Below are 57671 nucleotides of genomic sequence, written 5' to 3' on the forward strand. Positions count from 1 at the left end.
AAAAGGGGACAACGAAAGGCTGGATGCCCTCCAATGAAATAAGGCATGACTTGATCCGACTCTAAATTTTGCACGCGATAGGTGATGGTGATCTCTTTCCCTTTCAATTCATAATCGATTTCCACTCGAAAATGGTAGGGATAATTTTGTAAGCTCTCGTCGTTAGAGGTGATTTCAAAGACAAGACGATGGTCTGTTTGTTCTTTGAGTTCAAACTCTCTCTTGCGAATGAGGCCGTGTCTTGGAAGCTGGCCTGTCTTCACTCCATCTTTTAGATGATACTGCACTTGGCCATTACGAACACTCCCGCAAATCGGAAACAGAACCGGCGCTTGTCCTGACCAATACTCTGGATCCCCTTGCCAGAGATATTCTATGCCTTCTTTACTTCTAATGGAGCTCAATTCCCCTCCAAATGTCTTACATTGTACTTCTAGATCATCATTTTTTAATGCAATCACCATGGACGCCACCTCTTTATAATTAATATAGTTATCATATTCATTATAACCTTTTAGCTAAGATTGTCAATTTTTATCTTTTTCGTTAAAAATTTTTAAAAAAAGAAGAAAAAAACCTTGACAAAGCTTAGAAATAATTGTAAACTTAATATGTTAACAGAAAAATTCCTTTTTAGGAATCCGTTCTTTCTGTTTTCTGACTTTTTTAGGATGCTCCTTATCATGATACATTTTTTCTAAAAGGGTCAGTTATCATTTAGGTCTCCTTATAAATATACAAGGGTTAACAGCAAGTTAACCCTTGTATTTTTGATTTTCATTTTAAAGACGACCTATTACTAGACCGTCTTTAAAATTTATTTATCCCCTTTATTGCGGATGACAAAGCCATTCTTCTTTTCATTGGAAGTGCGATGAGGACGTTTATTACCTTTGCCCTCAAAGTCTCGGCTATTTTTATTGGACTTGCGTTTGAAATCACGGCGTCCACCTTCACGGTCATCTCTGCGATTTCGATCACGGCGTTGGTCTCCACGACGGCCATTTCCACGGCCCCCTTTGCCTTTCCCACCAAAGCCACCACCAGATGGTTTAAATGGCAGTGGTTTTTCACGCGCAATTTCAACTTCTGGAAGGCTGTCTGGATCTTGAACAGTCAAGCTCAAGATATACATAGCCAATTCTTCAGGAGTGAATTCTGCAGCCAATTTGCGAGCATCCTTACCAAACTTCTCAAAGTTGGTCCGGATTTTTTCATCCTCAAAGTCTCGCTCAATTTTCTTCAGTGCTACTTGTTTTTTCGCTTGGAAGGCTTCTTCTGCTGTTGCAGGTTTCATTCCCTTCATCCGCTTTTTGGTCAAGTTCTCAATGATTTGCAAATAGCCCATTTCATTTGGCGAAACAAAGGTAATGGATTGCCCTGTTTTCCCAGCACGACCTGTCCGTCCGATCCGGTGAACATAGCTTTCTGGATCTTGTGGAATATCGTAGTTGTAGACATGGGTCACACCTGAAATGTCCAACCCACGTGCCGCAACGTCCGTTGCCACCAAGACGTCCAAGTTCCCATTTTTAAAGTCACGAAGGACACGGAGACGTTTGTTTTGATCCAAATCTCCGTGAATCCCTTCTGCTCGGAAACCACGGATCTTCAAGCCACGCGTCAATTCATCGACCCGGCGTTTAGTCCGACCAAAGACAATGGCAAGCTCCGGTTGCTCGACATCCATCAATCGAGTCATGGTATCAAACTTTTCGCCTTCTTTGACACGAATATAGTATTGATCGACCAAGTCGGTGGTCAATTCTTTGGCCGCAATCTTAACGTGTTCTGGCTCTTTCATAAACTGAACACCAATGCGTTTGATGGCTTCTGGCATCGTTGCTGAAAAGAGCAAAGTTTGACGTGTTTCTGGAACACGGCTAATGATAGCTTCGATATCTTCCAAAAAGCCCATATTGAGCATTTCATCTGCTTCATCCAAGATCAAGGTTTCAATATGATCGAGTTTCAAGGCCTTGCGCTTGATCAAATCTAGCAAGCGTCCAGGGGTTCCCACAACGATATGAGCACCTGACTTCAAGGCTTTGATTTGCTTTTCGATGCTTGATCCACCATAGACAGAGCGGACTTTGACACCCTTGCTGCGTCCAAAACGGAAGAGTTCTTCCTGACTTTGAACCGCCAACTCACGTGTCGGGGCAATAACAAGGGCTTGGATTACTGTGTTATCAACATCAATCTTCTCCAAAGTTGGAAGACCAAAAGCAGCCGTTTTACCGGTCCCTGTTTGTGCCTGACCAATGACATCTTTTCCTTCAAGGGCCAAAGGAATGGTTTGTTCCTGGATGGGGCTCGCTTCTACAAAGCCAGCTTTTTCAATTTCTGCTAATAATTCAGCAGATAAGTTAAATTCATTGAATTTCAATTCTTTCTTCTTTCTAAAAAGTGGTGCGAAGCCACTTTATCACACTTCTTTTCAATGCGAAAACGCACTGATTGCATAGGAAGTCTCCTTCCCGGTTACCTGTCGCAAGACTCATCTAAAGGAAAACCCAATCGTTTTTTTATGGAATTCCCTTCTGCGAAAAATGTTTTCGCACTAGCGGATTTGGTTGATTAAAGTCGTTTTCCAAACGAAAAGACACCAAGATCCTCCTTGTGGGAGATTGACCAACATTCCTTTTCTAATTGTTCCATCTCACCAGCATTTCTCTCATACAAGTTTGCAACTTATCTAGTATAACACAATGGACGACCAAATGATAGTCAAAGGAGAATAATTTTATTTTTTAGGAAAAATTTTTAAAAACTTGAAAATAGTCAAGAGGGCAGTTTCCCCTAGATTTAGCTGACTTTCTTCTGACACCGTTCAAGAATCCCTTTAAATAGGAGTATAAAAACTTCGGAAAAACTTTTTTTGGTAGTTCTTGCGTTTTTACAAATAAATATGTATAATACAGTTAGTATCTAAAATATTTCTGTATAAAGAAATAGGATCATTTTATCTGATTCAACGATTTATTCTACGTTCTGATTTATTTAGAACCACTCAGTACTATTAAATCTACTCCTACTATTTCCAAGAAGATTTTGTACAGTCAATGAACTATTCACACTGCCCCTTCTTTGGAGAGGAGGGCAGGTGTCTAGATGGTTCCTATTTCTCAGATTATTCTAGATACGAAGAGGCTCGGATTTCTCCAAGCCTCTTTTTTATCTTTGTTTCACAATCCACCGCATAACCTTTCCCAAAATGAGCCATAATATAAAGCTACATACGGATACATAAATCCAAGCATTGGGATCCTTTGTCATAGGAAGAGGGATATTCATTCCAAAGAAACCGGTGATAACGGCTAAAACCGCCAACAAGGCTTCAAAGATGGTTAGGGTTGTCAAGTTGTCATTCAAGTTGTTGTTTAGGATATTGTTGTAAGATCCTGACAACTGTTGCAAGACATTGGAAATCAACTCAGTCATCGAAGCCAACTGACGCGCTTCGATCATGGCATCATCAAACTGCTCTTTTTCAACATCATTCATCCTGCGATAAATGGCATGCGCTTTAATATGTTCTAGCAACATCCGATTTTGCTTGGCTGCTGCGACCAGATACACCATACCGGTCTCAAGGTCAGACAGGGCATAAAGATTCTTGGTCGTCGTTGTCTTTCGAAGCAAACGATTGAGTTCATCCTTGTGCTTATCTAAGCGATCAATAATCGGATAATAAGCATTACTGATCATTTCAAGACCTGCAAAAAGCAACTTATAGATCGACAACTCCCCATGGCTTTCCAAATAGCGAACCATTTGTTCAATGATATAGGCATTGTCCTGGTTACTGATGGTCACGAGTCGCGTATCTTGAACGATAAAGGTCATAGGGATGGTTTCGTAGTATTCCTTGTCCTTTTCTAAATCCAATACATTGTAGATAAATGTGATCGTACCGTTTTCTCGATTATAATCCATATGGGCACGTTCGTTCTTATCCATCGCGTACTCAATGGTTTCTTTGTCAATCTCGTATTTTTTATAAAGATATGAGTTTTCAGCAATCATATCCGAGTCGATATTGATCCATTTCCGATCTTGACCCAATTGTTTTTCGATAAACATTCCGTCTCCTTTCTCAACTGTTCTCTATCAAAATGATATTTTTATTTAAAAACTGCACTGGCTAATGCTTGCTGAATTTCAATGACGCTGTTGTCACTCTTGAATTGTAAAACTTCTGAAGGCTCGACTGCAGAAGAAACCCAGATTTTTAGTTCGGCATCCAAATCAAAATGACCGGAAGTTTCTACTGAAAATCGAGAGATGGAGCGATAAGGAAGGGATTTATAGGACGTTTTCTTTCCTGTTACTCCTTGCTTATCCACCAAGATCAAACGAAATTCTGTAAAGACGATTAAATCACGAATCAGGCTAAAAGCAAGTGTGACTTGCTCTCCCGGCACCAAGATATCTTCCAGATCTCTTTCTACTTTATCAACATTCTTTTGAGAGGCATTGCCCATCAAACCACTTAATAATCCCATCATTTCTCCTTTAAAAGCGAAAACGGATAGATTTTCGTTTTCTTATTCTATTGTTATGGATCGGTTTTGAATCGTTCCTTACCCCATCTTTTCTTCCAGCTCAACGTCTGGATACTTATCCGCAAACCAGCGGAGGGCAAAGTCGTTTTCAAAGAGGAAGACAGGTTGGTCAAAGCGGTCCTTCGCCAAGATGTTTCGGCTTGAAGACATGCGCTCATCTAAGTCTTCTGGTTTGATCCAGCGAACGGTCTTTTTCCCCATTGGGCTCATGACCACTTCGGCATTGTATTCATTTTCCATCCGGTGCTTAAAGACTTCAAACTGAAGTTGACCAACGGCACCTAACATGTATTCACCTGTTTGGTAGTTGGTATAGAGCTGAATAGCTCCTTCTTGCACCAATTGCTCAATCCCTTTGTGGAAGGATTTTTGCTTCATGACGTTCTTAGCTGACACTTTCATGAAGATTTCAGGCGTAAAGGTTGGCAGGGGTTCAAACTCAAACTTGTTTTTGCCCACTGTCAAAGTATCTCCAACCTGATAAGTACCGGTATCGTAAACCCCGATGATGTCTCCTGCTACAGCATTGCTGACATTTTCACGGCTTTCGGCCATAAATTGAGTCACGTTAGATAACTTAGCGCCCTTACCAGTACGAGGCAGGTTGACGCTCATCCCACGCTCAAATTCGCCAGATACGATCCGCACAAAGGCGATCCGGTCGCGGTGACGAGGATCCATGTTGGCCTGAATCTTAAAGACAAATCCTGAGAAATCCTTATCATAAGGATCGACAAGTTCTCCATCTGTCTTCTTGTGGCCGTGTGGTTCCGGAGCAAACTTGAGGAAGGTTTCCAAGAAAGTCTGTACTCCAAAATTGGTTAAGGCTGAGCCGAAGAAGACGGGAGTCAATTCACCTGCAAGGATGGCTTCTTCTGAAAAGTCATTTCCAGCCTCTTGCAAAAGTTCGATATCGTCTTTTACTTGCTCGTAGAAAGGGTTGTTAGCAAAAAGCTTGTCTCCATCTTCTAGACTAGCAAAACGTTCATCCCCTTTGTAGAGTTCCAAACGTTGGTTATAAAGGTCATAGAGTCCCTCAAAGGCTTTCCCCATCCCGATCGGCCAGTTCATTGGGTAACTGGCGATTCCCAAGACTTCTTCTAATTCTTGTAAGAGGTCCAGTGGCTCACGACCGTCACGGTCTAGCTTATTCATAAAGGTAAAGACTGGAATGCCACGGTGTTTCACAACCTCAAACAATTTCTTGGTTTGAGCCTCAATCCCTTTGGCAGAGTCCACCACCATGACGGCAGCGTCCACCGCCATCAAGGTCCGGTAAGTATCTTCTGAGAAGTCCTCGTGCCCTGGCGTATCAAGGATATTGACCCGTTTGCCATCATAGTCGAACTGCATAACAGATGAGGTTACCGAAATCCCACGTTGCTTCTCGATATCCATCCAGTCAGACTTAGCAAAGTTTCCTGTTTTCTTCCCTTTGACGGTACCGGCTTCCCGAATCTCTCCCCCAAAGTAGAGCAACTGCTCTGTAATCGTCGTTTTACCAGCATCCGGGTGGGAGATAATGGCAAAGGTACGGCGTTTTTTAATTTCTTCTTGTACGTTCATGTTCCTAATTCTTTCTCTTCTTATTTTCTGATAAATTTACAAATCCATCTCTACATCGGATTTCTCCTCAATTTCTCTATCTGTCCTATTATAGCGAAAATAGGCACTTTTTTCAACGATGGATCTTTTTGGGGACGCAAAGAAAGACCGAAATCCGTAGATTCTAGTCTTCTTTTCACGGCTATCAAAAGGCACCAAATCCTCCGCCACCGCCACCATCAGAGAAGCCACCGCCGTCAAAGCCGCCACTGCCATCTGAAGAGTTAATAGAGAAGCTTGAAACACTATAGGAATCATCTGCATAGTTCATCAAGGTAGAGCCGTCTAGGAAAGTATTTGGGGAGGTTGTTAGCCAAAGAACAGTGTCCCAGTCTTCATATGGTAAGGAAATCTGATGATTTTGGAGTACCTGGCTCACTTTTTTTGCTTGGCCATACAGGGTTGCATAGACTAAGATGCGATTCCATAGGATGACACTCTCAAGTTCTGCTTGGTTGAAATTTGGAATACTTTCGATCATATTTCGAAAGGCCATCCATTGGAATTGTGCATCCAAGTTCTCTAAGGATTGTAGATGATCTTCACGGATTTTCACAACAATATAAAATGGAATGAAGAAGACGACCAACAATACAATCATCCAAAAATAGAAGGAAGATAGATATGAACCAAATCCAAAAGATAAGAAACACATACTCACGAATAAGATCAGTAAGAGCCAAAAGTGTAGGGCACAACCTGTTTTTGAAAGGGCTTCTTCTTTCTCAGTTAAGTCTCTAAAATAAGAGAGCAATCCTAATTTCGCAATCTCCTTGTCGACACCTTTTGACAATTGCTGGGCATCCTTTTTTAAAAGCGATTGAACGGCACTTCCGACTTTTCGAATACGGTCTCGTTGTGTGTCTGATTTAGCAGCTCGAAAATCTTTTTTTAAGGCTGCTTTGTCGATTTTATACCTTGAAAATACTTCACTGATATTGATTTCAGTTTCTTGATCAAAGATCATTTCAATAAACTTCAATTCAAAATCAGCCAAGCCTTCATGGTGAAGGCAAGTCAGGGTTTCCCCATTTTCATCTCTCGTCAAACGAAGATTTCCTCGATCAATAAGATCTAACATGGTTGCTTGAATGAGATGATTAAATTTTAGTTGGCCCTTCTCTCTAGACATCACCATCCGTTCAAAATCAAGTTGATACAGTGCCTTAGCTAGGACAAGAGGAGGTAAATTCTGTGGTGGTTCGTATAATCGTACTCCTTTTGCAATCCGACGAGTTCTGGTACTGATAAAATACCGGATCCATGGAATGAAAGCGAGAATAAATAAAAGAATCGATACAATTGGTACAACCTTGAGTAGAAGAGTCCGATAGAGGAACGTTTTTTGTTCAATGGATTTCTCTTTTTTGAGAAATTTCTCTTTTCCATTTCCCTTGTTAATCTCATTTGCTTGGTCTCGACGCAGGGCTTCTGTCATTGGCCAATAGGCATGCAGTTCGAGCTTTCCATTTTTTGGAAAATTCTTTGTCCAAATATGATAACCAGTTGCAGTCTGTTCGACTTGGGCTGGTGGATTAAAGTAACCAGTATGGGCATACAGTTTTCCCTGCTTGGCATCCAAGCCATCCACATAAAAATCTAATTTCGCGACTTTCTCATCTCCATCTGAAATAGGAAACCAGTTCAATTCTGCAATATCCTTGTAGAAAGTCAAGAGATGATCAATCTTCCATTTCACTTTGATCTTGACCGTGCCACCGACGATACGGGCATTGTATATTTTTAATTGACGGCCATCTTCCAGGTCTGTTTCCTCTACACGAATCTCTCGTTTTTCCCCATCCACATAGGCTTCCACCTCAGGATTACGATGAATCTTAAACCCTTTTGGAAGAGGATCAGCGCTTCCTAAGGTCACATATTGACCATGATAGCCTGTCTGAAACTGATAGGTGATCTCTTGTGTAAATGTTGCCTGGCTATCTTCCTGCAATTGGAGGTGACCCACATAGGATTCAATCGAATAGCGAACTTCTTCATCCGCATGTGCTGTCGTTATTGTACAAAACAAACTCCAAACGAGGGAGATCATTAGCAAGAAACGCTTCATATATTCTCCTTTGATATAAAACAGGGTTGAGACAGAGATGCCCCAACCTTTATACTGGTTATTTTCTCACTTTCACCCGCTCACTTCTGCGACTGAAGATCTGATTAAAGAGTAATAAAGCAAGGGCTAAAATACTAGATACAACCAGGTAGTTGAGCCAGACTTTATCCCCTCTCATAATCGGAGGGCGGGCCATCAAACCATAATTACCTCCCGTCAATTGATTGACTCCAACCAGGAATAAATCTAAAACAAAGGTATAGAGAACAATCTGACTATTTTTTAAGAGGTTTCGATCATACCATCTCAGGAGATAAATCAAGGAATTGATCAGGAGACAGTAATGTCCGAGGAGGAAAGAAAAGCTCGTAATATGAGGGAAAGTGTAGGGATCAAAGACTGGATAGCCCAAAGCAAAGATGGCTCCACTCACTCCCATCAAGGCAAAGAACTGTTTGCTTTTCCATCTGTCTGGTAAAAACAAGACCGCAAACATGGCCAAGCGGCAATGATAAAATGGTAAACTGTTGGACCAAGGAATGTGGTAGGCAAAATACCAAAGATACAAGCAAATTAACTGGAAGCCTTGTAAGTATTGAAAGCATTTGCGAAATTGCTCATTCTGATAATAGCGAAGTGACATCATGATCGCTGTCACAACGAACAAGACCATCACACTATACCAAAGTGCTGAGATTGCTGGTGGTGCTGTTGATTCTGTAGTGAAAAAATGATGCATAAAGTCTCCTTATTTAAACAGATTCAGGTATTCTTCTTTTCTTACTGTACTGAACAATCGTATTGATGAGGATCAGTGTCCCCGTCATTAGGACTGTCACGATGAAATAGTTGAGCACAAGGCCATGGTCTCCTAGCACAGGTGGCCGACGCAGAAAGCCATAGTTTCCGCCCGTTACAAGGTTGGCTAGAACAATAATAGCATTGACTCCAAAAGTCATCTGACAGATCTTCCAAACAGCCCCTTCTTCCACCTGGTAGGATTGAACCAGATAGATTAGGCAGTTGGCCAAGAGGGCCCAGTGACCAAAGACATTGTTGATCGAGGATACGTGAGGAAAAGGATAGGGGTAAAAAACAGGATGGACCAAAGCCATAATGGAGCCAAAGACTCCCACGAGTGCAAAATATTGCTTGAAGCTGCCCTTAGGAGCTAAGAGAATAATCCACATGGCCACCCGGCTATGATAGAAGGGAAGACTCTCTGAAAGAGGCAAGCGAGCAGCTAGATACCAAGAGTTGATGATGAGCAACTGGATCAACTGCCCCCAATACCAAAAGTTTTGGTAGCCTTTAGAGTGAGCAAATCGAATGGACAGAACTCCCACTACTACCAATGAAGTTGGCAATAAGAAATACCAGACCCCCAATTGAGGAGGGGCCGTTGGTTGACTGGTAAAAAATAAGTCCCAAAGTGTCATGATTTCTTTCCCTTATCTGCTCTTTTTATTCTGAGCGCGAAACTATACTCTTTTCGACCATCTTGTATTTGTATTTATAGCGTTGATTGACCAAGCAAATACCCGCCACCATCACGATGCTGACCAAGAGGTAGTTCAAGAGAGCACCGTGGTCTCCAATGATTGGTGGACGTCGTAAGAAGCCGTAATCTCCTCTGGTCAAGAGGTTGACCAAAAAGATGACGGCATTCATGCCAAAGGTGATCTTAACAATTCGTAGGCTGTCTTGTTTTTCCGACTGATAAAAATCTTGCAGGTAAATCAAACTATTGGCAAACAAGGCCCAGTGACTAAAAATCAGATTGAGCACGGTAATATGGGGGAATGGGAAGGGGTCAAAGGCTGGATAAACCAAGGCCGCGATGGATCCTAGAACTCCCAACAAGGCAAAATATTGCTTGATATAGGTTCCTCTCGGTGCAAAGAGGATCGCAAGCATGGCCAAGCGACAATGATAAAAAGGCAAATTATCTGTCAGAGGCATGTGGGCGAGAATATACCAAGCATTGATGGTCAAGACTTGAATCAATTGTGCCCCGTACCAAAAGCGTTGGTAGCTTTTGGACTGCGCATATTTGATGGAAAAGTAGCCAACCACCAACAAAGAAGCTGGCAAAATGAAATACCAGAGACCAAACTCAGGCGGGGCTGATTTTTGGTTCGTAAACAATAAATCCCAAAGTGTCATTTTATATCCCTTTAATTTATAAATCGTTTTTAATCACAATACAAATCTCGTTTCCCATCATAAACCTCCCAAAGGAAGTTCAATTGTTCTTCTGTATTGCGCTTGGTAGAAAGAGCAGGCATTTTCCCTCTCTCAAAAAAGGCAAGGTCGGAAATTTCCTGGTTCTTTTCAAAATTTCCATCTAATAATTCACATTCAAATACCAATTTCACATATTGGCGACTTTGCAATTGGTAGCGATTGGTATCAAATACTGCCAACAATCTGATTACACGCGCTACATAGCCCGTTTCTTCTTGGATTTCCTTTAAAATGTTTTCCGTCGGAGAATAGCCAACTTCACCAAAACCACCCGGCAAGGCCCAGGTCTCTTCTCCCTGACCTTTCACCAGACAAAGTTTTCCATCTTTGACAATCCATGCCCTAACATCAATCAAGGGAGTGTCGTAATGGTCTGTCGGTCGAAACAAATCCGATAATTCTTGTGGATTCAAATCAGTCGTTTCTTTCACAAGATCCTGTAAAATAGCACGAATATCCTGGTAGCGCTCTTGATCAAATGGATCTTTTGAAAACGCTAAGCCTGTATTGGTGATTGAAATCAAGCGCTGAATGTCCTTCAGTACATTATTACTTACCATTCTCCAACTCCTCTACCAATTTGGCTAGATTCATGGAATTGCTTCCCTTGATGAGGATTTGGTCTGGCTCTTTCAAACTTTCCTTGACTTGTTTGACCATGTCCTCAAACTGGTCTTCCTCAGCTGTCTTCTTGAAATAATAGACATGTCCGAGTGGGAACATCTGACTCGCTAACTGAGCCAATCCTGCAATGTCTTGGCCATAGAAAATAACCGTATCCAAGACATCCGGTGAGAGGCTGAGAATCATTTGGTTGTGCAGATCTACAGATTGCTCCCCGAGTTCTTTCATATCTGCCAAGACCACTAGCTTGCGGCCATTTGGATTGGCAGGAATGGTCGAGAAGGTTTCTAAAATCAGGCGCATGGCCGTCGGATTGGCATTGTAGACATCGGATAGGATATCCGCTCCGTTACTTGCCTTCTTCCATTCTGTCCGGTTGCGTGTCAATTGCAAGGTTTCAAAACTATCACGAATTGCAGCTTCACTCACTCCTTCTTTCAAAGCAACATAAGCTGCAATCATAGCATTGGTCGCATTGTATTTTCCTGTTACTGGAAGATCGATCGCTTCTTCTAAGAAATTCGCTCGGAAAGTTAAACTATCCTTTCGCTCGATTAACTCGGTAATAAAAATCTCCTCGTCTGGACCAAAGCGGACGACTGTTTGCTTTTCAGGGAGGTAGGCATTCACGATCGGATCAGCTGGAACCACCAGAAGGCCACCTTCTGGCATGCCATCCGCAATCTGGAGTTTTCCTTTTGCGATCTCACTTCGATCTTTAAAGAATTCCAAATGGGCTTCTCCAATCAAGGTGACAATAGCAGCTTTTGGATGCGCCAGTTCTGACAAGAGATGGATATCTCCTAGATGGTCTTGCCCCATTTCAAGGACGAGTTTGTCCGTCCCTTCTGGCATATGCAAAACCGTATAAGGAAGACCAATTTCGTTATTATAGTTTCCTTGTGTTTTATAGGTCAGGTAGGTGGTGGACAAAAGCTGTGCCAACATATCTTTTGTGGTGGTTTTACCATTTGACCCCGTCACTGCAAAAACATCTACTTTTGTCTTTTGAAGATAGGCTGCAGCTAGTGTTTGAAAAGCGCTCAGCACATCTTCCACCAAAATATAAGGGTGGCCTTCTACCACTTTCTCTGAAAAAGTGGCTACGGCTCCATTTTCAAAAGCAGTCTCAATAAAGTCGTGACCATCACGCGCTCCCTTTAAAGGAACAAACAGGTCTCCAGGCCCAATCAAACGGCTGTCAAATTCAGGCTTAACGAGGGCCACATCTTCAAATTGGCTGATATCATTTTTTGCATGTACTAGATGAGCAACTTCATGTAATGTGAGATTCATATCCGACTCCTCAGTTCTCCGTAGCGTCCTCAAAGATTTGGACGCTCCTATCAAATTCTTCTCATTATACCATATTCTAGACCACAAAAAAAGTGGCTGGGACAGAAGTCCTAGCCTCTTGATTGTTTTAGGATTGTCGAGCAAGACGCAGTGGTTGAGTGGGCTCTACTACGCTGATTTCATCAGCTTTTACAGCCCTACTCAACTGTGCGGAGGTGGGACGACGAAATCGAATTCTAACGAATTACCGATTTCTGTCCCACTCTCTCTTTTCTTACAACAAATGCGCTTCGTGTTTTTGGAAGACTTCTTTTCCAAGCTCTACTAACTTGGTAATCAAATCTGTATAGTTGAGTCCCATATTGTCCCAAAGCAAGGGATACATAGACCATTGGGTAAATCCTGGCATGGTATTGAGTTCGTTTAAGAAGATCTCTCCTTTATCGGTATAGAAGAAATCACAACGCGCCAAGCCCAGACCACCGATCGCACGAAAGGCTTTTTCTGCGTTGGTCCGCATGATTTTCACAACCTCAGGGTCCAATTGAGCCGGAATCGCCATGGTAATTTTGTTGTCGATGTATTTGGCATCATAATCATAGAAGGCCACATCTTTCACAACTTCACCTGGCAAGGTGCTCTTCACATCATAGTTTCCAAGCAGTCCAACTTCGATCTCACGCGCATTGACCCCTTGCTCTACCAAGACACGGCTATCGTATTTGAAGGCCAATTCGAGAGCAGTCCGAAGCTCTGTTTGGTTTTCAGATTTTGAAATCCCTACGCTAGAACCCATATTGGATGGTTTGGTAAAGACAGGATAAGAGAGAGTCGCTTCAATTGCAGCAATTTTCTCATCCACGTCATCGCCTTCCACTACAGCTACATAAGGAACTTGCGGAATTCCTGCAGACTCTATGACCCGTTTGGTCGTGATCTTGTCCATCGCAACACTAGAAGCTAGGATACCACAGCCAACATAAGGCATCTTCAAGACTTCTAAGAAGCCTTGAATGGAACCATCTTCTCCCATTGGTCCATGAAGAACTGGAAAGACTACTGCTCCTTCCTTGTAAATCGCAGATGGAGCCACTTTTTTAGACCAGTCCACTGTCTCATTGGTCATCAATTTCTCATCATCCGCTGGTTTCTCTTCAAAATCTTGCGTCTGGATGAAGTCTCCTGACTGCGTAATAAAGTAGGTTTGAACCGAAAATGCTTGGTAATCAATCGCGCGCATCACGCTTTCTGCTGAAAGAACAGATACTTCACGTTCTGCACTACGTCCACCATACAACAGGATTAAGTCTTGTTTACTCATAGTTTCTCCCTAATTGTTCCCTTGATTTCTTACTTGATAGTATACCACAATGATAGCCCTTTCGAAAGAACTTCTCTTATAATTCTGTCCGATTTTCAATCGCGCGAAGCAAGGTCACTTCGTCCGCATACTCGATATCGGCTCCAACTGCCAATCCCCGTGCCAAACGGGTCACTTTGATCCCTGCAGGTTTGAGCACACGCGAGATATACATAGATGTCGCTTCCCCGTCTGCCGTCGCATTGGTCGCAACAATGACCTCTGTGACTGTTCCATCCATCAAGCGACTAATCAAACTTTTGAGATTGATGTCATCAGGTCCCACACCATTCATGGGCGAGATCAAGCCATGCAAGACATGATAGCGACCGTGGTATTCCTGGATATTTTCCATAGCAGATACATCCCTGCTATCTTCTACAACCAGAATGAGGGATGGATCCCGCGTTTCATCTCGACAAATCTCGCAGGTTTCTTCATCGGTTAAATTACCACAAATACTGCAATACCCTAGCTCACGCTTAGCATTCAGTAAGTTTTTGGCAAATTCATTCACATCATCATCTGACATACCAATGGTGTAAAAAGCCAGACGAGTCGCTGTTTTGATCCCAATTCCTGGCAACTTCGAATAGCTGTCAATTAATTTTGCAATAGGTGCTGGATAAAGCATAGTTTCCTCTCTAATTCATGGGGTGTTTCTGATTGTATAAATTAATAATGTCACGCGTAATGGAATGACTGACCGTCGCTTGTAGATTGGTATTATGTGGAAAAACCACTGCTACTGCAATCTTTGGATTGTTTGACGGTGCATAAGCCACCACATTGGTATTAATGGCTTGTTTGCCTCCATCGACTGTGGTTTCGGCCGTACCGGTCTTGGCACTAATAGAGACACTAGCACCTTGACCGACGGTTTTCCCTGTCGTCAACCCACTCGTACCATTGGCAACCTGGTAGAATCCTTGCTTGATCAAAGCCATGTCCTCAGCAGAGATATGGACCTGATTGAGCTCCTTGGTTTCGATCGCTTTTTTCAACTGACCAAGCCCCCCTTGATCATTATTGTCATAGATACCTTCGACGACATGAGGACTCACCCTCTTCCCATCATTTGCAACGGTTGCCGCATACTGGGCCAATTGCATCGGTGTATAGTTGTCAAACTGGCCAAAGGCATTGGTCAAATAATTACCGACTGTGTAGTCTTTTGGAATAAAACCGGTCGATTCATTGGGAAGGTCAATCCCCGTTGATGTCCCAAGACCATACTCTGCAAAAGTAGAGCGCAGTTTTTTCATAGCCGGTTCAACCTGATCCACTTGTAAGGTCATGTTTGGGGTGTAAGGTTGCCCCATCATCTTAAGGGCAATTTGGACCATATAGGTATTGGAAGAGTATTCCAATGCTTCCACCGCATTGATGGAACGACTACCGTATTGGGTAAACCAAGAATTGATAGGAGCTGATCCTGCAAAAACAATCGGCTGATCGGTCAGCACCTGATTCCCAGAAATGGCTCCATTTTCCCATCCCGAAGTCAAGGTCGCTCCTTTGACCACGGATCCTGGAACGAAGACGTTGGTCACTGTTCCCAATGCATCTGCTGATAGATCTTGACTACCAGCCTGGTGTTTAATCCCTGCCATGGCAAGGACCTTCCCTGTATCGGGCTCCAGAGCTACGGCATAGACACCTTCGGAGTAGGTCGCATTTCCAGCTTGCAACTCTGCGCTAAAGGCGGAGCGAAGGATATCTTCCACTCCTTTTTGGAAATCCAAATCAATCGAGAGCTTGAGGTTTTCTCCTTTGGCCCCTTTTGAAACGTCAACCACTTTCTCCATGTTGCCATTTTTATCTAGGAGAATTTCTTTTTCACTGCGTTTTCCTTGAAGGACATTTTCGTATTCTTTCTCCAAATAAGAGGTACCAACCCGGTCATTGAGAGCATAACCTTTTTTGACATAGTCCTCAACCTCTTCTGCTGGAAGCCCCGCCTGCTCGGTCGATACGTTTCCAATAATAGAAGCTAAAGGAGTGTCCAAAACCTTGCGGTCCCAGCTAGTCGTGATGGCAATTCCCGGAAGGTCCTGACTGTCCGCAGCGATGGTCGCAATCTGTTCAGCTCCTAGTGCTTGCGTCGAAATGATTCCCGTCGCAAAATTCTCTACCGCATTCATCTGGCTATAGAGATAAATAATCTTTTTCTCATCATCTGTATAGCCGAGTTTTGAAGGGTCGATACTATCCACTGCCGCTTGATAAATCTTGGCTTCTGGCAGTCGGTTGCCATCGGTATCAAATTTCTTTTTCTCAGGCAGGTGTTCCACGACCTCTTGGTAGACCTTGGTATTGGCTAGATAGTAATCTACTTCTTGCCGTTCGGTTACTTGAGGATTTTCTACGTCCACATACTGTAAGAGTTTCCCAGCTGTCTCTCGCATTTCTTGGGCCGTCATTTTACGATCACGTGTAAAAGTCAGGACCTGTTTTCCCACATTTTCTACCAAGGGCTTACCAGAAGCATCATAGATTTGCCCTCGCACACTCCCTTGTTTGACCGTCTTTTTCGTAGCTTTTGCCAATTTATCCGTATAGTAGGCTTGGTGAGTGATCTGCATATAGCCAAGTCGGGCAATCAGCACCAAAAAAAGAAGGCAAATCAAACTAAACAGCAGGTAGAGTCTGCGTGTAATCGAATGATTCTCAAACTTCCGTATTTTCTTCTTCATGAAATTTTCTATCCTTCTTTTCTAATGAACACTTACCTTCCATTTTACTATTTTTCCCAGAGTATCTCAAGAAAAGGAAGAGGCCTTTCCTGGAATTTTATAAAGAAAAAAGATTGGACAGGCTCGTCCAATCTCTTCTTTTAATAGGTCACAACATTGATTTTTCCTTTGTCATACTCCGCAATGAAAATATCCAAAACATTATCATAGCCTTCTTTTTCCAATTCAGCCAACAACCACTCTTCACTTTTTCCAATTGTTTCCAAAATTTCAAGCTGAACCACTCCATCCGTAATGATCGGATATTTAGGATTTTCATCCCCCGCACGGACAATAATCAATTGACCATTTTGTTCAATAACGGCGCGCTTCACATCTTTTAATTGAAAAATCCCTTGTCCACGTAGTTTCAAAGCAACATCTGAAGCAAAAAGTCCTTTGGAACGACACGCTTCCGGATCCAGTTTCCCATTTTTAATGATGACAGTTGGTTTTCCATCAATCAAGTGCTTCATAAAACGAACATTGGTATTGAGCCATTTTAAGAGCAAGATCAAAATAGTCCACATTAAGAGAATCACAATGTATTGAAGAATGGTAATGGAGCTATTGTAGATGACCCCACCAATAATGCCCCCAAGAACAAAGTTCTGTATCTGGTCTACTGCAGAATTTGGTGCTAAGTTTCCTTTCCCGGTCACATTGATGACAAATACCAAGGAAATCAAGCCCAAAGCTAATTTAATCAAGATGTTTAAAAAATTTACTATCATTTGTTCACCTCCACAAGTTCCACGTCTGTTTTATACAGATCCATCTTTTCTAATAGGTAGCTATCTGGGTCAGATCCTGCGATAGCTCGGTAATAAACCTCTCCAACCTTCAGGATCGCCCCATCTGTGGCTGCTGAAGTATTGACATAGACGTCTTCTTTTTTGACATCCAACTCCTTTGAGATGACCTCAATAAAATGGAGTGAGCGTTGGAACTGATCATTATTACTTTGGCTATTTTGGAAATTGCTGATACTGATCAAGACCACTGCCACCAGAGTTAAAATGGAGATAATAGATAATTCGCGGAATTTGCTATCGTGCTTCTCCCGATAGGCTTTCACCGCAAAAAAACCAGTCAGAAGAACAAGCAAGCCAGATATCCCAATGGTCACCCAGTTTTGCTGACTGATCTGACTCAATACATAGTCATAAGAGTAAAATTTCATAATGAACTCCCTTTCTCCAAATGAATTCAAGCTATTATAATAGATTTCAGGGGAGAATTCAAGGCATTCTAATCAGAAAAAAATATATTTTTTGTTATAATAAAATTATCTATCATGTCAAGAAAAGGAAATACAATGAAACTCATTTCATGGAATATCGACTCGCTTAATGCTGCATTAACTAGTGATTCAGCACGCGCCAAACTCTCTCAAGAAGTCCTCCAAACCTTGGTTTCTGAGGATGCAGATATCATTGCCATTCAAGAAACCAAGTTATCCGCCAAAGGTCCTACTAAAAAACACCTCGAAATCCTTGAGGAGCTCTTCCCTGGCTACGAAAACACCTGGCGCTCTTCTCAAGAACCGGCTCGTAAAGGCTACGCTGGAACCATGTTCCTCTATAAAAAAGAGCTCACACCCGTTGTGACTTTCCCAGAGATCGGAGCCCCTTCGACCATGGACTTGGAAGGTCGGATCATTACCTTGGAATTTGATAAATTTTTCGTGACTCAGGTATACACACCTAACGCTGGTGATGGTCTCAAACGTTTAGAAGAACGTCAAGTATGGGATGTCAAATATGCTGAATATTTGGCTGAATTAGACAAGGAAAAACCTGTCCTTGCAACCGGTGACTACAACGTTGCCCACAAGGAAATCGACCTTGCTAACCCAGCCAGTAACCGCCGTTCGCCAGGATTCACAGACGAAGAACGCGAAGGCTTTACCAACCTTTTAGCAGCAGGCTTTACAGATACCTTCCGCCACCTCCACGGAGATGTACCGGAGCGTTACACTTGGTGGGCACAACGCAGCAAGACTTCAAAAATCAACAATACAGGCTGGAGAATCGACTACTGGCTCACAAGTAACCGTGTGGCAGACAAGGTTACCAAGTCAGATATGATTGATTCAGGCGCACGTCAAGACCACACACCGATTGTCTTGGAGATTGAACTCTAAGGAGAAAGCTAATGGACTATCAAGCTGTCATCCCCGAATTTGTGGTATCCAACATCGAAAAGTCGCGTTCCTTCTACTGCGACTTGCTGGGCTTCTCTGTCGAATACGAACGCCCCGAGGAAAAATTTCTCTTCCTCTCCCTTGAAGACTGCCAACTCATGTTAGAAGAAGGCGACGCAGAAGAATTAGCTCAGCTGACTTATCCTTTCGGGCGTGGTATCAATATTTCCTTTGGCATTGAGGATGTTCCTCAGCTCCACCAAAAGCTACTGGAAGCTGACTATCCCATCCATCGCCCCTTGACCAAAAGAGAATTTCGTGTTGGCGACCATTATATCTATCCTCATGAATTTGCAGTTTTAGACCCAGATGGCTATTTTTTAAGATTTAGTGAATAAAAAAAGTGGGCTGTTGGCCTCTTTTCAGTAGATAAATATAAATTGACAGATCTGTAAATCCAGTGGCGCCAATGCTAAGGAAATCATGAGAGCTGTCGTTGATTACTGTAAGGACTATTACGAGAATATTCGCATCGATTCGCATGCGGATATTCTCGTGATGCAAAAACAGATTCTAAAAAATGAATTTGTGTAGTGCAGTATCATTTTCCGAGAAATCGATGCGCTCGAACATATTGGTATAACGATTGGGCGTGGCAATGTGTAATGATGGCGTTGCTGAGAAATTGGGGTCCTAAAAGAAGGAAAAATTTGGAAATCCGCTACTACCAAGGTCAGTACTCTGACAGTGTGAAATATGGAATATTACGCGAAGAGTGGTCCACAAGAGTATAGGGATAAAGAAAGAGACTGATTAATCGAATCAGTCTCTTTTAGTATATTAATGATTATTTACCAGGAGTATTTGGATCTAAGCCCCAAGATTGTTCTAGCATAGGTCTGAAGGTTGAAATATTTTCCTCTGTACCTTCAAGGGAAAATACGTATATAGTCGCACCTTTTTGGAAAAACCATATATAATAAAGATACTTGCCATTTTTTTCTTGTGCTTTAAGGACGTAGGCGTTCTCTCCAGCTACCTTTGTCCATTCGCCGTCTATATTATTGGTCACATGTTCATTACTTTTGAGGGTATTATAAAAAGTAGTAGCAACGTACTTTAACCGGTCCTGTAGAGGTACTTCATTTTCAGTATAAGCATTTAGTGTGCCGGTGGGGAATTTATGTTTTGAAGAGTATTCTAATGCAGATTCCGCACCTGGGCTTTTAGTGATTATCCAATCTTTTGGAACATTAACATACCCAATATCATCACGTCCAATACGTTGGGTGTCCGTATATGAGACTGATTTTTCCTCAGAAGAAGTGTCAGCAGTTGTTGTTACTTCTGTTGTTGCTGCTGTAGTTTTGTTTGTTTTCTTTTCTCCATTTCCGCATGCTGATAGTATAAATGCAGATAGGAGCGTCATAGAACCTAATAAGATTTTGTTTTTCACAATGCTTAACCTCCTTAAGTGGTTGACTTACAAATATTTTATCATTTTTTAGAGTTTATTTAAATAGGAAACGTTTTCGCTAAAAAGCATAGGGTACAACAAAAGAGAATTTCTTGTTGGCGACCATTATATCTATCCTCATGAATTTGCAGTTTTAGATCCAGATGGCTATTTTTTAAGATTTAGTGAATAGAATGATGATCACCCGTCTATAGTTAAGAGGCTGGGCCAAAAGTCCTAGCCTCTTAACTGTTTTTGGATTGCCGAGCAAGATGCAGTGGTTGATCTATCTTTCATCTAAAAGAACGAGATGGACTAACATTCGATACCTAAAAAACCGGAACCCTCACATGAAGGTTCCGACTTTTTTTATCCTCATTGATGGAACAATGATTGATTTATTTTTTCTTCTCAATGTGATCTTTGAGATCTTCTTGAGCTTTTTTATTGGATTCTGCTTTTTTCTTCAACCATTCTTCTTTGGCCTTGTTAAAGTCTTTTGTTGTGACAACATCTTTAGACATTTCAAGGTATTTGTAGAAGGTTCCTGTTCCTTTTGTACCAACCCATGAAGCAGCACGGCTGTATGGTACGGTCCGTTGAAGCATTGGAGCACCACCATTTGAAACAGTTGGAAGCGTAATCGAGCTATCTGTCAACCATGCTTGCGCTGCTGCATATTTTTCATAGCGTTTAGCTTGATCCAACAATTCAGCATCGGCGTCTTTCAACATGTTAGCGTATTGATCCAAACCAACTGTTGCAATGGCTGGATTATTTGAACCTGCATCAATACCAAGATAGTAGAAGACAGAACCATTTACTGGGCTGATACTTTCGAGGTAAGTCGATGGGTCTTGGTAGTCAGGAGCCCAACCACCGCCTGAGATATCGTAATCTCTCGCAGCAGCAGTATCGCTGAAGTAGGTGATATTTTGGAAATCATCATCCGAAACCTTTTGAAGGTCTACAACGACATTGTCTGCACCAAGCGCTGACTCTACAGATTGTTTGAAGGAGCTAGCTTGTTGGACCATGCTGTTGTCCACTTGGCTGACAATGTAGTCCAAATGAATTGGGAATTGAACGCCTTGTTTTTGCAATTCAGCTTTGGCTTTCGCAAATGAAGCTTTGGCTTTTTCTGGGTTGTAAAGGCTCGTTTGACCATCGGCCAGGCTCACACCCTTCCATTGATCCCCATAGGTAACCAATTGTTTTTCAACGACCTTACCAAAATCTTCTCCATTGACTTGGACATAAGTTGGTGGTACCAAGGTGCTACGAAGGGTATTTTCAGCCGCATCAGATCCAGATACTTGTGCCGCATAAGATTTGCGGTCAAATCCAAAGTTCACCGCTTGGCGGAAGTCCTTGTTCAAGATTGCTTTCTTGGTAGAAGCTTTTTGTTCATCCGTTGTTTTGGCTGTGTGGTCATACTTTTGACGGTCCAAGTTGAATCCAAGATAGTAGGATGTTCCCAATTGCAAACCGTAGACAATGTTGTCGCCAAAGTTTTTCTTGACACTCTTATACGTCGAACTGTTTGGCATAACAGATGCAAAGGAATATTGACCTTTTTCAAAGTTCTTAATGATAGAATCTGGGTTTGATCCATCGTTAAAGGTCAATTTGACATTGTCGATATGAACATTTTTCGCATCGTAATAATCTTTGTTCTTGACCAATTCAATTTCAGATTTTGAAGTCAAAGATTTCAAGTAGAATGGACCATTGTATAAGATGCTGCTAGGTTTCAACGAACCAAAATCTTTTCCTTGAGATTTCAAGAAATCCGCATTGACTGGGAAAAGAACACCTGAGGTTGTTTTGGAGTTCCAGAAGCTTTCTGGACGAACCAAAGTATATTGGATGGTGTGGTCATCTAAAGCTTTCACTCCAACTGTGTTAAAGTCTTTGGTTTCCCCTTTTACGTAAGCATCCAAACCTTTGATCGAATTTTGAATCAAGAAGAGACCTTCTGATTTAGACTCAACCGCGTGTTTGATCCCTGTAACAAAGTCTTGAGCCGTTACAGCACCATATTCTTCTCCTTCACTCGTATACCATTTGGCATCTTTACGAAGTTTGTAAGTATAGGTTAATCCATCTTCAGAGACAGTCCAATCTTCTGCTAGACTTGGCACAAAGTTTCCGTATCGGTCGTTTTCAAGAAGACCATCTACAAGGTTACTTGTGACATCTGAAGTTGTTGTACGAGTTGCAGCGATGTAATCCAAGGTATTTGGATCTGCTGAATAGACGAATGAGTAAGTTGCTTGATTGCTACTACCACCGCCACACGCTGCTAAGAAAAAGGCACCTGCAACAGAAACTCCTGCAAGAGCTAACAGTTTTTTTGCTTTCATCACTATCTCCTTATGTTAGATTTTCTACCATTATACACTATTTCTTAAAAAAAACCAAATTTATTTTAAAAAAGTTCGTTTTTTCTGAATGAATATAATAAGATGTCAAGAAAAAGCATCTTGAAATCGATCTCAAAAAAGCTGGATAGGCGAATCTAGGCACCTACTACCACAACTTTGCAAAAGTTCACTTTTCAATCCTTTTAATAAATATACGTTTCATCACAAAAAAGAACCTCTGCTCTTTCGAGCAGAGGAACTGATTCCTAATCAAAATGATAGAGTTGTGGGTACTGGTCACATTCAGGATTTTTCGGATGGCAGATAGCCCGTCCAAAGTAAATCATGGCTTGGTGAGCCGCCAGCCATTCGCTCTTTGGAAGAACATCCATGACCCGCTTTTCAACTTCCAATGGCGTCGCTGATTTCTTGACAATATCATGGTGCTTGCAGATCCGCTCCACATGGGTATCGACAGCAAAAGCTGGAATACCAAAACCTACACTCATGACCACATTGGCTGTCTTGCGTCCTACTCCTGCTAGACTTTCTAACTCTTCACGAGTCTGAGGTACTTGCCCATCAAAGTTATCCAGCAATTGTTGGGCACATTTTTTTAGAAATTTGGCCTTATTTCGATAGAGGCCTAATTTAGAAATATGCTTGGCGATATCGGATTCACTGGCTGCTGCCATGGCTTGCGGGGTTGGAAAAGCCGCAAACAAACCTGGTGTCGCTTTGTTAACAGCCGCGTCTGTCGTCTGAGCTGAGAGCATAACCGCTACTAACAATTCAAAATGATTACGAAAATCCAGACTTGGCTTAGCATCTGGAAAGAGGGCGATAATTTCTTCAATCACATGACGTGCCCGTTTCTTTGATAAAACCATATTCTCTCCTTTACATTACTAGTCTTTATTATAGCATGAAAGTTCCCTATTTCTGGAAGAATCGGCTTCAAAAAAAGAAGAGGGACAAAATGAATTGTAAAAAAACTCATCCAATCCCACTTCTATCTATTGTTTATTTTACACCAATCTCTTCAAGAAGGTAATCAGGGTTTGAGCAGAGCGTTCGCCAGCCTCTACGATAAATTCATCAAAAGAGATATTGGCTGCGTGATCTGCCGTATCACTCATAGCTCGAATGACCATGAAGGGACGTCCAGCTGCGTGAGCGGCTTGGGCAATGGCTGCCCCTTCCATCTCAACTGCCAATACTTCTGGGAAATGCTCCCGAATTGCTGCGACTTTTTCTTCACTCGCGATAAAGCTATCTCCTGTTGTAATCAAGCCCACATGTGTGGTTGCAGCTTCTTCTTCCAGAACTTTTTTCATTTCTGATACAAAATAGCGACTGGATTCAAAGTAAAGTGGTTGACCTGCCATTTGACCGTACTTATAACCAAAGGCTGTCACATCCACATCATGATAGGCCAGTTTGTCGGCAAGGACAATATCCCCAACAGCCATTCCCGGTGCGACTGCTCCTGCAGATCCGGTATTGATAATGGCTTCCACTTTGAAATCATTGGCTAGGACCGCTACACTCATGGCAGACATGACTTTTCCGATGCCACTTTCAACCAAAACGACTTCATGGCGACCAATCGATCCTGTATAGTAGACTTTTCCAAGACGCAGATGCTTTTCCCCATTTTCAAGGGCTTCAACCAGAATCTTTAACTCCTGGGGCATGGCTGCGATAATTCCAATTTTCATATCCATTCTCTCCTTGTGACGACCTTACAGACGCCAAATAGCAATGATCAAGGCAATGAGGAGCACAATGATCCAGAACAAAATCTTATTGAGTTTGGATTGGACCACACTTTGCTTTTGTTCCTCAATGCGACGACTCTTTGTCACTGTGGGCTCTACTTGGATCTGCACAGTATCCTGAGAATAACGCTCTTGCGGACGCTCCATACGACTCTCTCTCATAGGACGTTCATAGCCAAATCCTCTGTGGTCTGTCCGAATAATTTTCGTCTCTTCAGCATCGACCATATTAGGACCGGTGATGTCCTCACCTCGCCTTGCTCGTTCAATCATTTCATCGGTTAATAAAGGTTTTCCCATCGGATCCTCCTCTATTTATTGATTAAGTCCCAGTATTGGATCGCCATGATGGTCTTGGCATCACAGATTTCGCCAGCTTGGATCAAGTCCTTGGCTTCCTTCAAGGTTACTTCTAATAACTCTAAGGTCTCATCCGCATCTTGTGGACGTGGATTTTCCACCTTTTTCAAGTTGGTTGCAAGATAGAGTTTAATCCGCTCATTACAAAATCCAATGGCAGAATAAAAATCATACAACAACTCTAGATCCGCTGTGTAACCAATTTCTTCTTCCAATTCACGCAGAGCAGCTGCTTGAGGATCCGCATTTTCACCCTTTTCCAACTTCCCTGCAGGGATCTCTACTGAAGTCCTCTCGATCGCCTTGCGGTACTGCTTGACCAAAATAGTCTTGCCCTCATCTGTGATCGGTAAAACCGCTACTGCTCCATTATGAAAAATTAAATCACGCTGCGCTTGGCCTTTTCCAGCGGGTAGTTCTACTTGATCAGTGACCACTTGGAAAATCGGTCCCTGATAAATCTCCTTGCGCTCAATGGTTTTTTCTTCAAATTGCATGAGAATCTCCTATTTATTTTTAGGATGGTGTGGCAAGCGAAGGGCATACTCTTCTTTATTCACTTGACGGCCACGACCAATCGCAATCGCATCAGCTGGTACATCCTTGGTAATGGTTGATCCAGCACCGACTAAGGAATTGTCGCCTAATTCAACTGGCGCAATAATCGTCGAATTGGAGCCGACAAAGACATTGTTTCCAATCGTCGTTTTAAACTTATGTTGGCCATCATAATTCACTGTGATGGTTCCTGCACCAAAGTTAACGTTGCTGCCGACTTCACAGTTGCCGATGTAGGTCAAATGACCTGCTTTGGTATTTTCGCCAATAGACGAACCTTTGACTTCGACAAAGTTTCCAATATGGACATCTTTGGCAAGGCTAGAACCTGGGCGAATATGAGCATATGGTCCTACCGTCACGCCATCAGCTACCATGCTCTCTTCAATCATGGAGTTGGTAATAACGGCACCTGCCCCAATTTCACTATCCACAATATAGGTTCCATTGGTTAAGACTGTTTCAGCACCAATCTTTGTGTGTCCTTTTAGGGTAACATTGGCTTCGATTTGCACTTCTGGTGCGATCTCAACATCGACATCGATATAGGCCGCATCTGGATTGACAAAGCTCACCCCATTGACCATGTGGGCTTGGTTAATGCGACGACGCATGATGCCTTCTGCTGTCGCAAGGGCTACGCGGTCGTTAACCCCGAGACTTTCATCAAAATCTTTGAGCGTATAGGCCCCAACTTTTTCACCAGCTTCACGGAAAATACCGATGACATCCGTGATATAGTATTCACCTTGGGCATTGTTAGTGTTTATATTTTTCAACGCTTCAAAGAGGCGTGCATTGTCAAAGACATAAGTTCCTGTATTGATTTCTTTAATTTGCTTTTCAAAATCTGTCGCATCCTTTTGCTCAACAATTCGAAGCACTTCCGCATTGTCATTACGGACAATCCGACCATAGCCAAATGGATTAGCTGCTTCTGCTGTCAAAATCGTTGCTACATTCTTGTGGTTGATATGAAAGTCGATCAAGTGTTTGAGGCTTTCACCCGTAATCAAAGGTGTATCTCCTGCGATGACAAGAGTATGCCCATCAAGACCTTCCAAGACTGGCTCTGCCATCATGACCGCATGACCAGTTCCCAATTGTTCGGTTTGTTTGACAAACTCTGTTTGTCCAGTTAATACTTGCTCCACCAATTCCGCCTTGTGGCCCACAACCGTTACAGTCTTCTCAGGCGAGATTGCTCCAACACTACGGAAGACATGCTCCAACATTGAGATCCCTGCAACCTTGTGAAGAACCTTAGGCAAATCTGATTTCATACGGGTACCTTTCCCCGCTGCTAAAATAATGGCATAATTTGGCATAACATTTCTCTTTTCTGTACAATATCGCTTACATTATACCATTTTTTAGCCCTTTTGGAAAATAAGACCCAAATCAAAAAACTCTCCAAAAAGGAGAGCGCGGATGTAGACAAATTTTTTTTTAGTAAGATAAGTAACGTTACTCTACAAATCAGTAATAATAGTTTTAATTTTAAAAATTAATCAAAAATATACTAAAACTTTCCGCTGTGAGAAAAGTGCTTGAAATACAATCATTTCAAGCACTCGGGAGTTTTGAGACCTTAGGCTCAAAACTAAGTCATGGAACTTCGAGGAAGTTCGCTGACGTCCGTACTCACCTAAGGAAAGTTTTCAAATTGATTTTGTCTTCAATATGACTCTCCTAAAAGGGGAGCACATTTATAATGGATAAACCTTGCGAAATTCTTCTAAAACCACCTTGCTATCAGCTGTAAACGTCAGACCTGCTTCCTCCAGCCACTCCGTGAAAAACTCCTCATGAACCTGACGCCAATAAGCTAAGGATTTGTCTCCTTCACCTTCCTTGTAGGCATAGTCGGCTGACACTTGATGAAAAGGCTGAACGGAAACCTTTGTAATTTCGACGATGCAGACAGCCTGATCTTGACTGTCTAAAATGACATCAAAGGTCCCTTCTTGGGGAAGGGGTTCGTCCTCTACTGCGTAAAGATCGTAAGCTGAGGCAGTTGCTGTTTTTTCGCCTTTAAAGACCAGTTCCGCTAAAAGGTCTGGTTCCACTCCAAAGGCCCAGGCGTCTATCTCATCACCGATAGAGGGATTGATTTTCTTGTATGCATTCCACATTTCTTGCGGTGTCATGGGTTCTCCTTTGTAATTTTTTACTTTCTTCTTTTATATGTTTAAGATGGTCTGGATGGTCAATTTCTAAATCAAAAATCTCTGGAATAAAGCTGTAATGGAGAATACATTCAATCCCCATCTGATTCATTTTTTGTATGAAAGAAAGATTCAGATAGCCTGCTACAGCAAAGTTAATCTTTTTAGTATTTGATTTTTCCTGCATCTGTCTCAGCATTTCTAACATAATGGGACTTTCCATATCATGCCATTGACTGTTTCTTACAGTTGCAAAAATAAAAGAAGTTAAATCATTCATTCCCACTACAATCTTTGAAATACCAGTTTCCAGTATCCTGTCCAAGTCGAAAAAAGCTGATGGTAATTCAATCATCGTGCCGACTTTCCCGGTAAAACCATACTGACGCAATACTGTAATAGCTTGTTTTAATTGTTCGGCATCATTGACAAAAGGAAAAATAAGAGACAGATTGGGTTTGGTTTGAAAAACTTCTGTAACAACATTTGTCTCAGCCTGAAATTCATCTGGACACGCTAACAAACGCCTAGTCCCTCTATATCCAAATAAGGGGTGGCGTTCATCGAAATACTCTTTTGTCCCGTCTAGACTATTTGCTTCTGCATTTGTTAACTCTGAAAAGCGATACCAGACTTCTTCATCTGAGTACAAGGAGCAAATGGTATCTAGATAATCTTTTACAAATTGTTGACAACTTGCTAATAGGATGTTTTGATTAAGCTCTCTCAATAAATATTCCCCACGAATCATACCAACATGATGAAATAGTTGTGGGTAAATTTTTTCAACAATTCTTTCTCCACTAAGAGCCAGTTGATTTTGCATGTTTTACCTTCCAATTTCTGTAGCCTGTCATGTCTAATTCTGGAAATCCTCCTAACTCCGCCTTCACTTTCAACACTAAAGGAGAAGCATTGTCCGCAGTTATTTCTTCCACATTCAACCAAACTGCCTTTGCTGAATCATTACTTCCATCAAGAACTTCCTGAGGAAGGGATTTTTGAGAGCGTTCAAAATCGAGTACGATATCATAAAAGGCCATGATATGATGCACAGCGAAGTCTTTCCCCTCTTCTTGAACCAGCACATCATACATCCTAGGATTGGAATAATGACTAAGCGTATAGCCTGTCTCTTCCAAGACTTCTCTCTTGAGGGTTTCTGTCAGCCCTTCCCCTACTTCCTGGCTACCACCCGGTAGATCAAAACGCTGTTGGTAAGGGCCTCTTGTTTTTTCAATGCAGAGCAGTTTCCCCTCTTGAAGACAGACTCCGTACACACCAAAGTGATTTTTGATTTCCATCAAATCCTCCTACTTTCATTCAAAGCTCAGTCGATAATGAAATCAGTATAGCTTTTCTTTTTGCAACACCATCTCTTATTGACCCTAATCATTTCTTCTCTATTGATTTAATACTTTTTCAATATCAATTTTAGTAATTTTTCTAGATACCAATAATCCTGCAAAAACTGAAGTAAGTATCCCTATTAATACCGGGAACAACAATCTGGTAAGTTCAATATCTAGTGGCAATCCACTCAAAAAGATGATCAAATAAGAAATAGCAATTCCTATCACCAATCCCGCGCTTGTACCTCGTACTCCCATCATGAAGCTTTCAAATAAATATATTCTTTTTATCTGTCGATCAGATGCACCGATGATTTTAAAAGTTGCGATCTGTTTATGATTCTCCTGAATGGTAATGGCAAGAATATTGATGATATTAATAATCGCTACAATAGAGATAAGAACTATGATTAAGAGGATAAAAAGGTCGATGTAGGAAAACCATCTGGATAGCATATTGATAACATCCTGTTGTGTTGCTACAACAACATCTAATCCTGTTCCTGATAAAGATTGTTTTAAATTTTCATTTTTTAAAACAGTCTTTTCTATCTTGTTTGCTACTTCATTTAAATCGGTTCCATTTTTTACAGTAGCATTCAGATAGTAATACTTATTTGATGAAACGCTACTACTTTTTACATTTATTGCCATCATTTGATTTATTTCTGTTGGCAAGGTAGAAAATAACTGCGCTTCTTGCTTGTCTATAATGCCAGAAATTACAAACTTTTCATAATGATTATCAATCTTAATAGTCACCGTATCTCCGACATTCATTGATGTAGCCTTGTGTACGGAATCTCCGATTAATATTTCATTGTCCTTCTCTGGAAATTTCCCTTCAGCAATTCTAATATTCAGGTTTTTTAAATACTTTTCTTCTAGACAATGGATAGTATTGGAAACCGATGTCTTACCATTTTGGAATTTGATATCATCCGTAAATAATAGTTTTACACCAGTAATATTTTTTACTTCATCTATTTTTTTTACTCGATCAATATCTTCATTAGAAAATAAAGGCAAAGCTTTATAATTCAGAGAATTTTCTTTATTACCAAAGGCAACAGTAACAACATTTTTATTTGCTACAGTCATTTCTTTAATCATTTTATTATAGAAAGAATTAGAAATGAGCATCACTAAAACAATTAGCAAAACAGAGATCGTTATTGACAGTCGAACTAATCTATATCTTCGTTTGTTAACTTCTAAATCTCTTTTAGCAATGAATAATATGGAATGATTCATTTTATCATCTCCTTACGTACTCAATTTTGCCATCAACAACTGTGCAAATAGACTGCATACTATTGGCCACTTTATCACTATGAGTTACTGTTATAATCGTGATACCTAACTCCTCATTGATCCGCTTCAACAATTCTATTATATTTTGTTCGTTAGCAGCATCTAAATTACCAGTAGGTTCATCCGCTATCAATATTTCTGGATTGTTAATAAGAGCTCTTGCCAAAGCAACTCTTTGTTTTTCACCTCCACTAATCTTATCAATACTCTTGCTTAACATTTCCTTTGAAAGACCTAAAGTGTTACAAATTTCGTTAATGTTATTCTCTCCATTTTCAAAAAAATATCTTGGAAGTAGAATATTCTCTTTCACCGTGAAACCTGAAATCAAATTAAAGTTTTGGAAGACACAGCCAATATTCCTACGCCTTACCTTACTCAAATTTTTCATATCTAAAATGGAACTACCACAGACTAAGATATCCCCCTCATTTAAACTGGTAATCCCTAATATTAATTTAACAAGAGTAGTTTTTCCTAATCCAGAACGGCCAACTATTGCAGTCGTGCTACCTTTTTTAAATTCAAAATTACAATTTTTGAAAATGTATCTGACATTCGATCCATCACTAAAACATTTAGTAACATTCACTAATTTAATCATGACTTCACCTTCATTCCACAATAACTTAGCAAATCAGTTATACTATTCGTTTCTTCTAAAACAATCTCTTAAGGTTTCAGGTATCCCATTTAGAAAGTTCTTCTGAACTTACCCTCAGTTATCTTCATAATTGTTATTATCCCTGTCTTTTTTTGGTGAAAAAGGCTAGATCTCCATCGTGACCAATCATAAAGAAATCTGATTCATCCTGATCACTCTGGTAGGTTTAATTTCGTTCAGTAAGATCTTCTTTAGCATAGAGGTAAATACCTATCTCACCACTATCGTAACTCAATTGTCCACCTAGGTTTGATACTCTTTCAGTAAGGAAAAAACAATTACATTTCTTAGTAAGATTTTAGCTCCTGCTTTTTCATTTCCCTACTTCAAACTCCATCCACCATCAATGGTCAGGATTTGTCCTTGCATGGCAGATGCCTTCCCGCTAGCCAAAAAGAGGCTGACTTCTGCTACTTCTTCTGGCTTAATCCAGCGCTTGATGGGCGTCTCACTGGCTACCCAGTCAGCCAATCCACCTGGTTCAAAATCCGCTGCGGTCATGCCTGTTTTGACGGCTCCTGGTGCGATGCCAAAGACCTGAATTCCAGCTTCTGCATAATCCAGGGCCAACTGCTTGGTAAAGCCCGCTAGGGCATGCTTGGAGGAGGTATAAGCGTGACCGCCGCCTCCCGCTAAGCTAGAAGCAATGGAGCACATATTGATGATGATACCTTGCTTCTTCTCCAACATTTGAGTCAGATAATACCGTGTCAGCTCCACCGGAGTCACATAGTTGATCTCAAAGATCTCCTGAATCTCCTGTGCGCTTTGCTCCAGAAGCGGTTTGTAATCATCCAAAACTCCGGCTGTATTGCACAAAACCTCTACCTCAGGACACCAGTCAAAAATCGGCGTCAAATCAAGAGTTAAGTCCCTCTGTAAGAAGTGAAAATCACCTGCTAACTGGGGATCCGCTCCCTGGTCCACTCCATAGACCTGGTAGCCCTTTTCTAGAAAGAGTCGAGCTTGAGCTAAACCAATCCCGGAACTCACACCTGTAATCAAGACCCTTTTAGTCATGGACTTCCACCCAATCTGTCGCTAAGACATCACAAGGAGTTGGACTCCACATGGAGAAACCTTCACCCTCACCAGAGACGTTGATGAGGAAATAAGGGGTCACTTCCAGAGCCACCCCATTTTGCTCAATGGTATCAAAGAGTTGGACGTAGTTTTCTGCTCCACCCCATCCTGTTCGCACATATTTTTTCTTAGCCTTTAAGCCTGGTAAAATCTCTTCAAATGTCATGATCTTCTCCTTTGTTATCTAGTTAACTTTCTCCCTTTATTATACCAAAAAAAGAGCTTTCTCTATGTAAAAAGCCAGAGTTCTTCTACTCTAGCTTTCATCTTTTATTGATTTTCTTCTGAATGGCGATACCCATAACCGAAATAAATTCCGACCCCGATCAGGAGAGCAACTCCGAAGGCCAGCCAGGTCGATAGGGAATACTGGGTCATAAAGGACAGACAGACCACAATCGACAGGATTGGCAAGACTGGAACCAAGGGTGTTTTAAATTCACCAGGTCCAGGAGCCCCGTGTTCCTTGCGCAATTTCAAGAGGGCAAAGGCCAACATAACTAGGTAAGCCAAGGTACAAATATTTAAGAAGGAAGCGATACTTGCAAGTGGAAAGACTCCACCAGCAATGGCAGCCATCGAGCCAGCTACTAGTGTTGCATTTTTGGGAATTCTAGTTTTTGGATCGAGCTGTTTCATAGCTTTTGGCAAAAGCCCATCCCGCGCCAAACTGTAAATCATCCGTGAAAGGGCAAAGGTCATGGAAATGCAGACGGTAATCAAGGTCAAAATAGCCACTAAGGATACATAATTTCCAGCCCAACCAGCTCCGACCTGACGAAGGGCAAAGGCAACCGCGTCTTCTACATTTAAGTTCTTAAAAGGAACCATACCGGTCAAAACCAGGGTGACCAAGATATAAAGAATGGTTGTGATCAAGAGACTGAGGACAATGCCGCGAGGGACGTTCTTTTGTGGTTCCTTGATTTCGTCGACCGCCATTGAAATGGACTCAAAACCAAGAAAGGCAAAGAACATGAGCGAAGCTCCAGCCATAATCCCTGCCTGACCACCATAGATTTCGCCAAATCCATAAGGGGCAAAGTTTGCCCAGTTGCCAGGGTTTAGATGAAAAATCCCGACAAGGATAAACAAGGCAAGAGCGGAGAACTTGAGTAAGACCAGTAAGGAATTAAAGCGTAAGACAGCTTTTGCATTCATGAGGACCAAGGCGGTGACTAGCACCATCACTAAAATTGGCAAAAGATCCACATAAGTTCCCTTAGCTGGATCAAAAGTCCCGTTTAAAGCTGTCGGCAGGCTCCAACCAAGATTGGCCAACAAGCCCTTGAAATACGCAGCCCAACCTGAAGCCACCCCTGATACGGCGGTCATGAATTCCATCACGGTCAACCAACCAGCAATCCAGGCTGGAAACTCTCCAAAGATGGCATAGAGGTAACTATAGGCTCCACCGGTTGAAGGGATGCGAGACGCAAACTCAGCAAAGAAGAGGGCAGATAAGCCAACGCAAAAAGCAGCAATCACAATCGAAATAATCAAGGCTGGACCAGCTAAATTCGCTGCTGCTGTTCCCGTAATTGTGAAGATTCCTGTCCCCACCATGGCACCGATTCCTAAAATAATCAAATCCCACAATCGTAAATGGCGATTTAGACCCGGGTGTACTTGCCCAAGTCCCTTTTTTCGAAATAGATTCATGTATATTCTCCCATCTAATGAGTTTATTCTATCATACTTGGACAAGAAAGAGAGTGGGACAGAAATCGGTCATTCGTCAGAATTCGATTTCGTCGTCCCACCTCCGCACAGTTGAGTAGGGCATCTTTGGAACTTGAAAAGCGAACAACTACTTAGGAAACTTGCTTAGCAAGTCCTATCTACCACCTCAAAGCAGTGCTTTGAGCACTCAACCAATGCGTCTTGCTCGATAATCCAAAAATAATTGAGAGGCTAGGACTTTTGTCCCAGCCCCCCTTTTCTTACTATTTATCACTTTCCGTCCTATTCTTTTTCAAAGCACGAATCGTAAACCAATAATAAATAACTAGCCCAAAGACGATGATCACTGTGGGCAGAAGAACCGTCATACCAAGATTCTGAACTCCTTGTGCCAAGGTCCAGCGATGTAAGAATCCAACCACTAAAAAGGCGACGATAGGAAAGATGAAAGCTCGTCCAAACTCTTCTTTCCATTGCCAAAGAATGAGAGCTCCGCTAGCCCCTGTCATGAGAAGAGCATCCCAAGGACTAGGGACTACAAACCAAGCAAAAGCTGGTAAGAAACGGACGCCCACTATTTCACCAACAAAATAGAATCCTAGAACTAGAACAAAGGCTACATAAATTGCTTTTTTCGCTTTTTCCTCTGCAAAAATGAGGCGACGAAGGAGATAGAAGATTATCCCAACAGCTAAGAGTCCCAAAATGATGTCGGTTAAATAGACTAGTGGCTTGAGCACAAGGACCGCTTGAGAAGCAAAATCACTTAAGAGGCGATAAAAAATCACAATACCTGAAAAGATAGCCCCATATTTTAAAACAGACCGTGTCGATTCTTTGGGCATATTTTCGATGATTTGGTCTGCCATTCCCTTCGGATCGAGGCCAAAATAATCCTTTGCTGTCAATCCATCCGCTCCTGCTTCCGAAAAGTCTAGTGCTAAATTATAGACCTGCTCTCTCAAAGCCTTCTCCTCATATAAGAAACCGGCGAAATTGAAATAATCCCAGAGATCTTGGAAATAAGCTTGGTCCTCCTGGCTAAAGGTTTGAACCAAAGCCTGCGTTTCTTCAAAATACATTGCTGATTTCATGCTTCTTCCTTCTTTCTTTGGAGACAAAATACAACAAGGGTCAGGACTAGTCCCATGAGAGGAAGGAGCCAGCCTATTAAATGAGCAGTTTCCTGATTCACGAGACGCATCCAGCATCCAGTAACTAGGAAAGTCAGGCCCAGGACTAGTAGACTCGACATCAAACGATTCCTGCTTCTATAGGCTATAACTGCAAACCCAAGTAAGACTAGGACAGAGAGAACAATCGCCCAACCATCTGATAAGAAGAGACTCCCAATGTGGCCAAAATAGATCGAACATAGTCGTACAATGTTCAGAAATACCATCAGGCTGATCACACTGATAAAAGTAGCCCAAGACCACTTCATTTCACCATAGCTCTGTTTAGACCAAAGCCACGTGATGAACTGGCTGAACACCAAGAAATTGAGGAGAATGACAACATAGGTCAAAGGTTCAATTTTCAGTGGTGTCATCCAGGTAAAATCCATTAAATAACGCATGCCAACTAGGATCACTCCAAGTAGGAAGACGAGTCCCACATAAGATCCTAAAGAGCGTTTAGGCAAGTCTGAAAGAACTTGATCCACCATCTCCCGTGGATCCTTTCCAAAATACTCCACCGCCCGTATGCCTTCTTTTTCAGCAACTTTCAGGTCGCAAACCATATTGTAGAGTTGTTCACCGAGCGCTTCATCATCATAAAAATAGGACTTGGCCCCAATATAGGCCACCATTTTTTTCACATAGACTTGATCCTCTTTGTTTAGATGAATCAATTCATCTGACATTTTTTCGGTATAACTTTCTACCATTCTTCTCCCTCCTTCTTGATACGTTCTACTTTTGTGACTAGCTCCTGCCACTGGTCCCAAAATTCCTCTAAGCGCTCTCTTCCAGCATCACTGAGTGAAAAATACTTGCGATCGGGACCATCTGGAGACGGCCTCATTTCCCCATGAATAATTCCTTGTTTTTCTAATTTTTGAAGCAGGGGATAAATGGTCCCAGCGACAATCTTATCAAATCCCATCTCTTTGAGACTTTGGATCAATTCATAGCCATAGATGGCCTTTTTAGAAATAATCTCCAGCACACAGCCCTCCAAGACTCCCTTTAGTAATTGGGACTCTTTCATCCTTCTCACCTCTTTCTTCACATTTTTCACTAGTTTGTTTTACATACTAGTCTTTTCACTATCAGTATACTCTTTCTCAACTAGTATGTAAAGCATAATAGTAATTTTTTTTTAAAAAAATTTTTATTCCTTAAAAATCCCATAAAATCAAGGGTTTCACTGTATACTGGTGTGTAAATATACAAAAAAAGTTCAAAAAACACTTTATTTTGTAGATTGATTGGAGTATAATAATTAAAATTATTCAAAAGGAGACACGAATATGAAAAAATCGAAGCTTGCTCTTTTAGCAGGTGTCGCCGCAGCTTCAACGCTTTTCCTTGCTGCATGTGGCTCATCTTCTAATGCGTCAAAAGGGACTACCTACAACTACGTGTATGGTACAGACCCTGATTCCTTGAACTATTTGACTTCAAATCGTTCAACTACAAGCGACATTACAACCAACTTGGTCGATGGTTTGTTTGAAAACGATCAATACGGTAACTTAGTGCCTGCTCTTGCTGAGGACTGGTCCGTTTCAAAAGATGGTCTGACTTATACTTACAAGCTTCGAAAAGACGCGAAGTGGTATGATTCAGAAGGAAATGAATACGCTGACGTCACTGCACAAGATTTCGTGACATCTCTAAAATACGTAGCAGATAAAAAATCGGATGCTCTTTACTTGGTTCAAAACTCAGTCAAAGGCTTGGATGACTATGTAAACGGGAAAACCAAAGACTTCTCAACCGTTGGGGTAAAAGCTGTTGATGATCACACTCTTCAATACACTTTGAACCAACCAGAATCTTTCTGGAATTCTAAATTGACGACTGCTACCATGATGCCAGTTAATGAAAAATTCTTGGAATCAGCTGGGAAAGACTTTGGTAGCGTGAAACCAAATGGTATCCTCTACAATGGTGCCTACATTTTGAAATCCTTCACTTCAAAATCACAAATCGAGTTGGATAAAAACCCTGATTACTACGACAAGAAAAATGTTCACATCGATACGGTTAAATTGACTTACTTCGATGGATCTGACCAAGACTATCTTGCTCGTAACTTCTCAGATGGGAACCTATCTACTGCTCGTCTCTTCCCAACAAGCTCAACTTACAGTACGATTGAGAAGAAATTCAAGGATAACATCGTTTATTCCCCACAAGATTCTACTGTTTACTACGCTTACTTCAACGTCAACCGTCAAAATTACGGCCATACGAAGAAGACATCTGATGAGCAAAAGAACAACACGAAGACAGCCCTTCAAAACAAAAACTTCCGTCAAGCTTTGAACTTCGCTTTGGATAGAACTTCCTACAGCGCTCAAGTTAACGGGAAAGACGGAGCATCAAAAACTCTTCGTACCCTACTAGTTCCACCTACATTTGTGCAAGCCAACGGAAAAGACTTCGGTACGCTCGTTGAAGAAAAACTTGCCGCAACAGGAGATGAGTGGAAAGGTGTAAGCTTTGCTGATGCTCAAGATAGCTTGCATAATGCGGATAAGGCCAAAGCGGAACTTGCAAAAGCAAAATCTGAATTGCAATCACAAGGTGTTCAATTCCCAATCCATATCGACTATGTCGTAGACCAATCTTCTAATGCTCTTGTCCAACAAGCAGACTCTATGAAGAGTTCTATTGAAACAGCTCTTGGTAAAGACAATGTCGTGATCGATGTACAAAAATTGTCTACAGACGATGCAGATAACGCTACTTACTTTGCCCAATCACCAGAGCAAAAAGACTTTGATATGGATATCACTGGTTGGGGACCTGACTTCCAAGACCCATCTACTTACTTGAATATCTTGAACCCAACAGATGGTTCAACCTTGACTGGTATGGGACTTGATCCTAAGAAAGACCAAGCGCTCATCGAGAAAATTGGTTTGAACCAATACAAAGAATTGCTAGATGCTGCCAATGCTGAAAAATTGGATACCAATGCACGTTATGAAAAATACGCTGATGCCCAAGCTTGGTTGACTGAAAACGCAATGGTTCTTCCAATCTACTCTAAGGGTGGAGTACCATCTATCACGAAGGTAACACCATTTTCAGCAGCAAATTCTGCAATTGGTATTAAAGGTGAAACAACCTTCTTCAAATACCAAAAACTTCAAGATAAGACAGTTACAACTGCCGAACATGAAAAAGCTTATAAGAATTGGTTGAAAGAAAAAGAAGAATCAAACAAAAAAGCGCAAGAAGAACTTGCAAAACACGTGAAATAATCGCGATAAAAAACACCGAGGATATAATCCTCGGTGTTTTTGGTTAAGGATAAAACTATCTTTGAAACTTTCCTTAGGTGAGTACGGACGTTAGCGAACTTCTCCGAAGTTCCATAACTTAGTTTTGAACCTAAAGTTTCAAAACTCCCGAATGCTAGAAATACTTTATTTCTAGCACTTTTCTAACGGCGGAAAGTTTCGGTATTTGTTTAAATAAGCTTAATAAATTAGATTATTATAATTCTTTCCGCAACACTTGGCTTGTCCTATGTAAAAAACAGTTTGTCTATTTATTGGATTTTTCATTTCTCAATCTTTTATAGACTCAGCGCTACCTCACGACAATCTTCCGATAACTTCTAGAAGTCAGAAGAAAGACGAGGATATAAGAGATGAAAAAGACAGCGCAGATGGCTAAGGTTGTTTGAAGGACCAAGCCCGCATTGTTCGCTCCTAAGAGAGCAACGATTTTTGCAATCATCTTATAGGCCACTCCTAGGTAGAGGAAGGAGAAGAATAATGGAAGGAAAAAGACGGTGAGAATCTGTTTGCGTATGGTGGTGCCGGTTTGCTTTTGGTCCAATCCTACTTGTTGCAAGATCACAAAATTTTCCCGGTCCTCATAGCCTTCTGAAATCTGTTTGTAGTAAATGACGAGAACCGTAGCCAATAGAAAGATCACAGATAGGAAAACACCAATAAAGAGGATTGTCCCTGCTGATTCACGCCACTCCTTCTCCATGCTGTATCGATCAACCCCACCAAACAAAGTCGCACCATATTGACTCATTTTGTCTGTCGAATAAAGCTCTTTGGCCATTCCAGCTATAAAATCTTGGTTTTCTTTATTTTTAGCACTAATAGAGAATTCCAAATTTTTATCAATTTTTAATCCCAGTTGGTTCAAGTCAGGGAGGACAAGATACAAGCCCATTTGGTGTTGAAACAGGTCGGCTTGAGGGAGTTTCCCTTGGATAAAATTGGAGTCTAGTTTTTGCTTAATCGCGAAGCTCTTTCCATTGATTTCTAATTGCGAGTCTAGTCTTCCAGGATACTGATACCCATAGGCTAGGATTTCATTTTCCCCAAGCTCAACTTTTTGACCCGTCAGTTGCTCATAAGTTGCCTGATCAAAAAAGTAGACTACTCCTTCTGTCTTCAATTCCTGACCAGTTTCTTGATCGGACTGGTCATAAACCTCTAACACCTTTCCACCAATCCTTCGAATGCTAGCTGACCAGTATGTTGTCTGTGCCACCTGATAATCGGACAGATGTGTCGCATCGGCCACTTTCTTAATTTGGGCTTGAACCTCCTCAATAACCGGTTCTGTTTCAGCTTCTGAAGTCATATGCCCCACACTAATATTGTAGTCCGAAGGGTACATAGTATCTAGGTAATTCTGCCCTCCAATAAAGAGATTGAGCGACCCTGTTAAGGTGACCAAGACCATGGTGGAAAGAATACTAATGGTCGCAAGGCCCGCTGCATTTTTTCGCATCCGTGCTATTAAGTTGGAGACGGATATAAAATTCTCTGGCTTGTAATAGTAGGATTTCCGACCTTTGAGAAATCTTAAAAAGGTAATGGTGCCCGCGTTGAATAAGAGATAAGTCGCAAGAATGACCAAGATAACGGCAATAAAGAATCTTTGGACAGCCGCAACTGGACGCTCTGCTGTTAGCGCTAAATAGAAAGCAATTCCTAAGAGTCCTAGTCCTAAAAGAGTTTGGACCAGCAAGAAGCGTCCTTTCTTCTCTCCTGCCTTTTTATGTTGCATGAGGTGGAGGGAACTGTAGCGCAAGAGACGGAAAGAATTTAACAAGAGAATGAGGGCAAAAGCTAAGGCTAGCCCAAATAAAGTGTTAAGAACAGCCCCTATCTGGAAGGTCGATTGAATGACGACTGGAAGCCCCATACATTTTAAGAGGAGGGCAAAAATCAAGGGATCAAACAAGAGCCCCAAGCCCAGTCCTACTCCAACTGTGAGGATATAGAAGATAAGCAATTCCCATAAGGTCATGACGAGGAGATGCTTCTTCTCCATCCCCAAAACACTGTATAATCCCAATTCTTTGGAACGATTTTTCATAACATAGCCATTGGCATAAGCCACTAAAATGACGACGACCAGCTGGACGACGAAACAACCAAAACCAAGGACAGCTCTCGCCGTTCGTCCTCCGTAAGAAGTTTCTAAATGAGGGGTCGTTGCCAGGGCAATAAAGCTATAGAGGATCATGGTCGTTAAAATGACAGCTATAGCGAAAGGGTAATACAATTTGCGATTTTGTTTGAGGTTGGAAAGAGCCAATTTACTTGTTAATTTAAACATCACAATCCTCCTTTCCCGCCATGACCGTCAGGGTATCCGAGATTTCTTGGAACATCTGACGCTCTGTCTTTTCCCCGCGGAAAATCTGGTTGTAAAGGATCCCATCCTTGATAAAGAGCACGCGCTTGGCCCGTGCTGCGGCTGCGGTCGAGTGGGTCACCATGAGAATGGTTTGACCCATGGTATTGATATCTTCAAAGACATCTAGTAACGCAGCTGAAGACTTGGAATCCAGCGCCCCTGTTGGCTCATCGGCCAGGAGGATTTCTGGCGAGGTAATGATGGCCCGCGCTACGGCTACCCGTTGCTTTTGTCCACCAGAGATTTCGTAAGGGTATTTTTCAAGCAGTTGGTGAATGCCCAACTCTCGACTGACGCTATCCACCTTGCTCATCATTTCCTTGACCGGTCTGCGAGAAAGGACCAGAGGGAGAAGGATATTGTCCTTGACAGACAAGGTGTCGAGAAGGTTGAAATCTTGAAAGACGAAGCCTAGTTTTTCCCGGCGGAAGCTGGAGGCGTCCTTGTTCTTGATGGTTGAGGTATCTGTGCCATTGAGGTAAACCTGCCCTTCCGTCGGCTGATCCAGCATGGCCAGGATGTTGAGGAGGGTTGATTTCCCAGATCCTGATTCCCCCATGATGGCCACGTATTCGCCCTTCTCAACAGTAAAATGGATATCCTTTAAGGCTTCGACCTGCGTTCCTTGAAAGCGGGTTTTGTAGATTTTTTTGATATGTTGAACGTCTAGTAGGGTCATGGTCCATTCCTTTCTAGCTCGAAAAAGCTTCAATCGTTTTTTACAAATCTATTGTACTAAAACTGAAACGCTTTCACCATAACATAACCTTACATTTTCCCCTTTATTTCTTACATTTTTGTAAGAAAGCAAAAATAGGCTAGGACAAAAGTCCTAGCCTATTAATTGTTTTGGGATTGTCGAGCAAGACGCAGTGGTTGAGTGGGCTCTACTACGCTGATTTCATCAGCTTTTACAGCCCTACTCAACTGTGCGGAGGTGGGACGACGAAATCGAATTCTAACGAATTACCGATTTCTGTCCCACTCTCATTTTCATTTATGAATTATTCAGCTGATGAAGATGAAGAGATATAAGGTGAAATCATCTTATATGCACTTTCAAGAGCTTGTTTCATAGTGTCACGTCCAGATTTCAATTGTTGTGCAAAAGCAGTACGTCCTTGTTCAGGAACAACTGTATCATCTGAACCACCAGTTGAAAGTGCTGTATCAAATTGAGTTTTTGATTCGTCCAATGTCTTCAGAGCTGGCTCTACTTGTTGAGTATATATAGATCTATGTGATTCTGGAATTTGATCGCCAAGATCTTGAGCATATTTTTTATAGTTATCCACTAATTTACTATAAAGAGTTTTCATATCACCAATTGTTTTGGCGTTATCGATTTCTTCATCAGTCAACAAGACAATTTCTGGAATTTTAACAGAAGAGGTTGCTGATTTAGATGATTTTGATGAACTGCTTGATTTGCTTTCTGAAGTAGATGATTTTTCTACTTTGCTAGAAGAAGCTTTAGCATCTTTGCTTGATGATTCCGAAGCAGTTTTACCAGAACATGCTGCTAACGTTGCAACGGACAAGAGAGCCACACCGGCTGTAAGAAGTTTTTTCATATTTTTTCTCCTATAAATAAAGAATGAATATATTTTAAATGATTTTCCTTTACTTGTCAAATATTTTCTGTTTCCAAATGCAATTACACCGTTAATTATCACTAGTTTTTAACATATTTTCTATCCTAAAAAATATCGTTTATTTTGTATTTTTATTCATATATTGAATAAACAAAACCAGAAAAACAGTCGTTTTCTGGTTTATTCTTCTTTTTATTGATGAAGCAGTTGCGTAAATTCTTCTTGAAGTTCCTTGTTGTCCGTTGGCTTTAGATACATCTTTCCACCATTGGTCGTTGGCGAATGAAAGACAATGCCTTCTCCTGTATCTGTAATAGCAAAGAAATAACTATGCACATCTGGATACTTGTCCCAATTGCTATAGCGTTCCACGATGCGGTATTTTGCATTTCCCTGACCAGTATCTGTATAAATGGCATCCATCTTACTATTTTCCCCTAGAGTATAGAGGTTGTCTGGTCCTACATCACCACCAGCGATGCCTTTTTGATAGTTGGGTTGTCCCATCTTTTCGCCCCAGGTCTTCATAAATTCTGCTAATTTTGCTGATTTTTCAGCATTCCAAGGTGTTTTCTCCTGGCTTTGGGTATCGCCTCCTGATGGTGTGCTTTCAAAGGTTTGCCAGTCAAAACTCTTGAGGTCCAGTTTATCCTCATCAGATTTTCCAAAGAGAGCATTCAGATCTGACCCAGGTACCTGAACTTCTTCTTCTTGGACTTTTGTCGCGGCTTGAGGTGTCTTTTCTATTTGTGAAAGCACGGCTACACCACGGCCAGTTCCTGACATCCAGCTGACTTCTAAGACTTCTCCTCCCTGATAGAGGGTCGTCGCATTGCGCGCTCCACCGTGTCCAGCGACGAAACCTTCAGCTAGTAGAGTCGGTTTTTGCTCCTTGAGGTAGTAGACTCCTGTCGCAAAGTAGCTTCCATCGGTCTGCTGATTGGCGATGATCATCTCATCTACCCCATCGTTATTTAAGTCCTTAAAGGCATAGCGAACAGCTTCTGGCTGATTGATGACCGTCTCGATCACCCAGCTATTGATCATCCGATCTTCTTTGGCTAATGCATCATTCAATTTGGAAATGGCATCCAAATCCTTTGAAGTAGCAAAAATCTTTTGGTAGTCTGAAAAAACAGACTGGTATAATTGTTTGTTATCTGCTTTTTTCGCTTGTTTCTTTGCTGAAGTCTGGCTCGTTGCAACCTCTTTTTTAGGACTGGACTGCCGCTGGTATCTCTGGTAACATCCTGTTAACAAGACCATACTTGAAGCCACTAATCCCAACTGGATCCAATGTTTTCTTTTCATCTGATCTCCTTTAGTCTCCCTTATTTTCATACTAAACTTTATTATACTAAAAAAAGTGTGAGGACGGAATCCCTTCTTCACACTTAGTTTTCTTTATTTGGTTTAGTTCTACGATCCGTTTGACTTTCAATATGCTCTTTCACCAAGGCAACCACCTCATCATTGGTTGGAAGGTCCGAGTGCTGGGCATCTTCCCCCGTCACTGTGATCTCCGTATAACTAGCAGCTTGGTTTTGGTAGATATATTTCCCAGCAGAAACACTGGCATCTGGGACCAACTCATCGGAATCATAGGTGATGGTCCCTGCTACTGAATACATATGGAGGGTACTAGGAATGGCTTCTTTTCCCTTGATAAAATCGGCCAACATCTCAGATTTATTTTTGATATTGGTCTCCGTGAAATTGTAGGGAGTTCCGATGGTCATGAGGGTCTTGAGATCGATATCATAATCCCCCAGATAATTTTCAATAAAGGCTGTATAAATCAAGCCACCGTTGGAATGACCCAAGCCCTTGAAATTATTAAAATTGTATTTTTCTTGAAGGGCTTCAAAGGCTTGATTGAATAGTTTAGCCTGCTTTTTAATATTGCTATAGCCATCTTTGTTGTTTTCAAAACCAACCACAATCACTGGTTCATTGTCCTTGGCATCAATACTACCGCTATAGGTGATATTCCCATCATTCCATACCTTGAGCTTGAGAAGACTGTGCTTGGTGCCTTGGCGGCCTTGGTTGAGCTTGGTCACCAAGCCATCAAAGCGGTCCTCTGTTGCTGAGCTTCCTGGAATCATGATGATGGGCGACAGTTTGGAATTATAAAATTTCTCGATTTTTGAAACATTGGTTCGAGTCCAGCTATAAGAAGGTATGGCTAAACCGATCAAGAAAAGACAGACCAAAGTAAGGACGATTGCTGTTTTTTTAGATTGTTTCATCGCTTTCTCCTTTCACTTTTAAATCTTTTCGGATACGATTTCCCATACGGACAAATGGTAGATAAAGGAGCACATCGATGGCAAAACAAAGGATACTGACAGCTAAGGCCCTCAAACTTCCTCCGGTTCCAATAAAAGCATAGAGAAGGCTAGGAGTCCCATCTGGCACCGGATAGACGGCTGCAGGCATCAGCTTGAAGCACAAAGCTACAGCTGCTATTCCCATATTCACCAAGGGGATCAATAAGAAGGGAATCACATATAGGAGGTTGAGAAGGACCGGTATCCCTACCATGAAAGAAGCCCCATTGTTAAAGAGACTTGGAAACAGACTGAGAAGGCTGACTTTCTTGTCCTTTTGACTTCGCGAAACCAGCAGGATCGCTACCAATAAGGCTAGAACTGCACCAATTCCACCTACCAGACCAAAACTGCGGTACAAATTGGTCAAGGTATAGAGATGAGGAATGCCTGTCGTTGAATGATGGGTCACAGCGTAGGTGAGATTTTCCAAAGCAAAGTTATCATCCGCAATTGAGTTCAAGGCAAAGGCTTGACTATTACCAAACCAAGCAGATAGCCCACTAAATAGTCCCATGACAAAGGTGGACAGGAGATGATGACTACTTACCGTTAGAGAAGCCAAGAACTGTCGGATAGTCTGAAAAATATTAAATTGATTTCCAAGAACCAAAAGAAGATTGAGGCTGACCCCTAGAACTAAGGACAAGAAAATGGGACGAACAGTCTTGGGCTGATAGATGAAATCCTTGTCCACAATCTGGTCGTCACTAGCCTTGGATAGACGAAAGATTTGCCCGATTAGATAGCCTAAAACAATGGCTAAGATGATATTGGTCGTCGCAGGTAAGTTGATACGCGTCAGTTGCCCGTCATGGAGGGGGCCCACCAACAATTCCTGAGAGCCTACTATTAGACTGACCAAAAGAGCTGTCACTCCAGCTGTCCCTGTACTTCTACCATAGTGCCCAGCTGTATATTTTCCAGCGAAGTAGGTCACTAAAGGCCCAGCTAGACCTCCTAAAAAATTGGAAAAATTAATGAGGACTTGACTAATGGCCTGATCCCATGGCAACCAGCTATCCATCGAAAAGAGCTGATGGATATAGCCTCGATCGGAGAAGACCGATAAGGCAATCACCCGAACGATTCCTGAAAATAGGAAAAAAGGAAATAAGGAAACCAGGGTTTTCTGGGAAATTTGAATCAAACTTTTTTCTCGTAACCAGAAAAACTTCTGGACTAAATACTTGGTCATGGGGCCTCCTGTTCGAGTTGATTGACTTATTCACGTTTACTGCTTTCTTCTTATTATATCATACTGGCGAGCCTTTCCTTTCGTTTGGAGAAGCATCGTCTTTTGAGAATGCTGTTAATATTTTCAAAACTTTTCAAAAACTCTTTGACAGGGGTCTTCATTTCCTCTATACTATTTGTTAGCTAACAAAACGATGGATCAGGTTACCGTTGGTCTTGCTATGCTCCTAGCGATTGGAGCTGACGGAAAATCAAATCGTTTCCATGGATTTTCATCCGATTTTATACCAAAGTCCATATCTTTAGGAAGATTTAGGAGGAATCAGACGTCTATGTCACAAGAAAAAATTTCAGCCAAGGTCCTCTACGCTATTTTTGCAACAGGGATCCTTTCCTTTTGCGGGGTGGCTGGAGAAACTGCCATGAATATCACCTTCCCAATATTGATGAAGGAATTTGAGATCAATACCGCAACCGTCCAGTGGGTCACCACCATCTATCTTCTAGTGGTTGCCTGTGTAGTCCCCTTATCTGCCTACCTCAAACGCTCTTTTAAAATGAAGTCCATCTTTTTAGTTGGAAATCTCCTATCTGTTTTAGGTGTTCTCATTGACTTCCTAGCTCCAAGTTTTGGCTTTGTGGTTTTGGGTCGATTGGTCCAAGGAATGGGGGTTGGTTTTGCCCTTCCTCTGATGTTTAATATCATTTTAGAGCAGGTCCCAAAACGCAAGATTGGTCTCATGATGGGAGTGGGGACCCTGATTACAGCTATCGCTCCCGCCATTGGGCCTACTGTCGGTGGTCTCTTGACAGCTAACTTTGGCTGGCGTTCCATCTTCTTGGTTCAATTCCCGATCCTTCTAGCTTCGCTAGTTGCAGGACTTCGCTCCATTGAACAAATCAGTATAGTCAAGCGAGAAACCCTTGATATCATGAGCCTTCTCGCTATTATTGCTTCATTTTTAGGCTTGATTTTAGGGATTCACGGTCTTTCTGATCATGCTTTCTTTAGTTTTTCTGTCCTTGGCTGGCTGATGATCGGAATCTTGGGACTGGTTCTCTTAGTCTGGCGGTCCAATCAGTTGGAGAATCCCATTATCAACCTTGCCATCTTAAAGAACCATCTCCTCACTGGCCATGTTCTTGCCTTTTTCACTTTCCAATTAGGTTCTCTGGCCATGAGTTTCCTCTTGCCCAATTATATCCAGTTGGTCAACCACTCTAACACCACACTTGCAGCTTTGATGCTGCTTCCAGGAGCCATCATCGGAGCTGGCTTTGCTCCTTTCTCCGGTCTCATTTTAGATAAACTAGGCGCCCGCAGACCAATTCTCCTTGGAGCTGTTTTGATCCTTCTGGCTCATTTCTTCTTCACACTCTTTGGCTTGAAGTTATCAAATGTCTTGATTCTTATCTTTTACATGATCTTCATGACCGGTATGGGACTTGCCTTTGGCAATATCATGACAAACGGACAGAAACAACTGGCGCTGGAGGAGCAACCTGATGCGAACGCGATCTTTAACACCCTGCAACAATTTGCAGGCGCTGTCGGAACAACCCTGGCTTCACTGATCGTTGCCATGAGCCAAGCCAATCAAAAGATGGACTTCACCCAAGCCACTGCTAAAGGAAGCCGCAACGGTTTTATGGTCCTATTTGCCTTAGGTATCTTCCAACTCCTTCTCTTATTTTGGGTTGTGGGAAAAGATAATGAAACCAACTAATTTATCTCGTCAAAAAACAGCAGGAAGCCTGCTGTTTTTTGTTATCCTTTCCGCACTCGCGTTAGAATGCCATCAGGATCCTCAAAAATTATGCACTTCTGCTAAATAAACCTTGATAGGATAGGTGTATGTCAAATTCTCTCTCCATTTTGCTTGTAATGTCAAATTTTACAACTAAAAGGTTCCATTAAATTGTCTAACTTTTATCATTTGAGTTAAAATCCTTGATTTCTTTCTGTATTTTATTTATAATCATTCTAAATAAGGAAAAGGAGACATTGTATGACTGAAATAAAACATGGAGTAGATGAATCATTTAGCGATCGCTTGAATATTTTGAGAGCTGCGGTTCTAGGGGCCAATGATGGAATCATTTCTATCGCTGGAGTGGTGATTGGGGTGGCCAGTGCCACACCAAACATCTGGATCATTTTCCTATCTGGCTTGTCTGCGATTCTGGCAGGTGCCTTTTCGATGGCGGGCGGTGAATATGTCTCTGTTTCCACACAAAAAGACACGGAAGAGGCCGCTGTTAACCGTGAACAAGCCTTGTTGGATCGCGATCCAAAGTTAGCTAGAGACTCTCTCTACCATGCTTATCTTGAAAATGGAGAATGTGAAACTTCAGCAAAAATTCTAACAGAGCGGGCATTTCTGAAACATCCTCTCAAAGCCCTGGTTGAAGAGAAATATGGTATCGAATACGAGGAGTTTACCAATCCTTGGCATGCTGCTGCCTCTAGCTTCCTTGCTTTTTCTGTTGGTTCCCTTCCTCCAATGCTCTCTATTATTCTCTTTCCAACTGCCTATCGCATTCCGGTGACGGTCTTCGTTGTTGGACTATCCTTAATCTTCACTGGCTATACCAGTGCGAAACTGGGAAAAGCACCAACCAAGCAAGCCATGCTTCGCAATCTCATCATTGGCCTTCTCACCATGGGTGTGACATACTTCTTCGGACAACTCTTTAGTATCTAAAAAGCTGAGACTTCTGTCTCAGCTTTTCTTATGCTTCTAATAAGGCTTGGGCTTGTTTTTCCAATCCTGCGACTGCTTCATCTGTCAAGACCAATTCACCTGTTTCCCAAGCTTCTGGGTTAACGGTTGTTCCAGTAAACTCTCCAACCACTTGAGTCCGAACGAATGGTAAGAGTGCTTGGTAAGCCGCAAACATTGGCTCGTGTCCTGCATTAGCGACTGAAGAGACGGTTACGATCTTGTCTTGGAGGGCAGATGGACCACGTGTTTCTGATAGGTCAAGCGCACGGCTGAGCCAGTCGATCAGGTTTTTCACTACACCTGGAATGGCAAAGTTGTAGACTGGTGAGAAGATCCAGATGGCATCCGCAGCAAGGACTGCATCACGCGCTGCTTGCACAGCTGGCAAGGTTGGCGTTTCCAAATCTTGGTTCATCATTGGGATGCCCTTGTAGTCCAAGTAAGTCACCGTTGCTTTTCCTTCAAGAAGGCTTTCTGCTTTCTGGGCCATTTGATGGTTGAAAGATCCTTGACGAAGGGATCCGACGATAAATAAAATGTTTCTCATAGTTGCTTTCTCTTTCTGTTGTAAGAATATTTGTTATATTAACTATTATACATGCCCTAGATGTAATGTCAAGAATTACAACTTGGAATTTACTAAGCTTTATTAAATTCACTAAGCAAGGGCTAAGACAATTAAAAGGCTAGGACTTTTGTCCCAGCCTCCTCTCTTTTATGCATGCTCCAGCCCTTTTCGTGTGTTTTCCTTGATAGTTTCGGCTGAATGGAGTAATTTTTCTTTTTCTTCTTCTGTCAAATGCAAGTCCAATCGTTCAAGAATTCCTTTTCGACCTACAATCGCTGGATAGCCAAGATAGGTTCCATATTCTGGACGATAGTTAGACACCGGCATTTCCTCGTGGCTATCATTGATCACAGCTTCTGCTAAGCGTTGGGCTGCTGCTGCAATCCCAAAGTTGGTATAGAATTTACCAAAAAAGACAGTATGACCACCACGCAAGGATTCGTAGTTAATGGCGTCCAGCTCTTCTTGAGAGAAGAGATCGGTAATAGCATGTCCTTTGACACGGACCTGACTCCAAGCGACAAATTGAGAATTCCCATGCTCACCGAGGTTGTAGCCTGATACACTAGCAGGAGAAACCTGCAAACGATCAGCGACTGCGCGCTTCATCCGAGCTGTATCCAGTAAGGTCCCTGTCCCAATCACCTGCTCTTTTGGAAGGCCGGTATATTGTTGATAGAGTTGAGTGACTGCATCGACCGGATTGGTCACTACCAATAAGACCCCGCTAAAGCCAGAAGCCTTCAAATCACGCGCCACTTGCACCACTTGCTTACTGGTAAAGGGAAGCTCCGCAAAACGGTCATCTGTGTTGTTAGCCTGCAACTCGATATTTCCAAGAGTCGACACCACAACATCCGCATCTTTTAAAGCCGCGTAGTCATTGACCGTGATATGAACCGGATACCCTGTATTGGCAACCGTATCACAGAAATCCAAGGCATCTGCCTTGACCTTTTTCTCATTGGTATCAATCAAGACCAAGTGATCACAGGTGTGTTTCAAAATCATGCTGTGGGCCAAGGTCGCACCCACATGCCCCAAACCAATAATACCAATTTTTCTTGTCATCAGAATCCTCTTTTCTAGTATCGATCACACTGTTGGTGAGGATAGCTCTTTGTTGACTCTATTCTACCACAATTCTAGAAAGGCGGATTGAAAAAATAGGAAAATTTTCAAGTTTTTTCAAAAAAGAAAAGAGGCGATGCCTCCGTTAACGACTCAGGAAAGAAGAGCCTCAATTTCTTCAATGGTTAAGCCCGTCATCTCCGATATAAGATCAGGCGACATTCCTCGTGAGACCATCTCGCATACCAACTGTTTACGTCCTTGTTCCAGCCCTTGTACTAAACCTTCTTCTCGCGCTTCGTCAATCGCCGTCTCCAGGGTCATATCATAATTTTCTTGAATCCGAATCCGCTCGTCTATCATGGTCTTCTCCTCCTTGGTCCAGCTAGATGAATCTAATAATGCATCTGCATGAGCCACAGCCTGACTGGGAGCTTTTGTAAAGGGAAGATTCCCAAAAAACTCCAGCCACTGTCTGCCTGCATCTGTCAGCTTCTCATCTTTATTATACTTGTCTAGCTCTAAAAAGGCAACCTGCAGAAGATTTTGGTGCTTGCCATTTTTATAATAGGCCTTGAGTTGCTTGCCAGACCGGCTATTGGTCAGCCAGTATTTATTGATGGCAGCCTCTTCGTCCAGTAAGAGCGACTTCTCCAAAATCGCAATCCCATAGACGGGCTCCATCTGCTCGTACATCTTATGTGTCTGTCCTTGCTGGCGCAGTTTTTGCACATTCTCCACCAGCTGATTGGCCAAATAATAATGGAACCGATTTAAGAAATACTGCTGCTTGCGAATCTGGATCTCGATGATCACCTCGGTTCCATCATGGAGCTTGGCTCTCACATCCACCGCAGTGGAGAACAAGTCGTCCTCCTCATAGGCCATGCTATGGGGCTGGCTTCCCTCCACAATCTGAGCGTCCGCCACATCCAGCTCCAAAATGTCTCGAATAAAAGCCGTCGTCACCTCCGGCAAACTAAAAATCTTCTTGGCCATAATGTCCAAGGTCGGCGATACATGCGCGTGTCTCTTTTGCATCCCTGCTCCTTTTCGATAAAAAATAGAGGGAAGGTCCCTCTACTTCTATAATTCGAAAAAAATTGGGAATATCGAAAGGAATATTCTTTCACTACTACCATCTCCTCATACCTTACCCCTTAAACTCCTCGACAAATTTCTTGAGTTCGGCGTCGGCTTCAGGTGTCGTTCCATGTAGCTGGCTGAGCATGTCTAGGAGGGAGGCTGTCTGGGTCTCAATAGTGGCGTTGGTTTGGTTGATCTTAGCCACGATATCTGTCAGTGGCTCTACTTCTTCTTCCTCAAAGGTGTCCACATAGCGCGGGATATTGAGGTTGTAGTCATTCTCAACGATTTCCTCGAAGCTAGCCAGATGGGCGAACTTATCCATATCCTCTCTACTCTTATAAGCCTGGAGAATCTTCTCGATATGGGCATCCGTCATGATATTCTGGTTCTTGCCCTTGTCAAATTCCTTAGAAGCATCGATAAAGTAAACGTCCCGATTGGTCCTGTTCTTTTTGAGAATGATGACCGTCGTTGGGATGCTGGTATTGAAGAAGATATTGGCAGGAAGACCGATCACCGTATCAATGGCCCCTTCTTCTAGCAAGGCCTTGCGAATGGTTCCTTCCGCATTGCCACGGAAAAGGACCCCGTGAGGAAGGACGATGGCCATCACACCATTATCTTGTTTCAAGTGATAGTAACCATGCAAGAGAAAGGCGAAGTCTGCCTTGGACTGAGGCGCGAGCTTACCAAATGGGGAGAAGCGAGGATCTTGGAGGAAACCAGAGCTTGCGGACCACTTAGCAGAGTATGGAGGGTTCATGAGAACCCCATCAAAGTTGGTCGGCTCTTGGGTCGGCCAGTCTTCGTCCAGCGTATCGGCATTGTGCAAGAACTGGTTTTCCACCGGGACCCCATGTAGGATCATGTTCATCCGAGCTAGGTTATAGGTAGAGGTATTGAGCTCCTGACCAAAGTACTGGACGGTTTGAGGCTGGTGAGAAAACTTCTTGGCATTGAGCAAGAGCGATCCTGATCCCATGGTGGCATCGTAGATAGTAAAGCCTTGCTCGTCTTCACGCCCTAAAAAGGCAATCTGTGTCATGAGCTTGGCTACAGGCTGGGGCGTATAGAACTCTCCTGCCTTCTTACCAGAGTCAGTCGCAAACTGACTGATCAAGTACTCATAAGCATCCCCAAGCATATCACCCGCATGACCTGCCACATCTAGTACAGCCAGCTCTTTCATAACCGCAGCCACTAGCTGGTTTTGCTTTTGAGGTGTCGCCCCTAGTTTCTTGGAATAGAGATCAATGTCCTCAAAGAGATTCTCATAGAGGTCATCACTTTGCTCGATGTCTCGGAAGCCCTGAGCTAGATCTTCCAGCTGGAAGGTCCCTTCATTGACCCGGTCCACTAAGGCCGTAAAAGTCAAGTCTGGCTTGATGACATAGTTGAGCTCATCGGTGATGACGGAGATCAAGTCCTCTTGAGAGTCTGAATCCTCATAGTAGGACCGGTAAAGCGCCAAGGCTTCATCCAGACTCTCTGTCTCCTCCTCCATGGTCTCCGCCACGAAGAAGAGCAACTTATCTGAGAGGTATTTGTAAAAGATCATCCCCAAAAGGTAAGACTTATAGTCATTGGCATCCATCTTAGAGCGGAGCACATCCGCTGAGTTCCACAGAGCTTGGTAGAGCGACTGGGAGGTTTGAGTTGTTTCCATAGTAATTCTTTCTGATTTCTTTTAAACCTTTTCTTGTTCCAGTGGGACGACGGCGAGGGTCTTGCCCAGACTGGCTAAGACTTTCAAGACCGTGTCCAATTGAGGACTGGTCTTGCCTGTCTCCATCCGAGCGATGACCGGTTGACTGACTCCACTGAGTTCCTCTAGTTTCTTTTGGCTAATGCCCTTTTCATGCCGAGCTTCGATCAGCTCTGTCATAATCGCGACCCGCAGATCACTTTCCAGGATTTCTTCCTTGGTGAAGAGCTCTGCTCTCACATCTTTCCAATTGCTGCCGATGGCACTATTCTTCATCTCTTAGCCCTCTTTCCTTCAAATCTTGCAACTCCCGCTTGGCTTTCTCTATCTCTCGTCTAGGTGTCTTTTGCGTCTTTTTGACAAAAGGATGTAGTAAGACAAAGCTCCCATCCAGCCAAGCCACGAATAAAATCCGATCCCGCAAGGGTCTCAACTCCCAGATCTCCGCATCCAGATGCTTGATGTAGGGTTGGCCAGCACGTGTTCCCTGCTGGCTCAACAGTTCGATATAGTCATTGAGCTTGTTGAGTTTGATCCGGCTGTCCTTATTATCACGACGAGCCAGCTCCCTCATGTAGTCCAAGACCGGTTGATTCCCTTGTTTGTCCTTATAAAAATAAATAGCGTGCACAAAGCAACCTCTTTTCGAATTTATTATAACTCTAAAGTTATTAAAAGTAAATACTTTTAAGTTATTAAATACTAAGGAGCACCCTTTGAAAGGATCAAAGGGGTTCACTTATACTATTCGAAAAAGGATGTGCTTATGGATGCTGATAAAGGGGATTTTTGAAGGTTAGATAAACATATCTTTTAAAAGTTTTATTCTATTAAATTTTCTTTCTTTATTTCTTTAATAAATGTGTATCCATTTGATTTCATTTTACAAATTCTATCATTAATTTTTGAGATTACAGTATCATTGTAATCTACATATTCATGAGATGATAGATACCTTCTAGTCCAAATAATATATTTCTTATTTTCGGGAATTACATCATAACTACCAAATCCCATTCCATTGGAAACGATTGATTGTAGTATCCAAAATGATAAAAATTCTCTATCACTAAAACAATCTAGAGCTTCCCATATATAATGATCCCACTCTTCAAATTTACCAGATTTATCAACTGAACACAGATAAGTTATTAGGAAAAAATCTTTGCGTTTTAATTTTCTATAGTACTCAGTATTTAGTTCTAAATCTGTATAATATAGTCCTAAATCATGAAAACTAAGTATTCCATGCTTTTCAATGAAATATATTATTTCTGATTGGTCTAAACCTTTTTCCTTAAGTATTTCTTCCCACTTTTCAACAATTTTAGCTCTTGTTTCATCTGTTAGAGGAGATCTTTTATATATTGGTAAATAATCATTTAGAACACCTTGAACAATGTAATCCATTGCAGGACTATCATAATATTTTAGAGATTCAGATATAACTATGTTTAGTAATTCTTTTTTCTTTTTATAAGAGAAAGTTCTGAATTGATATGCAAGGTATTGATAAAAATCTGTTGAATTATCAGAAATTCTTAACTCTCTTCTTAACTCTTTCGAATCATCTTTGAATAAAGTATCTAACTCCTCTTTAGTTCTATTTAACGGTTCTTCATAAAGTAAATATCCCTTTCTATTTTTGGCAAAACATAAAGGATACTGTTTATTGTCCTTTTGTTGAATGTCAACAAAAGTTTCTTTAATCGTAAAACCAAAACTAATCAATTCTGTAATATCAACTTTTTCATCTTTTGAAATTTCAATCTTTTTGTTTTCTAAAAGCTTATTATAAAATTCTGGATAGAAAAGATAAGCATAAATTATCCAAAGCTGTTGTTCAATTTGGACATGGCCCAATTTTCCCCTGGAGAAAAATTCTTGATTCACATAATCATTAAAGCGAAATCTATCTCGTAAATTTCTATTGTCCGAACTAATTCTTTTCTTAAAATCATTTGATAAAACTAGATTAAATTTATTTTCTAAAGTAATAAAGTACTCTTTCCAAATATTAGAAGAATGCAACACAATTGGCAATTCAATTTGTCGATCAATAATCTTTGATAAATAATTATCATCTTTTAAATATACTCTTTGAATATCACCAACAAAAACAATGGGTAATTTGCCATTTATTAAACTAAAAAGTTTGTAACTTTCTTCTTGTTGCTTCTCCGACATTCTATCAAAATCATCTATAATCAAGACTTTCGAAGATTTCGACATTTTATTTAGTAAGAAACAGTATAGTTCATCTGATTTCTTCTTAAATACTTGCCATATTGCAACTATTAATGCAACTACTCCTCCTAGTTTCAAAAACAGAGGTTTTAAGTCACCAAAATAATCACTTAATCCTATATCAACAATATTAGTCATCAAAAGTGAAACAGCGACTAATAAAACGACAAATATTCTTATACACCAATAAATAAAAGGGTGCAGTTTTGAAAATGCTATCTCAATAGTTGTTCGGGTATCAGTTAATCTCCAAAAATCAACCGTAATAAATTTTTGTTGTGAATTTTTCTTGACCTCATTTAAAAATTCTGTCTTACCTGATCCCCAACTACCGTTCAAAAAGTATGTTCTACTCTCACTAAGTAAATTAGAAAAATTTTTCGCTGCATTTGAGGTATCTATATGTTCTAATACTATGAATTTTTCGTCCATATTTTACTCCCTTGTTAAATGAACATATCTTGTAAGAGTTTCTTTTTGAGAGTTTCTAGCTGAGAAATTTTTTCTTGGTGAGCAGCGATGAGGTTATCGAGGTTAGAGAAATAGGAACCGATGGCTTGTTGTTCGTATACACTCGGAGGTAAAAAGATATTCGTTTCTAATATATTCTTATTGTATAGCCGCTTTATTGTTGTTCCCTCAATTCCAGACCATTTTATTATTCCATAATATTGCTTCAAATATGAGTTATCTAATTGCTGATCATGCTTTAACCATACAATATTTGAATCTTGATAATAAGCATCTTCACCATTGTATACAACCGTTCTGCCAATACTACCAGATGCAGATATGAGGATATCACCTATTTCAGGATAAGGATATTTTTCTTTATACTCTTTGAATTTTTCTTTTGTGATAAAAGAATCGGCAGTTCCTCCAAATGTTCCAATCTTGTAGAAAGGAATATCACCATAGTCGCTAGTTTCATCTTTAAAAATACGTTTATTCATAGCAACAGAGCCTAAACTACCTAATTTCTTTTCTTCCCACTCACCTTCAAATCCATCCAAACGAATCTCAGGAACGGTCTGTCCAGCTTTGGGAAACATCTTGGAGAGCATGGTCACCTTGAGAGATTGGTAGTTGGCAAGATTGTCCTTGTAGCTGGCCAGAAGGTCATCGAGGGTGCGGAAAAGAGAGCCAATAGCGGATTGTTCGTCTAGAGATGGAATAATAACATCCCATTCTTTCACCTCAGACATCGGTACCAAATTTACCATTGCTGATGCTGGGTTAGCTTTTGTTATCTTGTTTTGCATTTCTGGTGATCTCATCCATTGTAAAAAGAATTCCTTATCAGTGTTTTTATTAACTCTTAATCTGATTAGAGCTTGATTAAACACACCTTTCTCAATTCCCTCAGGTACTAGTGAAATTTTTCCAATAGTACCAGCACCACTCATAATAAAGTCACCAGGTAACAATATAAATTTCTTTAGTTCATGATACTTTTCTTCTGAGATTCTATATCTAGTGTTAAAGTGATCATAAATCGCATTTTGCTGTTCATAGACTACATACTCGCTATTTTGAACAAATAATTCTTTTTTTAAAGCACTACCAAATGGACCACGTCTAATTCCCTCTTCTGAATTAAGCAAATTTTTAAATTTTACTTGTTGCCAATCAATTTTGGAATTGTTGAATCTAATTTTAGGAATTTTTTTATTTCCCATCTTAATAAACAGACCTCTTTTCTATACTATAACTTCATTCTTAATAAAATAACATCTTTATTAATATCTTTCCTCTCTAAACGTGAGATTATTTTGTTCTCAGTCTCTGGACTCCAATACAATTTGAGATATTTTTTTGTCCGAGTCATAGCGGTATATAGTATGTTATGATTAATTTGTTCATCGACTTCATTTGTGATAACAATTTTTACAGATTCATATTCCAAACCTTGAGCCTTATGAATTGAAATTGCATATGATACTTGAAATGGTACAGTTACTGAGTTATCTTCTAAATCCTCATCTGTACTACTATACTTATTTACATAAAATCTGACAATAGAGTTTTTGGAGCTACTGTTACCTATAAGCTCTAATTCACTATCAGAAACGTCCAAGCCATTTAGAACAACATCTAGTAATTCTATAGTAAAAGAAATTCTATCATCAATTACTTGAATATCTTGGATAACACCTTTTAAATTATTATATAGTACCCCATTAAATCTACCTGTCTCATTAAAAACTATAGGATCATTAATTTTATAAAGCTGTGAATTCCATTCAAAACCTGGGTTTGGATTAGCCGCTTGTAAAAGTCTATTGATGTTATTAATTCCATAAATACCATCATAATTCAAACTTAAAATAATTTCGTCATCATGCACTTTTTCAAATATACTTTCATCCAATGGGAAACTTAGGTTATTTCTTGATAAATGCTCCATAATGTCAGGTTCAATTTTTCTTACTTTATTCCAAACTTCAATCAAACCACCATCTTGGGTCCTAAATGGTATATTTAATTCTACTATTGCTTCAACTTTTATGAATTCCTTAGCAAGTTCGAACCAATTTCCAAACTGGATTGCTTCAATTTGAAAAACATCCCCCACTAAAACAAGAAATTTACAAGAAATGTTCCTCAATAATTTAGCCATGTCAGCATTACTTACCGTACTACACTCATCAACAAATAATATATCACACTTTATGTCTGCTTTATGTATGATACTTTGAATTGTCGAAAAAGTGCAATTCGATGAATTAATTCTTCTCTTCAAATTTTCAACCGCTGTATGAGTTACAGCTAAAAATAATTTATCAGCTGAATTAAAAAATTGTGCAATATGATTTATAAAGTATGTTTTACCTGTTCCAGCAGAA

55 protein-coding genes and 1 pseudogene (2 of these 56 cut by a window edge) are annotated in these 57671 nt (G+C 41.3%); 7 read left to right on the forward strand and 49 right to left on the reverse strand.

Annotated features, from left to right (window positions below; translation table 11 throughout):
* From PCY11_RS02640 to PCY11_RS02715, 16 genes are all read right to left on the reverse strand, one after another.
* Window positions 1-464, reverse strand: the 5' portion of a protein-coding gene (locus PCY11_RS02640; protein WP_301362429.1) for an aldose 1-epimerase family protein. The gene continues 430 nt to the left of window position 1, outside the view; the window shows 464 of its 894 coding nt (coding positions 1-464); its start codon is at window positions 462-464; its stop codon lies beyond the left edge, outside the window.
* Window positions 465-817: 353 nt separating this feature from the next.
* A complete protein-coding gene (locus PCY11_RS02645) occupies window positions 818-2389 on the reverse strand; it encodes a DEAD/DEAH box helicase (protein WP_049486402.1) in 1572 nt (523 codons plus the stop codon).
* A gap of 788 nt (window positions 2390-3177) precedes the next feature.
* Entirely contained in the window at window positions 3178-4086 is a 909-nt protein-coding gene (locus tag PCY11_RS02650; RefSeq protein ID WP_003006305.1) for a magnesium transporter CorA family protein, read from the reverse strand.
* Between the two features lie 41 nt (window positions 4087-4127).
* Entirely contained in the window at window positions 4128-4508 is a 381-nt protein-coding gene (locus PCY11_RS02655; protein WP_003015210.1) for a PH domain-containing protein, read from the reverse strand.
* 78 nt (window positions 4509-4586) lie between these two features.
* Entirely contained in the window at window positions 4587-6134 is a 1548-nt protein-coding gene (locus PCY11_RS02660) for a peptide chain release factor 3 (RefSeq protein ID WP_070450462.1), read from the reverse strand.
* A gap of 184 nt (window positions 6135-6318) precedes the next feature.
* Window positions 6319-8244, reverse strand: coding sequence for a DUF2207 domain-containing protein (locus PCY11_RS02665; RefSeq protein ID WP_301362430.1), 1926 nt, complete (start codon window positions 8242-8244; stop codon window positions 6319-6321).
* Between the two features lie 58 nt (window positions 8245-8302).
* Window positions 8303-8983 carry a TIGR02206 family membrane protein gene (locus PCY11_RS02670; protein WP_049514092.1) on the reverse strand — a complete coding sequence of 227 codons (681 nt, stop codon included), beginning with the start codon at window positions 8981-8983 and terminating at the stop codon, window positions 8303-8305.
* A 13-nt stretch (window positions 8984-8996) separates the two neighbouring features.
* Window positions 8997-9683 (reverse strand): TIGR02206 family membrane protein, encoded by a 687-nt coding sequence (locus PCY11_RS02675; RefSeq protein ID WP_070465547.1) that lies wholly within the window; start codon window positions 9681-9683, stop codon window positions 8997-8999.
* A gap of 25 nt (window positions 9684-9708) precedes the next feature.
* The gene (locus PCY11_RS02680; protein WP_301362431.1) at window positions 9709-10410 is read right to left on the reverse strand and encodes a TIGR02206 family membrane protein; all 702 of its coding nucleotides are present in this window, start codon (window positions 10408-10410) and stop codon (window positions 9709-9711) included.
* A gap of 29 nt (window positions 10411-10439) precedes the next feature.
* Window positions 10440-11051 carry an NUDIX hydrolase N-terminal domain-containing protein gene (locus tag PCY11_RS02685; protein WP_301362432.1) on the reverse strand — a complete coding sequence of 204 codons (612 nt, stop codon included), beginning with the start codon at window positions 11049-11051 and terminating at the stop codon, window positions 10440-10442.
* Window positions 11041-12411: a UDP-N-acetylmuramoyl-tripeptide--D-alanyl-D-alanine ligase gene (gene murF / locus PCY11_RS02690; protein ID WP_301362433.1), complete on the reverse strand. Its 1371-nt coding sequence runs from the start codon at window positions 12409-12411 to the stop codon at window positions 11041-11043. Before murF ends, PCY11_RS02685 begins: the two co-directional genes overlap by 11 nt.
* 274 nt (window positions 12412-12685) lie before the next feature.
* A complete protein-coding gene (locus PCY11_RS02695) occupies window positions 12686-13732 on the reverse strand; it encodes a D-alanine--D-alanine ligase (RefSeq protein WP_301362434.1) in 1047 nt (348 codons plus the stop codon).
* 76 nt (window positions 13733-13808) lie between these two features.
* Complete coding sequence (gene recR, locus PCY11_RS02700; protein ID WP_003002450.1) at window positions 13809-14405, reverse strand: recombination mediator RecR; 597 nt, start codon at window positions 14403-14405, stop codon at window positions 13809-13811.
* Window positions 14406-14415: 10 nt separating this feature from the next.
* Complete coding sequence (gene pbp2b, locus PCY11_RS02705; RefSeq protein ID WP_301362435.1) at window positions 14416-16467, reverse strand: penicillin-binding protein PBP2B; 2052 nt, start codon at window positions 16465-16467, stop codon at window positions 14416-14418.
* A gap of 140 nt (window positions 16468-16607) precedes the next feature.
* On the reverse strand, window positions 16608-17240 hold the full coding sequence (locus PCY11_RS02710) for a DUF421 domain-containing protein (RefSeq protein ID WP_298617467.1): 633 nt from the start codon (window positions 17238-17240) through the stop codon (window positions 16608-16610).
* Window positions 17237-17689 carry a DUF3290 family protein gene (locus PCY11_RS02715; RefSeq protein ID WP_301362436.1) on the reverse strand — a complete coding sequence of 151 codons (453 nt, stop codon included), beginning with the start codon at window positions 17687-17689 and terminating at the stop codon, window positions 17237-17239. The genes PCY11_RS02710 and PCY11_RS02715 overlap by 4 nt, the downstream gene beginning before the upstream one ends.
* A 135-nt stretch (window positions 17690-17824) precedes the next feature.
* Here PCY11_RS02715 and PCY11_RS02720 point away from each other — a divergent pair, with 135 nt between their 5' ends.
* Both PCY11_RS02720 and PCY11_RS02725 read left to right on the forward strand, forming a co-directional pair.
* On the forward strand, window positions 17825-18652 hold the full coding sequence (locus PCY11_RS02720) for an exodeoxyribonuclease III (protein WP_301362437.1): 828 nt from the start codon (window positions 17825-17827) through the stop codon (window positions 18650-18652).
* A gap of 11 nt (window positions 18653-18663) precedes the next feature.
* Window positions 18664-19050, forward strand: coding sequence for a VOC family protein (locus PCY11_RS02725; protein WP_049474277.1), 387 nt, complete (start codon window positions 18664-18666; stop codon window positions 19048-19050).
* Window positions 19051-19499: 449 nt separating this feature from the next.
* Here the strand turns inward: PCY11_RS02725 and PCY11_RS02730 are convergent, their stop codons facing one another.
* Window positions 19500-20108, reverse strand: a complete 609-nt coding sequence (locus tag PCY11_RS02730; RefSeq protein ID WP_301362438.1) for a hypothetical protein — start codon at window positions 20106-20108, stop codon at window positions 19500-19502.
* A 100-nt stretch (window positions 20109-20208) separates the two neighbouring features.
* Here PCY11_RS02730 and PCY11_RS02735 point away from each other — a divergent pair.
* Window positions 20209-20301: pseudogene (locus PCY11_RS02735) on the forward strand (VOC family protein); the annotation flags it as partial.
* A gap of 205 nt (window positions 20302-20506) precedes the next feature.
* Here the strand turns inward: PCY11_RS02735 and PCY11_RS02740 are convergent.
* The 17 genes from PCY11_RS02740 to PCY11_RS02820 form a co-directional block, all read right to left on the reverse strand.
* Window positions 20507-22474 (reverse strand): peptide ABC transporter substrate-binding protein, encoded by a 1968-nt coding sequence (locus PCY11_RS02740; RefSeq protein WP_301362439.1) that lies wholly within the window; start codon window positions 22472-22474, stop codon window positions 20507-20509.
* A gap of 266 nt (window positions 22475-22740) precedes the next feature.
* Window positions 22741-23364, reverse strand: a complete 624-nt coding sequence (gene nth / locus PCY11_RS02745) for an endonuclease III (RefSeq protein ID WP_070594429.1) — start codon at window positions 23362-23364, stop codon at window positions 22741-22743.
* 138 nt (window positions 23365-23502) lie between these two features.
* Window positions 23503-24195: a 5'-methylthioadenosine/adenosylhomocysteine nucleosidase gene (locus PCY11_RS02750; RefSeq protein ID WP_021152843.1), complete on the reverse strand. Its 693-nt coding sequence runs from the start codon at window positions 24193-24195 to the stop codon at window positions 23503-23505.
* Between the two features lie 24 nt (window positions 24196-24219).
* Entirely contained in the window at window positions 24220-24555 is a 336-nt protein-coding gene (gene macP / locus PCY11_RS02755) for a cell wall synthase accessory phosphoprotein MacP (RefSeq protein WP_301362440.1), read from the reverse strand.
* 11 nt (window positions 24556-24566) lie between these two features.
* Entirely contained in the window at window positions 24567-25112 is a 546-nt protein-coding gene (locus tag PCY11_RS02760) for an NUDIX hydrolase (RefSeq protein WP_021152841.1), read from the reverse strand.
* A 9-nt stretch (window positions 25113-25121) separates the two neighbouring features.
* The gene (gene glmU, locus PCY11_RS02765) at window positions 25122-26501 is read right to left on the reverse strand and encodes a bifunctional UDP-N-acetylglucosamine diphosphorylase/glucosamine-1-phosphate N-acetyltransferase GlmU (RefSeq protein ID WP_301362441.1); all 1380 of its coding nucleotides are present in this window, start codon (window positions 26499-26501) and stop codon (window positions 25122-25124) included.
* A gap of 381 nt (window positions 26502-26882) precedes the next feature.
* Window positions 26883-27323 carry an ASCH domain-containing protein gene (locus PCY11_RS02770; protein ID WP_301362442.1) on the reverse strand — a complete coding sequence of 147 codons (441 nt, stop codon included), beginning with the start codon at window positions 27321-27323 and terminating at the stop codon, window positions 26883-26885.
* The gene (locus PCY11_RS02775) at window positions 27268-28167 is read right to left on the reverse strand and encodes a putative PEP-binding protein (RefSeq protein ID WP_301362443.1); all 900 of its coding nucleotides are present in this window, start codon (window positions 28165-28167) and stop codon (window positions 27268-27270) included. The genes PCY11_RS02770 and PCY11_RS02775 overlap by 56 nt, the downstream gene beginning before the upstream one ends.
* A complete protein-coding gene (locus PCY11_RS02780) occupies window positions 28145-28645 on the reverse strand; it encodes an NUDIX hydrolase (protein ID WP_301362444.1) in 501 nt (166 codons plus the stop codon). Before PCY11_RS02780 ends, PCY11_RS02775 begins: the two co-directional genes overlap by 23 nt.
* Window positions 28646-28744: 99 nt before the next feature.
* Window positions 28745-29947 (reverse strand): FtsX-like permease family protein, encoded by a 1203-nt coding sequence (locus PCY11_RS02785; protein WP_301362445.1) that lies wholly within the window; start codon window positions 29945-29947, stop codon window positions 28745-28747.
* Between the two features lie 4 nt (window positions 29948-29951).
* Window positions 29952-30611, reverse strand: coding sequence for an ABC transporter ATP-binding protein (locus PCY11_RS02790; RefSeq protein WP_049486387.1), 660 nt, complete (start codon window positions 30609-30611; stop codon window positions 29952-29954).
* A 381-nt stretch (window positions 30612-30992) separates the two neighbouring features.
* Complete coding sequence (locus tag PCY11_RS02795) at window positions 30993-31691, reverse strand: 3-oxoacyl-ACP reductase (RefSeq protein ID WP_301362446.1); 699 nt, start codon at window positions 31689-31691, stop codon at window positions 30993-30995.
* The gene (locus tag PCY11_RS02800) at window positions 31684-31920 is read right to left on the reverse strand and encodes a DUF2829 domain-containing protein (RefSeq protein WP_000141913.1); all 237 of its coding nucleotides are present in this window, start codon (window positions 31918-31920) and stop codon (window positions 31684-31686) included. Before PCY11_RS02800 ends, PCY11_RS02795 begins: the two co-directional genes overlap by 8 nt.
* Before the next feature lie 104 nt (window positions 31921-32024).
* The gene (locus PCY11_RS02805; RefSeq protein WP_129824364.1) at window positions 32025-33416 is read right to left on the reverse strand and encodes an APC family permease; all 1392 of its coding nucleotides are present in this window, start codon (window positions 33414-33416) and stop codon (window positions 32025-32027) included.
* A gap of 284 nt (window positions 33417-33700) precedes the next feature.
* Window positions 33701-34531: a hypothetical protein gene (locus PCY11_RS02810; protein WP_301362447.1), complete on the reverse strand. Its 831-nt coding sequence runs from the start codon at window positions 34529-34531 to the stop codon at window positions 33701-33703.
* Entirely contained in the window at window positions 34528-35328 is an 801-nt protein-coding gene (locus PCY11_RS02815) for a hypothetical protein (RefSeq protein ID WP_301362448.1), read from the reverse strand. Before PCY11_RS02815 ends, PCY11_RS02810 begins: the two co-directional genes overlap by 4 nt.
* Window positions 35322-35651 carry a PadR family transcriptional regulator gene (locus tag PCY11_RS02820; protein WP_070505857.1) on the reverse strand — a complete coding sequence of 110 codons (330 nt, stop codon included), beginning with the start codon at window positions 35649-35651 and terminating at the stop codon, window positions 35322-35324. The genes PCY11_RS02815 and PCY11_RS02820 overlap by 7 nt, the downstream gene beginning before the upstream one ends.
* A gap of 262 nt (window positions 35652-35913) precedes the next feature.
* Here PCY11_RS02820 and PCY11_RS02825 point away from each other — a divergent pair, with 262 nt between their 5' ends.
* A complete protein-coding gene (locus PCY11_RS02825) occupies window positions 35914-37878 on the forward strand; it encodes a peptide ABC transporter substrate-binding protein (RefSeq protein WP_301362449.1) in 1965 nt (654 codons plus the stop codon).
* A 331-nt stretch (window positions 37879-38209) separates the two neighbouring features.
* On the opposite strand, the gene PCY11_RS02830 is transcribed toward PCY11_RS02825, so the two are convergent.
* From PCY11_RS02830 to PCY11_RS02855, 6 genes are all read right to left on the reverse strand, one after another.
* On the reverse strand, window positions 38210-40213 hold the full coding sequence (locus tag PCY11_RS02830; RefSeq protein ID WP_301362450.1) for an FtsX-like permease family protein: 2004 nt from the start codon (window positions 40211-40213) through the stop codon (window positions 38210-38212).
* Window positions 40206-40973, reverse strand: coding sequence for an ABC transporter ATP-binding protein (locus PCY11_RS02835; RefSeq protein WP_049486379.1), 768 nt, complete (start codon window positions 40971-40973; stop codon window positions 40206-40208). The genes PCY11_RS02830 and PCY11_RS02835 overlap by 8 nt, the downstream gene beginning before the upstream one ends.
* Before the next feature lie 325 nt (window positions 40974-41298).
* Window positions 41299-41868 (reverse strand): hypothetical protein, encoded by a 570-nt coding sequence (locus PCY11_RS02840; protein WP_003006147.1) that lies wholly within the window; start codon window positions 41866-41868, stop codon window positions 41299-41301.
* Between the two features lie 213 nt (window positions 41869-42081).
* Window positions 42082-43200 carry a DUF4767 domain-containing protein gene (locus PCY11_RS02845; RefSeq protein WP_301362451.1) on the reverse strand — a complete coding sequence of 373 codons (1119 nt, stop codon included), beginning with the start codon at window positions 43198-43200 and terminating at the stop codon, window positions 42082-42084.
* 83 nt (window positions 43201-43283) lie between these two features.
* Window positions 43284-44141 (reverse strand): alpha/beta hydrolase, encoded by an 858-nt coding sequence (locus tag PCY11_RS02850; protein ID WP_301362452.1) that lies wholly within the window; start codon window positions 44139-44141, stop codon window positions 43284-43286.
* Window positions 44128-45420 (reverse strand): PTS transporter subunit EIIC, encoded by a 1293-nt coding sequence (locus tag PCY11_RS02855; protein ID WP_301362453.1) that lies wholly within the window; start codon window positions 45418-45420, stop codon window positions 44128-44130. Before PCY11_RS02855 ends, PCY11_RS02850 begins: the two co-directional genes overlap by 14 nt.
* Window positions 45421-45751: 331 nt before the next feature.
* Here PCY11_RS02855 and PCY11_RS02860 point away from each other — a divergent pair, with 331 nt between their 5' ends.
* The 3 genes from PCY11_RS02860 (at window position 45752) to PCY11_RS02870 (ending at window position 48124) form a co-directional block, all read left to right on the forward strand.
* Window positions 45752-47146 carry an MFS transporter gene (locus PCY11_RS02860; RefSeq protein ID WP_301362454.1) on the forward strand — a complete coding sequence of 465 codons (1395 nt, stop codon included), beginning with the start codon at window positions 45752-45754 and terminating at the stop codon, window positions 47144-47146.
* Entirely contained in the window at window positions 47133-47255 is a 123-nt protein-coding gene (locus tag PCY11_RS02865; protein WP_256317999.1) for a hypothetical protein, read from the forward strand. Before PCY11_RS02860 ends, PCY11_RS02865 begins: the two co-directional genes overlap by 14 nt.
* 173 nt (window positions 47256-47428) lie before the next feature.
* On the forward strand, window positions 47429-48124 hold the full coding sequence (locus PCY11_RS02870; protein ID WP_070845362.1) for a VIT family protein: 696 nt from the start codon (window positions 47429-47431) through the stop codon (window positions 48122-48124).
* A gap of 28 nt (window positions 48125-48152) precedes the next feature.
* Here the strand turns inward: PCY11_RS02870 and PCY11_RS02875 are convergent, their stop codons facing one another.
* The 9 genes from PCY11_RS02875 to PCY11_RS02915 all read right to left on the reverse strand — a co-directional run.
* Window positions 48153-48692 (reverse strand): NADPH-dependent FMN reductase, encoded by a 540-nt coding sequence (locus PCY11_RS02875; RefSeq protein WP_070845360.1) that lies wholly within the window; start codon window positions 48690-48692, stop codon window positions 48153-48155.
* A gap of 168 nt (window positions 48693-48860) precedes the next feature.
* Window positions 48861-49784 (reverse strand): L-lactate dehydrogenase, encoded by a 924-nt coding sequence (locus PCY11_RS02880; RefSeq protein ID WP_013903259.1) that lies wholly within the window; start codon window positions 49782-49784, stop codon window positions 48861-48863.
* A 153-nt stretch (window positions 49785-49937) separates the two neighbouring features.
* A complete protein-coding gene (locus tag PCY11_RS02885) occupies window positions 49938-50825 on the reverse strand; it encodes an Rpn family recombination-promoting nuclease/putative transposase (protein ID WP_070845358.1) in 888 nt (295 codons plus the stop codon).
* 112 nt (window positions 50826-50937) lie between these two features.
* The gene (locus PCY11_RS02890; RefSeq protein ID WP_070845356.1) at window positions 50938-52539 is read right to left on the reverse strand and encodes a type I restriction-modification system subunit M; all 1602 of its coding nucleotides are present in this window, start codon (window positions 52537-52539) and stop codon (window positions 50938-50940) included.
* Between the two features lie 21 nt (window positions 52540-52560).
* Entirely contained in the window at window positions 52561-52854 is a 294-nt protein-coding gene (locus PCY11_RS02895; RefSeq protein ID WP_021144391.1) for a helix-turn-helix domain-containing protein, read from the reverse strand.
* Window positions 52844-53209 carry a type II toxin-antitoxin system RelE/ParE family toxin gene (locus PCY11_RS02900; RefSeq protein WP_061604877.1) on the reverse strand — a complete coding sequence of 122 codons (366 nt, stop codon included), beginning with the start codon at window positions 53207-53209 and terminating at the stop codon, window positions 52844-52846. The genes PCY11_RS02895 and PCY11_RS02900 overlap by 11 nt, the downstream gene beginning before the upstream one ends.
* A gap of 191 nt (window positions 53210-53400) precedes the next feature.
* On the reverse strand, window positions 53401-55257 hold the full coding sequence (locus tag PCY11_RS02905; RefSeq protein ID WP_070845354.1) for a P-loop NTPase fold protein: 1857 nt from the start codon (window positions 55255-55257) through the stop codon (window positions 53401-53403).
* Window positions 55258-55271: 14 nt separating this feature from the next.
* Window positions 55272-56510 carry a restriction endonuclease subunit S gene (locus tag PCY11_RS02910; RefSeq protein ID WP_083324071.1) on the reverse strand — a complete coding sequence of 413 codons (1239 nt, stop codon included), beginning with the start codon at window positions 56508-56510 and terminating at the stop codon, window positions 55272-55274.
* Window positions 56511-56530: 20 nt separating this feature from the next.
* Window positions 56531-57671, reverse strand: the 3' portion of a protein-coding gene (locus PCY11_RS02915) for an ATP-dependent RecD-like DNA helicase (RefSeq protein ID WP_070845350.1). 1586 nt of this gene lie beyond the right edge of the window; the window shows 1141 of its 2727 coding nt (coding positions 1587-2727); the start codon falls outside the window, past its right edge — the gene reads right to left on this strand; the stop codon is at window positions 56531-56533.

Origin of the sequence: Streptococcus sp. SP8 (assembly GCF_030440045.1) — a bacterium.
In the GTDB taxonomy this organism is placed as follows: domain Bacteria; phylum Bacillota; class Bacilli; order Lactobacillales; family Streptococcaceae; genus Streptococcus; species Streptococcus parasanguinis_I.

Excerpts from the sequence above, each read along its gene's own strand:
- PCY11_RS02835 (WP_049486379.1), bottom strand. The coding sequence starts at position 40,973 with ATGACCCTACTAGACGTTCAACATATCAAAAAAATCTACAAAACCCGC.
- PCY11_RS02665 (WP_301362430.1), bottom strand. The coding sequence starts at position 8,244 with ATGAAGCGTTTCTTGCTAATGATCTCCCTCGTTTGGAGTTTGTTTTGT.
- PCY11_RS02685 (WP_301362432.1), bottom strand. The coding sequence starts at position 11,051 with ATGGTAAGTAATAATGTACTGAAGGACATTCAGCGCTTGATTTCAATC.
- PCY11_RS02810 (WP_301362447.1), bottom strand. The coding sequence starts at position 34,531 with ATGAAATCAGCAATGTATTTTGAAGAAACGCAGGCTTTGGTTCAAACC.
- PCY11_RS02870 (WP_070845362.1), top strand. The coding sequence starts at position 47,429 with ATGACTGAAATAAAACATGGAGTAGATGAATCATTTAGCGATCGCTTG.
- PCY11_RS02795 (WP_301362446.1), bottom strand. The coding sequence starts at position 31,691 with ATGACTAAAAGGGTCTTGATTACAGGTGTGAGTTCCGGGATTGGTTTA.
- PCY11_RS02655 (WP_003015210.1), bottom strand. The coding sequence starts at position 4,508 with ATGGGATTATTAAGTGGTTTGATGGGCAATGCCTCTCAAAAGAATGTT.
- PCY11_RS02790 (WP_049486387.1), bottom strand. The coding sequence starts at position 30,611 with ATGATTAAATTAGTGAATGTTACTAAATGTTTTAGTGATGGATCGAAT.
- macP (WP_301362440.1), bottom strand. The coding sequence starts at position 24,555 with ATGGGAAAACCTTTATTAACCGATGAAATGATTGAACGAGCAAGGCGA.
- nth (WP_070594429.1), bottom strand. The coding sequence starts at position 23,364 with ATGGTTTTATCAAAGAAACGGGCACGTCATGTGATTGAAGAAATTATC.
- PCY11_RS02905 (WP_070845354.1), bottom strand. The coding sequence starts at position 55,257 with ATGGACGAAAAATTCATAGTATTAGAACATATAGATACCTCAAATGCA.
- PCY11_RS02805 (WP_129824364.1), bottom strand. The coding sequence starts at position 33,416 with ATGAATCTATTTCGAAAAAAGGGACTTGGGCAAGTACACCCGGGTCTA.
- PCY11_RS02785 (WP_301362445.1), bottom strand. The coding sequence starts at position 29,947 with ATGAATCATTCCATATTATTCATTGCTAAAAGAGATTTAGAAGTTAAC.
- PCY11_RS02750 (WP_021152843.1), bottom strand. The coding sequence starts at position 24,195 with ATGAAAATTGGAATTATCGCAGCCATGCCCCAGGAGTTAAAGATTCTG.
- PCY11_RS02780 (WP_301362444.1), bottom strand. The coding sequence starts at position 28,645 with ATGGAAATCAAAAATCACTTTGGTGTGTACGGAGTCTGTCTTCAAGAG.
- PCY11_RS02890 (WP_070845356.1), bottom strand. The coding sequence starts at position 52,539 with ATGGAAACAACTCAAACCTCCCAGTCGCTCTACCAAGCTCTGTGGAAC.
- PCY11_RS02695 (WP_301362434.1), bottom strand. The coding sequence starts at position 13,732 with ATGAGTAAACAAGACTTAATCCTGTTGTATGGTGGACGTAGTGCAGAA.
- PCY11_RS02850 (WP_301362452.1), bottom strand. The coding sequence starts at position 44,141 with ATGAAACAATCTAAAAAAACAGCAATCGTCCTTACTTTGGTCTGTCTT.
- PCY11_RS02740 (WP_301362439.1), bottom strand. The coding sequence starts at position 22,474 with ATGAAAGCAAAAAAACTGTTAGCTCTTGCAGGAGTTTCTGTTGCAGGT.
- PCY11_RS02675 (WP_070465547.1), bottom strand. The coding sequence starts at position 9,683 with ATGACACTTTGGGACTTATTTTTTACCAGTCAACCAACGGCCCCTCCT.
- PCY11_RS02845 (WP_301362451.1), bottom strand. The coding sequence starts at position 43,200 with ATGAAAAGAAAACATTGGATCCAGTTGGGATTAGTGGCTTCAAGTATG.
- PCY11_RS02770 (WP_301362442.1), bottom strand. The coding sequence starts at position 27,323 with ATGACACCGCAAGAAATGTGGAATGCATACAAGAAAATCAATCCCTCT.
- PCY11_RS02840 (WP_003006147.1), bottom strand. The coding sequence starts at position 41,868 with ATGAAAAAACTTCTTACAGCCGGTGTGGCTCTCTTGTCCGTTGCAACG.
- glmU (WP_301362441.1), bottom strand. The coding sequence starts at position 26,501 with ATGCCAAATTATGCCATTATTTTAGCAGCGGGGAAAGGTACCCGTATG.
- PCY11_RS02880 (WP_013903259.1), bottom strand. The coding sequence starts at position 49,784 with ATGACAAGAAAAATTGGTATTATTGGTTTGGGGCATGTGGGTGCGACC.
- PCY11_RS02875 (WP_070845360.1), bottom strand. The coding sequence starts at position 48,692 with ATGAGAAACATTTTATTTATCGTCGGATCCCTTCGTCAAGGATCTTTC.
- PCY11_RS02860 (WP_301362454.1), top strand. The coding sequence starts at position 45,752 with ATGTCACAAGAAAAAATTTCAGCCAAGGTCCTCTACGCTATTTTTGCA.
- PCY11_RS02660 (WP_070450462.1), bottom strand. The coding sequence starts at position 6,134 with ATGAACGTACAAGAAGAAATTAAAAAACGCCGTACCTTTGCCATTATC.
- PCY11_RS02895 (WP_021144391.1), bottom strand. The coding sequence starts at position 52,854 with ATGAAGAATAGTGCCATCGGCAGCAATTGGAAAGATGTGAGAGCAGAG.
- PCY11_RS02715 (WP_301362436.1), bottom strand. The coding sequence starts at position 17,689 with ATGAAATTTTACTCTTATGACTATGTATTGAGTCAGATCAGTCAGCAA.
- PCY11_RS02830 (WP_301362450.1), bottom strand. The coding sequence starts at position 40,213 with ATGTTTAAATTAACAAGTAAATTGGCTCTTTCCAACCTCAAACAAAAT.
- recR (WP_003002450.1), bottom strand. The coding sequence starts at position 14,405 with ATGCTTTATCCAGCACCTATTGCAAAATTAATTGACAGCTATTCGAAG.
- pbp2b (WP_301362435.1), bottom strand. The coding sequence starts at position 16,467 with ATGAAGAAGAAAATACGGAAGTTTGAGAATCATTCGATTACACGCAGA.
- PCY11_RS02775 (WP_301362443.1), bottom strand. The coding sequence starts at position 28,167 with ATGCAAAATCAACTGGCTCTTAGTGGAGAAAGAATTGTTGAAAAAATT.
- PCY11_RS02825 (WP_301362449.1), top strand. The coding sequence starts at position 35,914 with ATGAAAAAATCGAAGCTTGCTCTTTTAGCAGGTGTCGCCGCAGCTTCA.
- PCY11_RS02760 (WP_021152841.1), bottom strand. The coding sequence starts at position 25,112 with ATGCAATTTGAAGAAAAAACCATTGAGCGCAAGGAGATTTATCAGGGA.
- PCY11_RS02885 (WP_070845358.1), bottom strand. The coding sequence starts at position 50,825 with ATGCAAAAGAGACACGCGCATGTATCGCCGACCTTGGACATTATGGCC.
- PCY11_RS02865 (WP_256317999.1), top strand. The coding sequence starts at position 47,133 with ATGAAACCAACTAATTTATCTCGTCAAAAAACAGCAGGAAGCCTGCTG.
- PCY11_RS02815 (WP_301362448.1), bottom strand. The coding sequence starts at position 35,328 with ATGGTAGAAAGTTATACCGAAAAAATGTCAGATGAATTGATTCATCTA.
- PCY11_RS02725 (WP_049474277.1), top strand. The coding sequence starts at position 18,664 with ATGGACTATCAAGCTGTCATCCCCGAATTTGTGGTATCCAACATCGAA.
- PCY11_RS02820 (WP_070505857.1), bottom strand. The coding sequence starts at position 35,651 with ATGAAAGAGTCCCAATTACTAAAGGGAGTCTTGGAGGGCTGTGTGCTG.
- PCY11_RS02650 (WP_003006305.1), bottom strand. The coding sequence starts at position 4,086 with ATGTTTATCGAAAAACAATTGGGTCAAGATCGGAAATGGATCAATATC.
- PCY11_RS02720 (WP_301362437.1), top strand. The coding sequence starts at position 17,825 with ATGAAACTCATTTCATGGAATATCGACTCGCTTAATGCTGCATTAACT.
- PCY11_RS02800 (WP_000141913.1), bottom strand. The coding sequence starts at position 31,920 with ATGACATTTGAAGAGATTTTACCAGGCTTAAAGGCTAAGAAAAAATAT.
- PCY11_RS02710 (WP_298617467.1), bottom strand. The coding sequence starts at position 17,240 with ATGATAGTAAATTTTTTAAACATCTTGATTAAATTAGCTTTGGGCTTG.
- PCY11_RS02680 (WP_301362431.1), bottom strand. The coding sequence starts at position 10,410 with ATGACACTTTGGGATTTATTGTTTACGAACCAAAAATCAGCCCCGCCT.
- PCY11_RS02670 (WP_049514092.1), bottom strand. The coding sequence starts at position 8,983 with ATGCATCATTTTTTCACTACAGAATCAACAGCACCACCAGCAATCTCA.
- murF (WP_301362433.1), bottom strand. The coding sequence starts at position 12,411 with ATGAATCTCACATTACATGAAGTTGCTCATCTAGTACATGCAAAAAAT.
- PCY11_RS02855 (WP_301362453.1), bottom strand. The coding sequence starts at position 45,420 with ATGACCAAGTATTTAGTCCAGAAGTTTTTCTGGTTACGAGAAAAAAGT.